The organism is Flavobacterium sp. ASW18X, from assembly GCF_005144745.1.
GTDB lineage: Bacteria > Bacteroidota > Bacteroidia > Flavobacteriales > Flavobacteriaceae > Croceivirga.
In genome coordinates this window covers 1-52755 of the sequence record NZ_SWKK01000021.1, presented here as the reverse complement: position 1 = coordinate 52755, position 52755 = coordinate 1, and the positions used below count along the sequence as shown (strand labels likewise).

Sequence of the window (52755 nt, the reverse complement as noted above, 5' to 3'; positions counted from 1 at the left end):
TTTTGAAGTGAATTTTCTTCGTGTCATATAAGTAAATTTAAGTTTCTTTTTAAGAACTTAACCTACTGTCCTGTTTTTGGGGGGATGCTCATTTTTTATAGTTATAGCTGAGTTCATCTTCTTATCAAAACTACTCTATTCAGCAATTGAAATGTAGGAGCAATATTTTTTATAACCACAACCTACCTTGACGTTATGTGACTGATACATAACTGTCTCTACAAATAGAATGATGACGTTATTTTAAAATTTAAATAAATGAGCTAAACGTAATACTAGTAAAACAACTATTTCAAGGGTTTATTTAAAAACAACTAACGCCTAGTACTATTAGTGTTGACTACATATTTTAAGAAAAAAAGCAACTCAGTAAACTATCTAAATATCGATTTTTTCTCCTAAGAATTTAGGTTTTACTTGGAAAAGTATGTCTAAGAACACTTTTGTTCTCGCAAAGTATTCTCGTAGTTGTGTTTTTAAACCGTTTCTGCCTTTTACGGTTTTGGCATTAAATCCTATAGCTTTAAGACCATGATTCTCGGCCAAATATATGGCTCGTTCGTTGTGGAATTCTTGGGAAATAATTGTGATACTGGTTTGGCCAAAAACTTCTTTTGCTCTAACTACAGAATCTAGGGTTCGGAAACCGGCATAGTCTAAAATAATTCGCTCTGCAGGGATGCCTTTTTTGACCAATTCTTTTTTAAATTCTGAAGGTTCATTGTAATACTGTGTACCATTATCTCCACTTACTAAAACATATTCAATTTTGTTTGCTTTAAAAAGGGCTACTGTAGCTCTAATTCTATATTCAAAATAAGGATTGATTCCGCCCTGTTTTAGCCATTTTGCCGTACCCAACAGTAGACCAACTTTATTGGTGGGCATATTTTTAGTAGCAGAATAGGTTTTATTCTTTGCATTAGTTTCTATAATACCGTTACAAGTCACCACACAAATAAGAGTTAGGGCAATTAGTGCACCCAAAATTTTTGTTATCCTCTTCATGGTGGTCATCTGACAAGTATTTTAAAAGTATTTGGTTTAAAGGTAGCGAAATTTATAAATCACCTACTTGTCAAATAATATCTGAGAATAAATGTTCTTTAAAAGGTTTAGTTAGATGGAGTTTATATTGTTTTTAATCAACTAACAATAAATTCTAATCAACTATGGACAATACCTTCCATCCATTTTCTGACTTGTAAGTCATAAGTCGTTGTACAGATTTTCCATGATCTGGATAGGTACAAACTTCTGTTATAATTATATGATTATCATCTATACGCTCTCTTTTAGGAAAGGCTCTTTGTACATGGTTAAACTTGGGCATTCCTTCTTTACGTAAAGCGGCAATATAAGATAGTTTTAAAGTCTCTGCAGTTTGTTTAATAATATCCTGTGTTTTTGGAATGTTCTCTAATTTATTTAACATTAAGGAAGCTTCTGCTTTAAAATCCTTGTAATCTAAAGCATTCTCCAAATTGTCTTGATTATAAGCTGCTTCCAAAGCAAGTATTGCACCTTCTGGTGTATCTCCGTTGGGCATAAAATGGTCCTCACCTTCATCTACAATTAAATGGCCTAGGCTTTTATCAAAATCTAATAGTTGATGAGATTCTAATGTATCCCGTATTGCACGGATGGTATAGCCACCAATTAAACGGCCTTGTTCTACAATCATCCAATCGGATATTAATTCACGGTCTATTCCTATTTTTTGATCGTATTTTATATTGGTAACATCTATAGGTTCATTACCAACTATACCAAACAAATTTCCCTCTTGGTCAAAACTAGGCTCTATTAGCCAAATATGTTCTGTGTTGTTGCCATCCTCAATCTTTACTTTTATAGAGAAATAATGTTGGTTCGGTTTAGGGTTCTCTAATGAAGCTTCAAAATAGTGTAGGGTTAAACGGGCCTTTTCAATAGCCCAGTTCATAAGGTCATTTTCTTTTGAAAAATCCACTACATCTGGTTGATTTTTTCTTTTTCTAACCGAAGATTTGTTGGTTCTTTTTCTAAAAAGTTTTGTTAGTAAATTCATTTGTGGTTGGCTAAAATTGGTCAAATAAAAGCTGTAATATGCTAACTTACAGCTTTTTTTGATACCTATCGGTGTAGAATGAGAAGACTAACAATAAATTAAACTACATTACTTTGCTCGCTAAATAGCGTTGTACAGCATATACATCAATACTTTTATTAAATTTTTTGCTAACAGACGGAATATCTTCACTAGAAATCCAAATTTTAAGCTCAGCATCTAGGTCAAAGGTGCCAGCAGTTTCTAAAGAAAATCTAGATATGTTTTTATAAGGCATGGATTTGCATTCTGTTTTACTTCCTGTTAGGCCCTGTACATCTATTAGAATTAGTCTTTTGTTGGTAAACATAAAAGTGTCTCTCATTAGCTTAAAACCTAATTCTATTACTTCATTATCTACCAATAGTTTACTGTATTTTTCAGTAAGTTTTTCAGAAGATACTTCACTTGCGTTTCCCAAAATTTTGTTTATTAAGCCCATACTTGTTTAACTTTACAGTGTTTTGTTTAAGATATAATTGTTTTGCTATATTGGTGCCCGTTAGAACAATAATGTTACAGCTGATGCAGTAATTTTATCATTTTAAAAGGCTTTTTTAAGCTTTATTTATAATAAACACGGCAATACAAACTTAAATTTAGCCGTTGGTAACACATCTAATTTATAGCTATGCTAAGTCCCGGTTTTACAAAGCGTTTATCGCTACTAAACCGTTATTATAAAATAACTCGTTTTTATTCTTTTTTAAAGGCAACAGCGATTAAAGGGGGTACAGTAATTGCCTTTTTTGTTGCGCTGATTATTGGTTTAGAGTATTACGTATTAGATTTTAATACTATTCTTAATAAGGTGGTAGAAACCTATCCTCCCTTGTTAGTTTTTGGTCTGTTTTTAGCATCAGAAACGATTATGGGCTTATTACCTCCAGAGATTTTTATAGCATGGGCAGCTAAGGTAACCACTCCGTGGTTGTACTTGTTTTATTTGGCCAGCTTATCCTATCTGGGAGGCATAATAGCTTATGGTATTGGCAATAAATTGTCAAAAATATCCTTGGTTAAGAATTATTTAGAATTAAAAGTTGCTACCCACATTAGTAATTTAAATAAATGGGGAGGGCTTTTTGTTTTTCTTGGAGCAGTGTCTCCAGTTCCCCATTCATTAGTAAGTTTAGCTTCTGGACTAATTAGTTATAACTTTAAGAATTACCTGTTATGGGCTTTATTTAGATATGTACGATTCTTGGTATATGGCTTTTTAATTTTTAAGGCGATAAGTTAGCACTACTATAATCTATTCAAACAGTAAAAATCCTAGAACAATCTAGGATTTTTACATTTTCCTTAGTTTACATTAATTGGGATGGATGCCTTTAAGCCATTAGAAGTTGTTGCTTCTATTGTAAAATCACCTTTGGTTTCGGTGCTTTGAACCAATAACAGGCATCTACCTAAATTAGTAGTTACTGAATTAGATTGGTAGGGCTGTGTGCTCGTTGCACTTCCGTTATCTACGCCCAGTAATTTTAATTCTTCTGGTAGTGTAAAAGTTATAACCCCATCCGTATGCCGAATTGGATTGTTATTGCCATCTACTAATTGTGCTACGATATGCGCCACATCATACCCATCTGCTACTAATGTTTGGGTATCTATACTCAAATCTATGGCTTCCATTTTGCCTACGGTATGTAGCGTTTGCTCTGTAAGTTTGCGACCTTCTTGGGAATAGCCAATTGCTTTTAGCGTTCCTGCACTAAAAGGAACTTCCCACTTAAAAATCCGGTCTTCAAAGTCCGATAATTGCTTTTTGCCTAAGGATGTATCGTTTAAAAACAATTCAATCTTTTGGCAATTGCTGTATAATTCTACTATGGTGGTGGTATTTACAGGGTAGTTCCAGTGCGTGTTAACATCATGCCATTGCCAAAGTGCTTTTTGCCATTGACCAGGTTTTTTCTCTACAATACTACCATCAGGGTTTACTTTATATTGAGATTTTTCAGAGGTTTGAGTCCCAATGAAAATATGGGGTTTCTCATTCCATAAGGTCTTCATCATGTGATAAGACGGCTTTTTAAACCCAGCAACATCTAACATGCCACTTTGCGTTGCTTTTTGAGGCCACTTTTTATTCGATTCACCCATATAATCAATACCCGTCCATAGAAAAGTGCCAGATATAAAAGACCTTTCTTGTATGGCTTTCCACTCGTGCCATTGTACTAGATTTTCTGTGCCCATAATAGGTATATCAGGATAGTTAGTGTGGCCATAATCATACAATACCCGTCTATAGCTGTATCCAATTACATCTAGTGCATCTGCATACCCAGTTAAATGGCTTGCAGAAGGTAAAATACAATTAGCAGTTACGTAACGGGTGGTGTCCATTTCCTTTGTCCATCTAGATAGTTTGGCGGCGGTCTCTGCTAAAACATATTTTCCCTTTTCACTTTCATCATATCGTTCTTTAATTTCACTAGGATGTATGGGCGGTTCTGACCAAAAATAATTACCAGACCAATCCATATTAAAAAAGCCAGTTGCATGCGCGTATCTTGGGTAGGTCCACTCTATTTCATTACCTATGCTCCATTGTATTATAGATGGGTGATTGCGGTCTCTTAACATGGTTGTTTTTAGGTCTATTTCTGCCCAATCTTGAAAATGTTCTGTATAACCTCTAGTGATATAATCTTCACTACGCTCATGCATATTTAAGCGCTTATCTTTGGGATTATCCCACTCGTCAAAGAATTCATTTTGTATTAAGAAACCCATTTCATCACATAAATCTAAAAACTCTTCAGAAGGTGGATTATGTGCTGCTCTAATCGCATTAGTTCCGGCGTCTTTTAGATGCTGTAAACGCCTTCTCCATACTGCCTTAGGAACCGCAGCGCCTACTAAACCACCATCATGATGCAAGCAAACGCCTTTTATTTTGTGGTTTTTTCCATTTAAAAAGAAACCATGGTCAACATCAAACTTTATAGTGCGCACACCAAAAGGAGTTTTATCTTCATCTACAAGCTGTTCTTCTTTTACAATTTGTGTTATGGCGGTATAACGATAAGGATTATCAATATCCCACAAATGTGGTGAAGTTATGCTGTTTTTTAGGGTGATGCTTTTCTCGGTTAACCCCTCTAAACTTTCCTTCTGTCTAGTACTAGTAACGATATCGCCGTTTTCATCTAAAACTGTAAAAATAACATCAAATTGCTGCGCATCTTTAAAATCATTTTTTAGGGTAATTTGGTTTTGTATCAATGCGTTATCTTCCGTAATTTTTGGTGTGGTTATGAACGTACCCCAGATAGGAATATGAAGCTTGTTTTTAGTGATTAGTTTTACGTTTCTATAGATTCCAGAACCTGTGTACCATCTACTATCGGCGTAACGGGAGTGGTCCACTTTTACCTTTACGGTGTTAGCACCATTTTTTAAGTGGTCTGTAATATTATAAAAGAAAGGAGAATATCCATAAGGATGCTTGCCTAAAGACATTTCATTTAACCATACTTCGCTATTATTGTAAACTCCATCAAAAAGTATATAGGTATTCGTTTCTGGATTAGTTTTGCGGTCAAAAGATTTTTTATACCAACCAATACCACCTAATAAATAACCTGTAGCGCCTTCTCCTTGAATACTATCAAACGGAAATTCCACGCTCCAATCATGTGGTAAATTCAAAGAACGCCAATCTTGATTGGTGAAAAAAGTAGGGGTGATGGTATCATTCTCTTGCAATTTAAACTCCCAAGATTTATTAAAATCGATACTGCCAAAATCTTTAAAAGTGTCTTCCGAGGAGGTTTTGCAACCAATTTGCACTAATGCTAGGAGCATCAGCGCTATAAACGTTTTAGTCATGTTTTTATTCTTGGTTTAGTTTGTGGTACTACCAACCGGTGGTAGTTTGCTAAATTGATGTGGTTGTCTAAAAAAACAAAAACAAGGTACTAGACAAAACCTATACATGTGTAGTATAAAATCATTTATAATAGGGATTTGGACAAAAGCAATCCAAAAGCCATACTATATTAATGGACTTATACTATATAACATGATGATTAACCGTTAAAAACTTAAAAAAACAAAAGCTAGCAATACGTTTGTATACTATAATAGGCTAGTGGTGAGTAAAATATGCTAAGCAAAATGAAATTAAGGTTTTATGGTAAAGGATGAAGTAAGCCCTACACTAAAATTTCTTGGTAATTTATGTACACCAAAAATGGCCCTAGAATGCATCCCTTTTTCGCCTAAAACTTTGATAAAAGTGTCCGAAGCACCATTGACAACTAAGGGAGAATCGTCCCAAGAGTCATTAGATTGAAAGTAAGCATCAATATGGTTAAGCCCAACCACATTATCAAAACCAATTTTTTCACCCATCTGCGCTAAAACATTTAGCGCACATAATTCCATGGCTTTATAACCTTCTTCAGTAGAAATTTCTTTTCCTAATCTACCTTGAAATTTAAAGTTATTATTCCATATGGGGAATTGTATGGCAACATAAGCTATTGTTCCTCTAACATTTACAGAGGTATAACTACCACCAGGTGTAGAGGCATTGGGTAATTGGTACCCTAGTTCTTTTAGTTTTTCTAAAATAGTCATTTATAAGGTGGTTTTTAGAATGCGAATGCCAAGCTTTTAGTTTTCAAGAAGTAAAACTACTTCTATTTGGTAATTAAAAAGCCTGATTCTATTTAAAGTTGTAGAACTTTTATGTGATTTAAGATTGACAACTTTTATAACTCCAGATAAAGATAGAAAAGGTAAAATGTGAATCTACTTAACTAAAATTTTTATGTGCTTAGGGATTAGAATGGGTAAGGATGTCCTCAATAATCATTTTAGCATGTATACGACTGTTCTCTATAAACCATTTGTGCGTTTCCATACCACCACAAATTACCCCAGCCAAGTATAGTCCTTTTACATTAGTTTCCATAGTGTCTGGATTGTACTGTGGCAATCGTTTTTCATCATCAGAAAGTTGAACTCCAAGTTGGGTTAAAAATGCAAAATTGGGTTTGTAACCCGTTAACGCTAAAACAAAATCATTTTCTAAGGCGAGTTCACCTTCTGGTGTGTTGATAGTCAACTCTCGTTCTTTAATTTCTTTTACTTCTGCATTAAAATGAGCGTTAATACTACCTTCTTTAATACGATTAATGATATCTGGTCTTACCCAGTATTTTACGCGTTGACCAACTTCTGGTCCACGAATTATTAACGTGACTTCAGCGCCTTTTCTATAGCATTCTAAAGCGGCATCTATAGCAGAATTACTGGCCCCTATTACTGCTAATTTTTGACTTGCATAAAAGTGGGGGTCATTATAATAATGGCTTACCTTGGGTAAATCTTCTCCAGGAACGTTGATAGTATTGGGTAAATCATAAAACCCAGTAGCTACAATAAGATTATCGGTAGTGTAAGAGGTTTTACTAGAGGTAACTTTAAAACCTTTCTTTTCTTGAGTAACACTTTCTACTTTTTCAAAAAGATGAATGTTGAGGTTATTGCTAGTTACAATTCTACGGTAATACTCCAGCGCCTCATCGCGTTTGGGTTTAGCTTCCTTACTTATAAAAGGAATACCATCTATCTCTAGTTTTTCTGAAGAAGAGAAAAACTGCATATTCACCGGATAATTAAACAAGGAATTAACAATGGGGCCTTTTTCTAAGATAACATAAGATAGCCCTTTTTTTTGCGCTTCTAATCCGCATGCAATACCAATAGGGCCACCACCAATTACAACAACATCAAAATTTTGCATTATGCTATTCTGGTTTTTAAATCCTTTATTGTTTCTGTTGGATTGTTGCTACCAAAAACAAAGCTGCCAGCAACCAATACATCTGCTCCAGCATCTACCAAAGCTTTTGCATTAGTCGCATTAACCCCACCATCAATTTCAATAAGACAACTACTTTTTTTATCGTTAATCAATGCTTTAAGTGCCATTACTTTAGCATAGGTGTTTTCTATAAAAGATTGTCCTCCAAATCCTGGGTTAACGCTCATTACACAAACTAAATCTATATCCTGTATTACATCTTTTAGTAACTCTACAGAAGTATGTGGGTTTAAGGCAACACCAGCATTCATCCCAGCGGCCTTTATAGCTTGTAAGGTTCTATGCAAATGAATGCAAGCCTCATAATGTACGGTGAGTGTTGCTGCGCCTAAATCTGCAAATGTTTGTATGTAACGGTCTGGGTCAACAATCATCAAATGTACATCTAACGGTTTTTTAGTGTGTTTACCCATAGCTTTTAATACAGGCATTCCAAAAGAGATGTTAGGTACAAAAACACCATCCATAATATCTATGTGAAACCAATCGGCTTCACTATCGTTTATAAGTTCTATGTCTCTTTGTAGGTTAGCAAAGTCTGCTGCTAAAACGGATGGTGCAATTAATTTTGAGCTCATTTTGTTATTTAGATTATAACTGTAAAAATACGCAAAGGATCAAGTTTAGCATTAGCGCAAATGCTTTTAATATGGATGGGTGTACGCTTTTGTGTAAGATTATTTTTCTTTACATTAAAGATTAATTTACAATTTAGTAACTTTGAAGTCTTAAAATTCACACTACATGTCAAAGAAGTCGAAATTAAAAAAGCAATTTAAAGTTGCTAAGAAAGAAGTTTCTAAGAAGGAAAATGGTTTAGCAAAAGCACTAAAAAACCTTAAGAAGCTTAAAAAGAAAAAAGCAAAAAAGAAAGCTGTAAAACAAGCAATACAAGAAGCAAAAGTAAGAAAGTTAGCTTTTAAAAAAGCTTCTAAGAAAGCTGTAAGTGCCAAGAAAGCACTTAAGAAAGTAGCTTAATCTTAGCCAAACTAAGTTGTAAAAGGAGCATTATGTGCTCCTTTTTTTATGGGGTTAAATCTATTAATGGTGCAGTTGGAGTTTTTAAATGTTCTTTTAAGTCTTTGGTTAGAATTTTAATATTACGCCATTTAATTTGTTTGTTTTCTTGGCTTTCATTGCCAATACTATGTACTTGTAGCCCAATAAAACCTTCTGCTGTTGCGTTGTCTTTTAGGTTAGCGGTATTAATACCATTAACCCAAATGCTTAAGTGGTTGCCGTTGGCTTGTACACGGTAGTTATTCCATTGGTTATTTTTAAAAGCTTTTCTACCCACAGGATTGTTCTCTAAATTGTAAAGCCATCCTCTTAACCCCTCTTCAAATATGCCACCACTCCATGCCCTTTCGCTTGGGTCAATTTCGCTTTGATAACCATGTACTTTGCCATTTTGCACAGCAACAAAACTATTACTTCTAAATTGTACACCAGAATTTACAGTAGGATCAACCCAAACTTCAAATTCCAGAATAAAATCTGCATACATTTTATCAGTGCATAAAAACGTATTTGGTGTACCTAATTTAGTTGTGCCTGTTACTACACCATTTTCTAAGGTATAGGTGGCAGTACCGTTTTTAATAGTCCACCCTTTAAAAGACTCACCTTGCAATAAGGGTTGCCAGTTAGGTTTTTGTTGTGCAAATAAAGTAGTGGTCAAAAGTAGTAGTAGTAGCTTAATTAGTTTTAAAGGTTTCATGCAATTCTATTTCTGTAAATGTTTGGTCTAAAGCCCTATTTAAGTTTCTTAATTTAGAGATGGTTTTTAAGTCTACATCTTGGTTTGGTGTATTGGTAAATGCGTTTCTCATGTAATTGCCAATATCTCTAATATTCTCGTGGGTTATTTCGGTACTACCACCTATTCCTGGCATACTAATACCATAATCATACGTTTTTCCATTTACGATCACTGGGCCATTTAATCCATACAACATCACTGCTAAAAATGTTTCCTTGGGTCCCGTGATATATTCAGATTGTAAAAGTGGAGGGGCTAAATTTTCTATTCCATTACCATCAGGGCCATGACATGTAGCGCAATGCCTGTTAAATAATATTCTGCCCCGTGTTAAATGGTCTTTATTTTCTGTAAAAGTTGCTGGGTCTTTAAGTATTATTTGTTTTAAGGAATCTAACGTATACTGCGTATTTGGTAACACAGATGCGTATTCTGGTTGTAAGAATATTGCTTCTTTATTAAAACTATGAGCAATTAGGGGTTCTGTAAACCAAGAGGCATCTTGATATTTTTTAATGAGCGATAGCCAACGAGAATCTATGTGGTCCTCTGTATGTATTGCTAAATAATAGCCCAAGTAATAATCAACCATAGCGTCATCCACGGATGCCAAATTTTGGAATTGATTATCGGTTAAAGAAATTTTATTTTCTACTGCAAGTTTTAGGGCGACAGCTGCTAATTTTGGAAATTTTTGAATATTAGGATTGTCCAAAAGTTCAGTAGTGAAGGCATCTAACCCATCCAAAGTATAAAAAGTGTGTATAAGTTGTTTGTAATTGTTACTGATTGATGCAGTTTTTCTTAAAAGTTGAATGGTGTTTTCTTTTCCTTTTGTAACAAGATGTTGTTGTGCTCTTTTGCGTATCCAGATATTTTTAGATGCTAAAGAATCCATTAATCGTTCATCCGTCCAATTAGAAATATTCAATTTTTTAGCGGTTTTAATTGTTTGCCCAGGCGAAGAATTCTACCCATACCAACAATGGAATCTAAGCCTTTGTCTAAATACTGTTGTCTAAGATAGCCTGTCAAATAGGTTTTATGCTGTATAATGCCTCTGTGCATATCTACAACATAAAGCGATCCATCTGGACCATTAAAATTATTTACGGGTCTAAAGCCTTCATCATTACTTATTAGGAACTCTTTGTTTGTATATGCTTGTTCTCCCTGCCAACGCAAAGCATCATTCCTAAGAATATTTCGTTTTACTAAATTGGCTTCTGGCCCGCTAACAAAAGCGTCGCCTTGAAATACTTCTGGTAGGTTAGAACCTTCAAAATACAATGGACCGCATGCGCTAGTAAAGTATTTTATTTTTTGTTCTTCATCTAACATATTAGGCAAGTACCTCCTGTTTATAGATGTGGCTTGCAAGGGATATAACTTTTGATTGGGAACAATAGCCTTACCTATGGCTTGTCTATTTTTAAATTTTGGATTGGCATTAAGCATATTGGGCAAAACCCAATCTCCCCGTAGCTGATTCGAATTATCGTTGTAGAGTAAGCGGCCCATGTCGTCATGCGTAATTCCCCATTGTCCTCTAAAACTAGTAGATTCTATCTGCCACTCACCATTTTTTAAGCGGTAACGTTTACTAGATTTAGCATTGTATATCCAATTGTCTAGATTGTATAGCAACCCATTAGGTTGGTGTTCTACATTACCACCTACAGCATATGCAGAATCTACTACTGTAGTTTTGCCAGGCGTATTATCGGGAGTGATTTCTGTAAAATATAAATAGGGTGGTTCTGCGTATAAAAGTCCGTCATAAACATTGCTTATTGCTCTTGCTAATTTTAGACTATCCAAAAAGACTTTGCTGTGATCCATGAACCCATCTTAGTCCTTATCTTCTAAAATGATAATTCGGCCAATCGGTTCTTCTTCATTTATGCCTTCTACGGTACGCATGTATCCAGTAAGCTCTAAAGCCCCACAATTGGCCTTGGTCATCAAAACTTATAGTAACAGGAGCTTCTAATAATGGTTCTGCTAAATGGTAGTTAGAAAAGTCTACTAGCGTTTCTTTGTATTCTTTTTTACAAGAATAGTAGAGTAGCACTAGGATTAGTGCATAATACAGTCTGGTCATGATGTGGTCTGTTCAGTTTTTAGGTTTTGTGAACCCTTTGCTAAAGTTTGCTAAGAATTAAGAATAATTCAATAATATTCTTAATTCTTTGAGATTTACAAACAAAAAACTCCGGTAATCAGCCGGAGTTTATTCATCAATCAAAAAACGAACAGTCATGATAAACTGTTGTAGCCATCTAAATTACGATTTTAAACAATAAAAAGCAATATGCTTACACATAAACCGTAATTACGTTGGGGATTTAGCCCAAATATGTTTTTAATATTTTACTTCTAGAAGTATGCTTTAATCTTCGTATTGCTTTTTCCTTAATTTGTCTAACACGTTCGCGTGTTAAATCAAAGGTTTCTCCTATCTCTTCAAGCGTCATACTATGCTGGCCAGCTAACCCAAAATACAAACGGATTACGTCTGCTTCTCTAGGAGTTAATGTTTCTAAAGCGCGCTCTATCTCTGTTCTAAGAGACTCATGTAATAAATCCTTATCTGGATTAGGGGATTCCCCACTTTTTAAGACATCGTATAAATTAGAATCCTCTCCATCGATAAGTGGAGCGTCCATAGAAACGTGTCTTCCAGAGTTTTTAAGGGATTGTTTTACATCTTCTACAGTCATATCTAATTCTTTTGCAATTTCTTCTGCAGAAGGTACACGTTCGTGAGCCTGCTCCAAGAAAGCAAAAGTTTTATTGATTTTATTGATGCTACCAATCTTATTTAATGGTAAACGTACAATACGAGACTGCTCTGCTAAAGCTTGTAAAATGGATTGGCGAATCCACCACACCGCATAAGAAATAAATTTGAATCCACGAGTTTCATCAAAACGTTGAGCAGCTTTAATAAGCCCTAAATTACCTTCATTAATTAAATCTGGTAATGTTAAACCTTGATTTTGGTATTGTTTAGCTACAGATACAACGAACCTTAGGTTGGCTTTGGTCAATTTCTCAAGTGCTACTTGGTCACCAGCTTTAATGCGCTGTGCCAATTCTACCTCTTCATCAGCAGTAATTAAATCTACTTTTCCTATCTCTTGTAAATACTTGTCTAAAGACGCGGTCTCCCTATTGGTAACCTGTTTTGTAATCTTTAACTGTCTCATCTAAAATTATCCCTTTCAATTTAAGTTTATGGGGCCTACCCATTTACTTATACGTAAAAAGATGAAAAAAGTTACATTTTGGTAAAATTAATTTGGAAAAAAAGTTGTAAATAAAAGCCCCGACTTATGGTCGGGGCTTGATTCTGTAAGGGTCGAAAACGTTTTAGTCTCTTCTTGGTTTTCTATCCCTATTATCTCTATTATTATTTCTGCGGTCACCGCCTTTATCATTTCTTGGCGGTCTTTCTTTATATCCTTCAGGTTTTGGTAAAAGGGCTTTTCTAGACACTTTTTCCTTCCTAGTTCTTGGATCTACACCAAAATATTTGACATCAATAACATCTCCCATGTTAATTACATCAGTAACGTTATCAGTGCGTTCCCATGCTAATTCAGAAACATGTAACAAGACTTCGTTTCCTGGTGCATCTGTATATTCTACAACGGCACCAAAGTCTAGCATCTTAATTACTTTAACTTCATAAACACTACCAACTTCTGGCTTAAACATTACCGCATCAATTTTAGCAATAACAGCATCAATACCAGCTTGGTCTGTACCTAAGATTTCTACAATACCTTCTTCTGTAACTGGATCTTCATTAATTACAATAGTAGTATTGGTTTCTTTTTGTAATTCTTGGATAACTTTACCACCAGAACCAATAACAGCACCAATGTATGCTCCAGGAATAATTTTGGTAACAATTTTTGGAGCGTAAGATTTAACTTCTGTATTTGGAGTAGCAATGGTATCAGTTAGCTTGCTTAAAATATGCATTCTACCATCTTTGGCTTGCATTAACGCTTTTACCAAGATTTCATAAGATAATCCTTTTACCTTAATATCCATTTGGCAAGCCGTAATACCATCTTCTGTACCCGTTACTTTAAAGTCCATGTCTCCTAAGTGGTCTTCATCTCCTAAAATATCAGAAAGTACTGCAAATTTGCCATTTTCAGTATTGGTAATTAGTCCCATAGCAATACCGGAAACAGGCTTTTTAAGTTGTACACCAGCATCCATTAACGCCATAGTACCCGCACAAACGGTTGCCATAGATGAAGAACCGTTAGATTCTAAGATTTCTGATACTACACGTACTGTGTATGGGCAATCTGCAGGAATCATTTTCTTAAGAGCACGTTGTGCTAAGTTACCATGACCAACCTCTCTTCTAGATGTACCGCGTATAGGTCTTGCCTCCCCAGTAGAGAACGGAGGAAAGTTGTAGTGTAAATAGAACGTTTCTTCACCTTCAAAAGAAGGCATGTCTATTTGGTTTGCTTCTCTAGACGTACCCAAAGTAACCGTTGCAAGAGCTTGAGTTTCACCTCTTGTAAATACAGAAGAACCATGAACAGAAGGTAGATAATCAACCTCACACCAGATAGGTCTTATCTCGTCAGTTTTTCTACCATCTAAACGTAGGCCCTCTTCCAAGGTTAGATTACGTACAGCTTCTTTTTCTGCTTTGTGGTAGTATTTAGATACTAGGCCACCATAGGTTTCTAGCTCTTCTTCTGAAAAAGATGCTTTTATTTCTTCTTTAATTTCAGAGAAAGCTTTACCTCTTTCTTTTTTAGAAGAACCTTGTTTAGCTACGGCATAAACTTTATCATAAGCCATGTCGTATATTTTTTGTGCTAATTCTTCGTCAGCTGCTTCTGGCTCATATTCACGAGTCTCTTTTTTACCAAAAGCTTCAGCTAATCTGCGTTGTGCTTCGCACTGTACTTTAATAGCTTCATGCGCAAATTTGATGGCTTCTACCATTTCTTCTTCAGAAATTTCATCCATCTCACCTTCTACCATCATCACAGAATCTTCAGAGGCGCCTATTACCATGTCAATATCAGACTCTGCCAATTGCGCAAGGGTAGGATTGATGATAAAATTACCGTCAATGCGGCCTACGCGTACTTCAGAAATAGCACATTCAAAAGGAATGTCACTTAATTGTAATGCTGCAGATGCTGCTAAACCAGCCATTGCGTCTGGCATAACTTCTGGGTCATGAGACATTAACTGAATCATAACTTGGGTTTCCGCGTGATAATCTTTTGGAAATAACGGACGCAAAACACGGTCTACCAAGCGCATAGTTAAAACTTCACCATCACTTGGTCTTGCTTCTCTTTTAAAGAATCCGCCTGGATAACGCCCAGCAGCGGCAAATTTTTCTCTGTAGTCTACAGTTAAAGGCAAAAAGTCTACATCTGCCTGGTCATAGTTAGATACTACAGTACACAATAGCATACATTTACCAGATTGTACTACAACAGAACCATGGGCCTGCTTAGCCAATTTACCGGTTTCAATAGAGATTTCTCTACCGTCTCCAAGGTCTATGACCTCTTTAAATGTTTTTGGAATCATAAATAAATTACGTGTAACCCTAATAATATAAGAGGGTTTGTTACTAATTGGTCTACCGTCTTCCGGACGGTCGGGTTGTGTTGTTGTGTGTAAGTGACCAATGAAAAACTGTGTGCAGCTTTTTGTGTTTGTCTATAAAAGACGATGTAAAAATAAGGGGAAGCAATGCTTCCCCCCAAAAAAAAATTATTTTCTAATACCTAATTCCTTAATTAAGGTACGGTACTTAGTAATATCTTTTTTCTTTAAGTAATCTAAAAGACTACGTCTTTTACCTACTAGTTTAACCAAAGAACGCTCAGTATTGAAGTCCTTGTGGTTTCTTTTTAAGTGTTCAGTAAGGTGATTGATTCTGTAAGTGAACAATGCAATTTGTCCTTCTGTAGAACCGGTGTTCCCTTCTGAACCCCCGTGTTTCTTGAAAATTTCGGCTTTAGCCTCTTTGCTTAAATACATGCCAATATTTGTTTAAATGATTTTTATGTACCTGACTGTCTTTCAATCAGGCTGCAAAGATACTTCTTTTTTTAATTCTAAGAATTTTAAACATTAATTAAACCTTTTAATAATCCTAAGGTCTAAATAGCAAACGTTAATAAACTCTTAATTATGAAAAAGACGAAACGAGTAATAAAGCGAAAGATGTGGGCCATAGCTCTTGGGGTACTAATCACTAGCTGTTCCAATGATAGCGATGCAACAGAAGAAGCATCTAGTAGTGATTTAATCAGTGTTGCAGAATTGAACTATAGTGATGAATCTGAGCAAATTTCTGAAGAGCTTTCCGAAATGGCAGAGGAGATATATAGTATAGAAGAGCTGCAGCAAAATGCCAAAGGAGACTATAACTCCGATTATTTGCCAGATTGCCTAGTGGTTTCTAAGGTGTTAGAGGGGGATATGATTACTAAAACCTTGGACTTTGGAGATGGGTGTGAATTGCGCAATGGAAATACTGTGAGTGGTAAAGTAGTGTTGCGTTATCAAAAAGATATGGTGGCTAACCAAAAAACTATAACATTGTCTTTAGAGGATTATACCTTTAATGCGGTGGTAATTACCGGGGGAGCCACTATTGTTAGAACTCGAAGTAATGCAAATGGAAATCCACAAAGTGTAGTTAACTCGGCCTATGAGGGAACATGGCCTGGAGGTTTGACCTCTAGCTTTGAAGGAAATAGAACTCGTGAATGGGTAGAAGGTTATGGTTCTGGTACTTGGCAAGATAATGTCTTTTTAGTTACAGGTAGTACTATTTACACGAATAGATTAGGTGTTATTTGGACTAAGGAAGTGGTTACAGCCTTACGTAGAGAAATGGCATGCCGTTTTATTGTGAGTGGTGTTTTAGCTATATATCGAAATGATGCAACTGCTACCTTGGACTTTGGAGGAGGTGAATGTGATAATAAAGGTGAACTGACTTGGCCTAATGGTGAAGTGACCGAAGTGAATTTGAGAAGATTTAGATAAGATAGGGTAAAAGAAGAGCCTGTTAATGAACAGGCTCTTCTTCTAATTTTCTTAAAGGTTGATTCGTAATTAAATCAATATACAAATTAACTTTTTTCTTTAAATCTCTTCTGTGTACTATAAAGTCTAAGAAACCATGCTCTTTTACAAATTCAGCGGTTTGGAAACCTTCTGGTAATTCCTTACCGGTTGTGTCTTTTACAATACGCGGACCTGCAAAGCCAATCAGCGCACCAGGTTCAGAGATGTTAATATCTCCTAGCATAGCGTAAGAAGCTGTGGTACCACCTGTAGTTGGGTCTGTGCACAAAGATATGTAAGGAATACCCGCATCTGCTAACTGAGCAAGTTTTGCAGATGTTTTGGCCATTTGCATTAAGGAATGCGCAGCTTCCATCATACGAGCCCCTCCAGATTTACTTATCATTAAAAATGGAAGTTTCTTTTTTCTGGCATAATCTATGGCGCGTGCAATTTTTTCTCCCACTACAGCACCCATGGACCCGCCAATAAAGCTAAAATCCATGCAAGCTACTACCAAATCGTTACCCATAGATTTACCTACTGCGGTACGTACAGCATCATTTAAACCAGTCTTTTCTTTGGCTACTTTAAGTCTGTCTGTGTATTTTTTGGTATCCTCAAACTTTAGAGGGTCCTTGGCAGTTAATTTTTCATCCAGTTCTTTAAACTTGTTGTCATCAAAAAGGATTTCAAAATATTCTTTGCTGCCAATTCTTACGTGATAATCATCTTCTGGACTCACGTAAAAATTCTTTGCCAATTCTTCAGATTCAACAATCTTACCAGTTGGAGATTTATACCAGAGACCTTTTGGAGTATCTTTTTTCTCCTCCGTTTTTGTCTGTATTCCCTTTTCTTTTCTCTTGAACCAAGCTGTCATATTCCGGGGGAATTAATTAAAAATTATAGTGTATTAACGTTATTTAAATCTTCAAACGCTTTTTTAAGGCGGTCCGCAAACGCTTTTTCACCTTCTCTTAACCAAACTCGTGGGTCATAGAATTTTTTATTAGGAACATCGTCCCCTTCTGGATTCCCTATTTGTGCTTGTAAATAATCTTTTTTACCCTGCACATAATCACGAACGCCACTTAAAAATGCATACTGTAAATCAGTATCAATATTCATTTTGATAACACCGTAACCAATAGCTTCTCTAATTTCTTCTACTGTAGAACCAGACCCACCGTGAAATACAAAATCAATACTATTCTCTTCTACACCATATTTTTCTGATACGTGTTTTTGAGAGTTTAATAAGATTTTTGGTGTCAACTTAACGTTACCGGGCTTATATACGCCGTGCACATTTCCAAAAGCTGCAGCAATAGTGAATTTAGGACTTATCTTAGAAAGCTCTTCATAAGCATAAGCTACTTCTTCTGGTTGCGTGTATAACTTAGAGCTGTCAACATCTGTATTGTCTACACCATCTTCTTCACCACCAGTAACTCCCAATTCAATCTCTAAAGTCATGCCCATTTTAGCCATGCGCTCTAGGTACTGCTTACAAATTTCTATGTTTTCTTCTATTGGCTCCTCAGACAGGTCAATCATATGAGAGCTGAACAAAGGTTTTCCGGTAGCTTTAAAATGCTCTTCAGAAGCATCTAAAAGACCATCTATCCAAGGTAATAGTTTTTTTGCACAGTGGTCTGTGTGTAGTATAACCGTTGCACCATAAGCTTCTGCCATTTGGTGTACATGCTTAGCACCGGCAACAGCACCTAAGATAGCTGCTTTTTGGTTTTCATTAGAAAGACCTTTACCTGCATTAAATTGTGCGCCGCCATTAGAAAATTGGATAATTACTGGGGCATTTAATTCTGCCGCAGTTTCCATAACGCCGTTCATGGTGTTAGAACCTATAACGTTTACTGCTGGTAAGGCAAAACCTTTTTCTTTTGCGTAGTTAAAAATCTCTTGTACTTGATCGCCAGTTGCAACTCCGGGTTTAATGTTATGTGCCATTTTTTGTTGGTTTCTTTTTATCAAGTGGTAAAAGTAATAAATTATTTAGGCTTAGAAAGGATAATTGATACCGATGTTCCAAACCGCTTCTCCTAGGTTAAAATCTGTAAACCAGCGGTCCCCTATTTCTAAAGCGGGGTTGTATGTTTTTAAGCCTAAATCTAATCTGATTACAAAATAAGACAGGTCATATCGCAGGCCAAAACCACTACCAATAGCTAAATCTCTCAAAGATTTTATTCCAGTAAATTGAGCATTTGGGTCCTCTACATTGTCAAATACATTCCAAATGTTCCCAATATCTGTGAACAGAGCACCATTGATGTCGCCAAAAATAGGAAAACGGTATTCTGCGTTTAAGGCAATTTTAAAATTAGCTTCGTTAAAATCGTTTACTTGATCCGTGCGTCCAGGTCCTAAAGAGTAGACACGCCAAGCTCTATTATCATTTGAGCCTCCTCCAAAATAACTACGCACAAATGGTATATTGTCTGCATTACCGTAAGGTACGGCTAAACCAACAAAACTTCGCATTGCAATTATATTTTTTGGAGCCAGTTCCCAGTGTTTTATAAAATCTAATTCTCCTTTTAGGTATTGAGAATAAGGTACGCCAAATACTAAACCTTCGCCACTTTCACTCTGTTCAAAAGGAATAATATTTTCAGTTAGAGAAAGTAGATTGCCAGCACTTTCTACCTTTGCTCTAAATTGATAAAATTCATTATCTGTTAAATCTGCACGGTTGTTTTGCGTATAGGTGTAAGCTGTAGTAAATATTAGGTTGTTGCTAGTGAGTCTATTTTTTCTTTCTTCTATACTGCGCACGGTTTGTAAGTCCTCTGTACTTATAGTAAATCCTGGACTCGTAACTATATCTATAAAGCCATCTGTGCCTTGCGGAATGCTTAATTGCAAATTGTCTGCTGCATTATCATTTTCTCTAAACAACTGTGCTAATTCTGGATATTCTTCTGCATCTTGATATTGGTCCGCAACGGCGTCCAGATTATCATAGGTAGTATTGTACACATTAAAAAAATCATTGATATCTGTATTGTCTACAAACTCTATATTGAGTAACTCTAGATTATGTTTTTTTAAAGTGGTTGGGGACCAAGAGTATTCCAGAACTGAGTTTAAAGATTGGCGATCTAAACCTATGTTATTTTGAAAGTTAGTACCGATAGATAAGCGCGTTTGGGGTAGCATGTAATACGGTATCCACTTTTCCGTGTTAAATGGTAACCAAATTCTTGGGAAAGTAAGGTTAATATCTCCTCCTAATTCAGAACTAATACTCTCATTGGCTATTTCACTATCTAAAAATCCTATGGCACCACGACCAGAAACACTTAAGGTTTCTGCGCCACCAAATACATTGCGAGTAATGACTGAGCCTCCAAAACCTATACCTAATTGCTGAATGTTAGAACGCGTAAGTTCAAAAGAAGCATCTAAAGAATATTTAGGCCTAGCGGCAAGGTAAACATCTGCTACTAACAAGCCTTCTTGACTACCTTGGTTAAGGTCTATATTTGGATATTTAAAAGTATTGAGGTTAGTTACCTGTCTATTGGTGCGGATATAATCTAAATCTCTGTATACACTATCTTTCTCAAAAAAAATAGCGTTTGTTAAGGCTTCTGGGCTGTATCTAAGTTTGTCTTTAAAGTAAATAGTGTAATTCTCGTGTTGTATAGTATCCATCTCTGCAATGTTGCTATCAAAACGGTAATCTGCGTAAATGTTTATTTTTTCAAAACGATTTACACGATAGGGAATTGCTGTGGTGCTATCATTGGCAGATCTAGGATTCTCAACATTTAAAACAATGTCCATATTTTGGTCATCGTTAGCTTGTACAGTGTCTCTAACAATATCAAAATTTATGGAGCTTTCTTGAAAGTTATATACGCCAGAATTTCTGTATAGTGTAGTTAAACGTTCTCTTTCGCTATTAAAATTATCCAAATCAAATTGCTGCCCTTCTTTAACAGCAGCGCTTTCCAAATGTTTTAGGTATATGGAATCTAACTCTTTTGCAGCTATGGTATGGGTAAGGCTATCTACAAAATAAGGTTTGTTACGGGTTACATTGTAGGTAATCATTGCCCTCTTTTTACGTTTGGCAGGGGTAATCGTATAGTTTGCTTCACTATTAAAATAGCCTTTGCTGGTATAGTAGCCTTCTAGGCGCTCTACAGATTTATTAGTTTTAGCGGTATCAATTATGACGGGTGGTTCTCCGGCATTCTTAAGAAATTCATTAAACCCTTTTACCACAAAAGATTCTCCTAGGCGCTCCACTTGTTTTGCAGATAATATTTTGGTAAGCCGTTCACGGCGTTTAGGTTTTTTATCTAACCATGCTTGATAAGTAGAATCCGTATTTTCTTTGGCTAAATTATAAAGGTTTAACCTTAGGTTGTAACCCAAGATGTTAGTGTTTGGTTTTTGTGATATTAAATTTTGAATGATAGCTCTCTTTTCTGGCAGGCTATCTATTAAAATTTCATTTTCTGTAAGTAGATATTGGTCGTCACCAACCTTCTTTACCGTATTACAGGATGCAAGGATCATTACTACCAATAATAAAACTATTTTTGCCTTGTTGTTTCTGTACACGGACATCTCAGTTAAAGTATCCAAAATTACGTGATTTACCATGGTTAGCAAAAAGTGGTTAAAAGTTGTTAAGCGTTTACATCAAAAAAAATACCGAAATGAAGAATCTTTGTTTTTTGTTGAAGGTATAAAGACGGTAAAAGAATTGTTGGCAACCCAATTGCCGCTAGAGAAGCTTTTGGTGACGCAAGAACATAGAGATGCTTTTAACACCTATGAATTTGATATCATTTCTAAGGAAGATTTAGCAAAAATAAGTGCATTGCGCACACCACCGGGCGTCTTAGCGGTATTTCGGATGCCTTTTAAAACTGAGGTAGAAGAGAAGGGGTGGATAGTTGCTTTAGACGATGTGCGTGACCCTGGAAACTTGGGTACCATTATAAGACTTTGTGATTGGTTTGGAGTAACACAGTTGGTATGCTCGCAGGCTACGGTAGATTGTTATAATCCCAAGGTGTTGCAGGCAACAATGGGCTCCATTGCTCGGATAGCTATAACGTATTTAGATTTGCCTAATTTTTTGTCTCAAACCAAAGCCACGGTTTATGGCGCTTTTATGGAAGGGGATGTGGTCTATCAAAAAGAATTGCCTGCTAGTGGAGTCCTTGTGATGGGTAATGAAGCTAACGGTGTTTCTGAATCGGTAGCAAAACATATTTCTCAAAAAATTAGCATTCCACAGTTTGGAAAAGCCACGGCAGAAAGCCTAAATGTAGCAACTGCTACAGCTATCCTTTTAAATGAAATTAGGCGAGGGTAACGGCTTGGTTATTCAAACGTGAAATTGATGAAAATACCACGAGTTTTGATAGATTCAATATTACCTGTCCAAGGACTATTAGGGTCATCATCCGGAACTAGTTCATCTGTAAGTGCAAAAACACCTCGGATTGAAGGGGTAAATTTGAAAAACTGGGTGTAAAAATCGATTCCGAAACCAAGTTCGTAACCATACACGTTTTTCTTCATTCTAAATTCACCTGCACGGTTGTCATCTAAGCTATCTTCTTTGGCGCCTAGATTAATTGCAGCATAACCACCTGCTACCAAAAATGGTTTAATGTTGTTGTATCTTTTTGTGGATAATTTTACCAATAGCGGAAATCTAATATACGTAGAGCGTACTTCTCTAATAGCATCTTGCTGGGTAGTAAAACCAGGAAAGCCCAAATCTCGTTGTGCATATAGCAAGCCAGGTTCAAAACGTAAATCTACAAACTCATTTACTCGCATTTCACCTATAAGTCCAACGTTAAAACCTATTAATTTGTTCACCAACACATCTTGCCCAATATCATTTTTGTATTCAAACTTAAAATCATATTGATTAAAGCCTAGATAGTATCCATAATTTAAAAAGGATTTATCCTCACTCTGCAAGTTTAAGATAGGGTCTTTTGCAAATAGCTGCGCTTGTCCGTGCAGGCTGCATAGAGCAAGGCTTATAAAAAACAATAGCTTTTTCATCTAGTTATTTTGAGGCTACGTATATAGTTGCCACCCCTAATGTTTGGGGTTTGTTCTCTACACCTATAAACCCAATTTTTCTTAAAATATTGTTGAACGCTTCTCCAAAAGGAAATGCGGCTGCAGATTCTGATAGGTAGGAATACGCAACACGGTCCTTAGAAAACAGTTTGCCAATAGTAGGCAAAAAATATTTAGTATAAACTTTGTAACCCTGTTTAAAAGGAAATTTAGTAGGGACAGAGGTTTCTAATACCACAAAACTACCGCCTGGTTTAAGCACACGCAAAATTTCTTTCAATCCTTTTTCTAAATTTTCAAAATTACGAACGCCAAAAGCGACTGTTATTGCGTCAAAAGAATCATCTTTAAAGGGTAATGCTTCGCTATCACCCAACACCATCTCTATGGTATTATCTAGGTTTTTCTGTTTTATTTTTTGTTTTCCAACAGATAACATACCTGGAGAAATATCTAAACCAATAACCTTGGTTGCTCCTGTCTTAGTTAAGTTTATGGCTAGATCTCCCGTACCAGTAGCGATGTCTAAAACAGTATTAGGTTGTTTTTGAGCTACAATAGCCACCACTTTTTTTCGCCATTTAACATCTATACCAAGAGAAATTACACGGTTTAATCCGTCGTAATTATCAGAAATGGTATCAAACATCTGGGTTACTTGGGCTTTTTTTCCCAGTTCACTATCCTTATATGGATTCACATTTTGCGCCATCCTACAATTTTAGGCGCAAAGATACAATAACGAGTTAGAGGTTAGAGTTAAGTATTTAGCAAAATAATTACGTACTTTTGCTGCCGATATTTAATTAAACCCTTGGGATAAAATGGTTTGTAACCAACCCAAAACATTCTTTCCAAGAAAACGTGATACATTTAATTGTTTGATAGGTAATGAAAATAATCATTGCAGGTGCAGGTGAGGTAGGTTTTCATTTGGCAAAGTTATTGTCTTATGAATCTCAAGAAATCACATTAATAGATTCTGATAAAGAAAGTTTAAGTTATGCGGATACCCACTTAGATATTCGTGTAGTCAGGGGAGATGCTACTTCTGTGGAAGTATTGCAAGATGCTAATGTAGAGGCATCTGACCTTGTAATTGGGGTAACCTCTTCTGAGACTACCAACATTACACTATGTATGTTGGCTAAGCAATTAGGAAGTAAAAAAACTATTGCGCGTATCTCCAATACGGAGTTTATTTACAATAAAGATTTATTAAGGTTTGAAGAGTTAGGGATAGATGAATTGATTTCTCCAGAACAGTTGGCGGCTTCAGAAATTCAGTTACTACTCAATAAATCTGCTTTTAGCGATACATACGAGTTTGAAAAGGGTCTGCTAACTATGGTGGGCGTATTTTTGCCAAAATCAGCACCCTTTGTGGGTAAATCTGTTAAAGAAGCAGCTCGGGTTTTTCCAGAATTACACTTTATGCCCATTGCATTGCAGCGCATGGGAACGCAGTACACTCTAATACCACGTGGTGATACGGTGTTTAAGGAAGGCGACCAAGTATATTTTGTTACGTGCCAGAATGGAGTAGAAGAACTCTTAAAGCTGACAGGCATGCAAAAGCGAGAAATAAAAAACGTTATGATTCTTGGTGGTAGTAAAGTTGGATTTAAAACGGCGAGAGACCTGTGTACCAAGAAATTTAATGTAAAGCTGTTTGAGAAAAACAAAGAAAAGGCTATGGATTTGGCAGAGGTTTTGCCTAATGCTTTAGTTATTAATGGCGATGGCAGAAACGTAGAACTGTTAGAGGAAGAGAGTTTAGAATCTATGGATGCTTTTGTGTCTGTAACTGGGAACTCGGAGACTAATATAATGTCTTGTTTGGTAGCAAAATCCAAGGGAATTAAAAAGACAATTGCCTTGGTGGAAAACATGGATTACTTTCAGTTATCTCAATCTATCGGTATAGATACGTTAATCAATAAAAAGCTATTAGCTGCCAACAATATTTTCCGATATATTCGCCGGGGAGAGGTGCTGGCGCTTACACGTTTAAATAATTTAAACGCAGAGTTATTAGAATTTGAAGTAAAACCAACATCGTCCGTAAATGGAGAAGTAATAAAAGAATTGAATTTTCCTAGAGAGGCTATTATTGGTGGCGTTATAAGAAACGGAGAAGGAATTATTGCTTTGGGTGATTTTAAAATTACTACAGGAGATAAGGTGGTAGTGTGTGCATTGCCAAAGGCTATTGCTAAAATTGAAAAGCTCTTTTTATAATGCAGCTTAATTTTAGAATTATACTACATATCATGGGGCTGTTACTACTTTGTAACGGTTCTTTTATGATGTTGGCCGGTATTGTAAGTGCTGTTTATAAAGATGGAGCTACCATAGAACTGCTTTCTGCTGCTATTGTTACCATGTTGGTGGGTATCATGGCTATGTTTTATACGCGTGGTCACCGTAAAGAGGTAAAGAAAAAAGAAGGATATATTATTGTAACTTTTGGTTGGTTGGTCATGTCTATATCTGGGATGTTACCTTATGTATTCTCAGGGGCAATACCTTCTTTAGTAGATGCGTTTTTTGAAACCATCTCTGGATACACCACAACAGGCTCCTCCATTCTAAATGATATCGAGATTTTACCAGAAGGTATTCTATTTTGGCGGAGTTTAACCCACTGGATAGGGGGTATGGGTATTATTGTTTTAGCTATTGCGATTTTACCTTTATTAGGGATTGGTGGTATGCAGTTATTTACAGCAGAAGCTCCTGGACCTGGGGGAGACAAACTGCACCCAAGAATTACAGACACCGCTAAAAGGCTTTGGTTAATTTATGTAGGGTATACAATTTTAGAAACCCTCTTGCTCTGGATTGCAGGGATGACTTTTTTTGATGCCATAAATCATGCTTTAGCTACCTTGTCCACGGGTGGCTTCTCAACAAAAAATGCAAGTGTTGCTTTTTATAATGATAGTCCTATAATACAGTACATCCTTATCTTATTTATGTTCTTAGCGGGTACCAATTTTGTGATGAGCTATTTTGCGTTTACAGGTAAGGTGCAGCGTATTTTAAAAGACGAAGAATTTAAAGTGTATACCATTTTCACGGTATGTTTTACATTAATTTCTGGATTTATTGTTTGGTTGCAGGCCAACGTTCCTGTCTCTGATTATCATCCACAAGTATGGGGAGAGGCAGAAAGTGCTTTTAGACATTCTTTATTTCAGGTAGTTGCTATTATTACAACTACAGGCTTTGTTACCGCAGATTTTACCAATTGGACACCGTTTTTAACCGTTTTCTTTTTTGGGTTGATGTTTTTAGGTGGCTGTGCAGGTTCTACTTCTGGAGGAATTAAAGTGATGCGTCACCTATTAATCATCAAAAATGGCTTGTTAGAATTTAAACGAACCTTACATACAAATGCCATAATTCCGGTTAGATTCAACAATAAATCTGTGAATGAGCATATTGTGTACAACATTATAGGTTTTTTTGTGCTATATATGTTGCTATTTATAATTGGTGCTTTGGTGTTGAGTTATCTAGGATTAGATTTTGAATCTGCCATTGGTGGTTCTGCATCTTCTTTGGGTAACGTTGGTCCAGCACTGGGCGATTTAAACCCAGTGGTGAACTTTAGTACGTTACCAGCATTAGGAAAACTATGGTGTTGTTTTCTAATGCTGTTAGGAAGGTTAGAGTTGTTTACCGTCCTTATTTTGTTTGTACCTTACTTCTGGAAAAAAGTTTAAAGTACTGCTTTTATTCTGTTGATTGCTTCTTTTATTTCTTCTTCGCTAGCTGCGTAAGAAATTCGGATTCCGTTAGGGTTCCCAAAGGCATCACCGGTAACCGTAGCTACATTGGCATGCTCTAATAAGTACATGGCAAAATCAGATGCGTTATTAATAGTTGTGCCGTTTAACTCCTTTCCAAAGTAAGAAGAGATGTTTGGAAAAACATAAAATGCTCCATCTGGCTCGTTGCATTCAAAACCTGGAATGGCGTTAAGTAAATCTAAGATTAGCTTTCTTCTATTTTTAAACTCATCTACCATATAGTTGATGCGTTCTGGGCTTTCTACTAAAGCTGTGATAACTGCACGTTGAGCTATGCAATTAGCGCCACTTGTTACCTGTCCTTGTAATTTATTACAAGCTCTAGCTATATATGTTGGAGCGCCAATATATCCAATTCTCCAACCTGTCATTGCAAAGGCTTTTGCTACCCCATTAACGGTTACGGTACGGTCATACATATCCTCAAACGCAGCCATAGAAGCGTGTGCAGTAACACCGTAATTAATGTGCTCATAAATTTCATCACTAACTACAATAATCTGAGGATGTTTTTTTAGCACATCTGCCAACGCACGTAACTCCGCTTTACTGTAAATAGATCCACTAGGATTACATGGAGAACTATACCACATCATTTTAGTTCTAGGAGTGATAGCCGCCTCTAGTTGCTCCGGAGTCATTTTAAAATTATTCTCTATGCTCGTTGGTACTTCTACTGGAACGCCATCCGCTAATTTTACAATATCACTATAACTAACCCAGTAAGGACATGGTAAAATTACCTCGTCACCTTTATTAATAACTGCTTGTGCTACATTGTATAAAGCTTGTTTGGCTCCTGTAGAAACTACAACCTGACTTTTATCGTAAGTAAGGCCATTGTCTCTTTTAAACTTGGTGATAATAGCCTCTTTAAGCTCAACATATCCGTCTACTGGTGTATAAGAATTGTAATCTTGGTCTATAGCCCGCTTAGCAGCTTCTTTAATATAGTCTGGAGTATTAAAATCTGGTTCTCCCAAACTTAGACCTATAACATCTTTGCCTGCAGCGCGCAATTCTCTGGCTTTTGCCGCCATTTCTAAAGTTGCAGATGGTACTAAACTGTTAATTCTGTCAGATAGTTGATTGCTCATGAAAATTTACGTTTACTAGTATTGTAATGTAGGCTCCTTGCCTAATTCCTTTAAATGTTTAAAGTGCGAAATTATAGCTTTTCTTGTGGTTTGATATTCATTATAGGGTAAATTGAATTCCGCTGCTGTCTGTTTCACAATTTTGGCAATATTTGTGTAATGAATATGGCTAATGTGTGGAAAAATATGATGCTCTACTTGGTGATTTAACCCTCCTGTAAACCAATTTATAATTCTGTTTTTTGTGCCAAAATTAACCGTAGTGAATAATTGGTGAATAGCCCAAGTGTTTTTCATGCTTCCAGTTTCATCTGGTAGTGGTGTCTCTGCGCTTTCTATAATGTGGGCTAGCTGAAATACGACACTTAAAATTAGACCTGCTGTATAGTGCATGATAAAGAATCCTATAAATACATGCCACCAAGGAATATCAAAAAATAAAAGTGGAACTAAAATCCAGATAACAAAGTACAATGCTTTGGTTATGGCCAAGGTGCTCCAGTTCATCACCGGGTTTGGTAATTTTCCGTAAGACAATTTGCGCTTTGTATATCGATACATTTGCTTAAAATCTGTGGTAATTGCCCAGTTAAAGGTGAGTAATCCATACAAGAATATAGAATACCAATGTTGAAACTTATGGTGTTTTTTCCATTCTGCATGTTTAGAAAAACGCAAAATTCTACCCGCTTCCATATCCTCATCATGCTCATGTATATTGGTATAGGTGTGGTGTAATACATTATGTTGCACCTGCCAATTGTAAACATTGCCCGCCAATAAATACATGCTGCTGCCCATAATCTTATTAACCCATTTTTTTTGGCTATAAGACCCGTGATTAGCATCGTGCATTACGTTCATGCCTACACCTGCCATACCAACACCCATAAGTATGGTCAATAAAAATTGAGCCCAAGTGGGGAGGTCTAGAGAAAGCATTAAAAAATATGGGGTTAAGAAAATGCCGAACATCACAAAGGTCTTTACTTGTAATTGCCAGTTTCCTGTTTTCTTTAGTTTGTGTTCTTTAAAATATTGATTTACTCGTTTATTTAATGTTCTGAAAAAGTTTGTGGAATCTTTTCTTGAGAACCGAATTGTCTCTTGCTGCATGGTAATCACTAAAATATATTATCTAAACAAAGGTAAGCAAATCAATTTCTTGTAAGATTGTATTTTAGGTCAGATTAACGCTTTATAAAGTAGTACTTTTGCAGAAAGTGTTAAAAATAATATGCAAGTAGATATCATTTTTAAATATTTTCCCAGCCTCACAGAAGCGCAACAGTCCCAGTTTGCTGCTTTAGAAGAACTGTATAAAGATTGGAACCAAAAAATAAATGTGGTTTCTAGAAAAGATATAGACGAGTTGTATTTAAGGCATGTTTTGCATAGTCTTGGTATTGCCAAAGTGCATCAATTTATGCCTGGTGCTGAGGTCTTAGATGTTGGTACTGGAGGGGGATTTCCTGGTGTGCCTTTAGCCATTTTGTTTCCTGAGGTACAATTCACGTTAGTAGATGCTATCGGTAAGAAAATAAAAGTGGTACAAGAGGTGATAGATGGGTTGAAGTTAAAGAACATTACGGCTCACCATACTCGAGTAGAGGATTTGCCAAGACAATTCGATTTTATCGTCAGTCGTGCAGTTGCAGCTATGCCTACTTTTGTGCATTGGACTAAAGGGAAAATAAAAAAAGATTCTGTACACGAGAGAAGAAATGGTATCTTATATCTTAAAGGAGGTGATTTGACTGAAGAGTTGCAAGATTATAAAACGGTGCAGTTGTTTGATTTGGTAGACTTTTTTGAAGAGCCTTTTTTTGAAACTAAAAAAGTGGTGTATTTACCACAGAAGTATAAATAAAAAAATCCCCTTCTCTTCTTGAAGGGGATTTTAGTTTTATTTTACTGTAAACTCCAAGGTGGCGTAACACCATTACTGCGTGCATAAGCAATAAGCTGTCCTTTGTGTTCTCCTGCATGTTCTAAAATGACCAAAAGACCTGCAAGTCTATTGAACTTGGCAAACCCAAAGTCCACTTCTTCCGCTAAAGTTTGGGTAGGTTCTTTAGAGATTACATCTGCTATAAAATCGTTAGATGCTTTTAAAGCTGCTAATACGTTTTCCTTGCCGGTAATTTTTTGTTCCATAGTCATAAAATCTATATTTTCTGGAGCTGGGTGTCCTAATTTAGAAGCTAGAAAATAGTTAGCAACAGCTATGTGTAATATAGATTCTCTCACAGAGCGAACCCCTTCCGATGGTCGCCAATCGTATTGTTTTTCATCAAAAGCATTGGCAAGTTGTGTTACTTGTTCTTGAACCCGGAGCACCATACCTTTAATGGTTTCTTGACTAAGATTGTTTTGATTTTTGATGAGCGTTGGCTGATTGCTAACGTCTTGCGGTGTTTGTGCTATACCTACGTATACAGTAAGGCATAGGGCTAGTAGTACTAATTTTTTCATTGTAGTGAGACTTAAATTAACTGACATTCAGTCAATAAAGGTAGTTAATTTAAGTCCACACTAGGTTAACCGTTTTTTACTAGACTTAATGAAACGTACAATAGTTGTAAAAAGAACGGTATTTCTTAGCATAGTTTTGGCCAAAAGACCAAGCGTCTGCAAAGAAAATTCTGATTTTAGCCTTATATCGCATTAATTCATTCCTCATACTATCAGATTTAGCTTACAAATATCTTAAAATTTACATTATAAATACAAATAATTAACGTTAAATTTACATTGATATTGTGCACGTAAAAAAAAAGCCCGACCAAAAGGAAGGGCTTTTCAAAAATATTTTAGCTAGCTGTTAGCCTAAAAATGGATATCTGTAATCTACAGGGGTTACAAAGGTTTCTTTAATTAATCTAGGAGATACCCAACGTAATAAGTTTTGAGCGGATCCGGCCTTATCGTTGGTTCCAGATGCTCTAGCGCCTCCAAAAGGTTGTTGGCCAACTACTGCTCCAGTGGGTTTATCATTAATATAAAAGTTACCTGCGCTGTTCTGTAATGCTTTTGTGGCTTGGTCTATAGCGTATCTGTCCGTAGATAATACCGCACCGGTTAAAGCGTATTCAGAGGTTGTGTCTACTAATTTTAGTGTTTCTTCCCAATTGTTGTCTTCATAAGCATAAATAGTAACGACAGGACCAAATAGTTCGGTTTCCATAGTTTCATACTTAGGATTAGTGGTTAGGATTACCGTAGGTTCAATAAAATATCCTACAGATTTATCATAATTACCACCTACTACAATTTCTGCCTCATTACTTTCTTTGGCTCTGTCAATGTAAGATGCCAACTTATCAAAAGAACCTTCATGGATTACTGCAGTGATAAAGTTGCTCATGTCTTCTGGGCTGCCAGGTTTGTTAAAGCTGTCCACATCGGTTTTAACCATTGCTAAAATCTCTTCAGCTTTAGATTTAGGTAAATAAACTCTAGATGCTGCACTACATTTTTGTCCTTGAAACTCAAAAGCACCTCTGGTGATTGCAGTAGCTACTTGTTTGCTGTTGGCAGAAGGATGTGCTAAAATAAAATCTTTGCCTCCGGTTTCTCCTACAATTCTTGGATAAGTTCTGTACTTGTCAATGTTGTTACCAATTTGTTTCCATAAGGCACGGAAAACGTGGGTAGAGCCGGTAAAATGTAAACCAGAAAAATCAGGACTGTTAAGTGCAACATCAGAAACCATAACAGGGTCTCCCATTACCATATTTATAACACCATTAGGCAAACCAGCTTCCTTGAATATATCCATTATAATTTTAGCAGAATATACTTGGCTGTCACTAGGTTTCCAGAGTACTACATTGCCCATTAATGCAGCACTTGCAGGTAGGTTACCTGCAATTGCAGTAAAGTTAAAGGGGGTAATGGCATAAATAAATCCTTCTAGGGGTCTGTATTCTACACGGTTCCATATACCTTCTGCAGATTCTGGTTGCTCTTGGTAAATTTGGCTCATAAATTCCACGTTAAATCGTAAAAAGTCAATAAGCTCACAGGCAGCATCAATTTCTGCTTGGTGTATAGTTTTGGACTGTGCAATCATGGTAGCTGCATTGATTTTTGCACGGTAAGGGCCTGCAATTAAATCTGCGGCTTTTAAGAATACAGCGGCACGTTGTTCCCAGGTTAAATTGGCCCAGTTTTCTCTTGCTGCTAATCCATTAGCAACGGCTTTTTCTACATCTGCTTTTGTGGCTTTATGAAAAGAACCCACAACGTGTTTGTGATCGTGAGGGGGAGTCATCTTTTGGGTGTCTCCAGTTTTAATTTCCTCATCACCTATATATAAAGGTACTTCTACTTGACTATTGTAAAAGGCTTTGTACTGTTCTAAAACGGCTTCGCGTTCTGGACTGCCGGGAGCATAGCTCTTTACCGGTTCGTTAATTGCAGTAGGAACTTGAAAAAATCCTTTGCCCATAGTTGTTGTAATTTATATTTATAATGACAACAAAGGTAACAAAAGGGTTATGGTTTGTGAAATTAATGGGTGGTTAGTTTATGGCGAAAGGTGCTGAGAATTTAAAGGTAGGTACCTCTGCTTCAAAACCTTCTCCTGAACGTAAATCTACCATATCGTAATAGCCTTTCATAGCGCCAATAGGTGAGGCTAAAAGGCATCCTGAGCTGTAGGTATAAGACTTGCCAGGTTGTATTACAGGTTTTTTGCCAATCACGCCCTGTCCGTCCACAAGTTCAATGTCTTTTAAAGCATCTAGAATTTCCCAATGGCGGTCTGTAAGTTGTACTGCTGAGTTGGTTTGGTTTTCTATAGTTATGGTGTAGCCAAAAGCGTAGTGCATCTTATAGTTCTTAAAAAAAGTACCCTCAAAAGAAGTTTGAACTGAAATTTTGATGCCGTTGGTGACTTGTGTGATCATAACCTAATAAGTAAATATGCTCCCTGTAAACAGTATTACCACTACAAAGATGGCTAAAAATAAGAATACTGAGTTGAGAAACAGATATTTTATAATTGTTTTAAGAACGCCTTGGCTGTAAAAATTACGCATGGCTTGGAACAGGTAAATGGTAAAAAGTGAAACGAAAATCACAACACTAGATGTTCCAAAAATACGGTCTATTATCCAGCTAAGGATGAGCAAGATAAACATTAAAGATTGGTTGTGAAAACTAAAGATTAAATGATCGGTATAGGTATAGTTTTTTCGGACGTAAGCTAATTTGATAAATAGTGTAAACAGCGGTAAGAAGAAAAAGATAACAAAAGGCAACTTAGATATGGTGTCTTTTAGCCAATAACCAGGCATAGTTAAGGCTTTTAAAAGGCTACGTGCGGCATTAAAGGAAAGTTTAGTAGAGAAACTAGGTTGCATTTGGTACTTATTCAAGGCGCTTTGGTAACTGGTAATGGAGTCTTGTTTTAACATGGTGATAAAAAACTCCATTTTCTCAGAAACACCAGTATTTGGGTCGGTTTCTAGGTTTTTAGCATATGCTTTAGGATTTGCAATCATCAAGGAGTCAGAGATGCGTTCTTTTTCTAAAGAATTTTGTAGAAAAAATCCTAATGAATCTAAATCTGACAAACGGGCTTGGGCTGCTTCATTATGTTGGGTAATGGAGTCTACCTGCGCCAATTCTAAACTGTCTAATGCTTTTGTTTTTACGCTATCTAACCATGCGGTGGTATGGTTTGGGTTAAAATTCCAGCCTTGGTTTAAATTAATTTTGTCGTCTAAATGCATCTCATTTAATTCCTCAAAATTATTTCCAAAAGTGGCTAGTAAAAAATAGATAAAAGCTAGACTAAGTAAAAATCTAAAAGGGTTGGTGTAAGAAATGCGCTTTCCGTAAATATAATCTCTAGTGATGCTTCCTGGTTTTAAAAGCATCGTGTATAAAGTGCGTAGTAATTTGGAGTCGTAATTGATAACGCTAGAAAAAAACTCATGTACAAAATCTAATAAGGTGAGCTTTTTGGTGCTATTGGCTTGTGCGCAATTAGGGCAGTATTTATCACTTAAATCTAGCGGATGTCCGCAGTTTAAGCAATTTACGCCTCTATATCTTAAATCGTACCTCCCTTTTTGTAGTAAAGAATCCCCTTTTTCCATGGTGTTATGGTTGGTGGGAGTAAATATACTTAATTGCTGATAGTTGCACTGCTTGTTGACCCAATGCCTATCAGGCTGTCATACATATCACCAAAATTTCTATAGTATACCAGTACCAGGTAATTATTTTCTGTGAAATGAAAGTCTCCACTGATTAAATTCGGAGCCAAAGAACCGTCTTGTTTTTCTACAACATATTTGTAGTTATAAAACCCTTGTTTCATAGGGTATGCTAACTCAAAATAACCGGTTTCTTCATTGTAGGTCATTTTATTTTCATCGCTTGTGGCATAATTATTAAATCTGCCGTTTACATAAACGTTGTTTAAGCCAATTTCTGCAGAGTATGGTAATTTAAAATGTACTATGGTATATTCTGCTTCTCTGTCCACATCATCACCTTGTAAAGTACGCACTACAAAGTCACCGTTAATATCTGGGAAATAGGTGTATTTCTCGTCTTTACGGATGTTATTTGCAAATAAATAATGATGATATAATTCTTTGTATTCAATTTTAGCAATCGCAAAAGTTGGTGAGCGTAAATCTTTGGTGTCAAAATTTAAGTATTCATTACCCCCAAAAAAAGAACCCTCTTTATCGTACTTATAAATTAACTCATTACCTAGTGTAAACTGCGGTTTTAAGTTGTTTATGCTATTGGACCAGTTGTAATTTTGAAGAATACTTGTTTTTATTTCTTGCTTAGGATTAACAACAGAAAAGCCTGCGGTATTAATACTGAATTGCACCACTTGTTTCTCGTTAAGAAAGTTAAAATCTCTAGAGCGTTTAACTGTTGCGCCAACAGTAACTCTATTTTCGTAAATAAGAAATCTTCTGCTAAACTGCAGTTCTCCGCTACTGTTGTATATCTCTAAAATGTAATTACCACTTACTTTAAAAGATACATCACTATTTGGTAAGGTAAGTCTGTAATTGGAGTAGGGTTGTAGGGTGGTGTAGCTATTTTCATAGTCGATAATTCTTTGGTTGTCTGCGCCATCTAAATACTGAGACTTTAGCAGCTGAGAAGGCGACCAATCAAAATCACAATGCACTATTTTATAATAGTAGTCTTGTTCATTGGCATAGAGGTCATCAAAAGTAAGTGTAAAGGATTCTCCCAGAGTAATTATTGGGAATTGGTCTTCTGTAGGACCTTTAAAAATGATAGTCTTAATATTTTCTGGAGGATTGACTTCAAACTGAATTTGAGCCGTACTTTTAAAAATTATCAAAAAAACCAATAAATGTTTGATCAATCTGCGCATAAATAGCCTAAATATTAGGTAAAGGTAAACAAAAAGTATGCCCAACCATATCCGTTCGATGTAATGCTAAATTTCTAGTCATTTATTTCGATAATTGTTGTTTTTAGTAGTATTTTTGTGACCGATTTTTAAAGGTCTCAAAACATATGTCCAAAGACATCCGAATCAAGAAAGGGTTGAATATCAACCTGGTCGGGGCAGCGGAACAAACTACTTCAAAAGCCGTTTCTAGCAACGTGTATGCCCTGAACCTAGATGATTTTCATGGGATAGTTCCCAAAATGTTAATCAAAGAAGGTGCCGAGATAAAAGCCGGTGAACCCATCTTTTACAACAAGAATAGAGAAGATATGCTTTTTGTGTCTCCTGTAAGCGGGGAACTGGCAGAGATTGTCAGAGGTGCAAGAAGGCGTATTCTTACCTTAAAGATTTTAGCAGACAAAGAGCAAAGTTATCATGAAGGGAAAGCCCTTGATGTGGCTGCTGCTGATGCTAAAACTATAAGGGAGTTGTTGTTGGGAGCTGGTTTATGGCCATTTATTAAACAGCGTCCTTATGATATCATTGCTGATCCAAATAAAACACCAAAAGCAATATTTGTTTCTGGTGCCACTACAGCGCCATTAGCTGCAGAGGTGGATTATGTGTTAAAAGATAAAGAGAAAGAACTGCAAGCGGCTATTAGTGCTTTGGGTAAACTAACCCCAGGTAAATTTCATGTTTCTGTAGCAAACGCCTCTTCCTCTCCTTTTAAAGGGCTTACGGGGGTTACTTTGCACAGCGTGTCTGGACCTCACCCTGCAGGATTATTGGGTACACAGATTAACAAAATAGATCCAATTAATAAAGGAGAAACGGTTTGGACCGTAAGTCCGCAAGATTTGGTTATAATAGGGGAGTATTTGCTGACAGGTAAATATAACGCTGAGCGTACAATTGCATTGGCAGGGTCTTCAGTAAAGAATCCAAAATATTACACTACAAAAATAGGTGCAGAAATATCTACGTTTTTGTACGCTAGTGGCGTAAACGAAGATAAGTTTAGATTAATCAATGGTGATGTGCTTACAGGTAAGCAAGTTGCGCCAGACGGGTATTTAGGTTTTTATAATAATACGGTTACGGCTATTCCAGAAGGCGACGATTATGAGTTGTTTGGGTGGAATAAGCCAGTTTTTAATAAAATTTCATCTACCAGAGCTTTAACATTCTCGTGGCTAAATCCAAAAAAGAAGTACGATTTGGATACCAATACTAATGGTGAGCATAGGGCATTTGTTGTTACTGGTAAGTATGAAGAGGTGTTTCCATTAGATATTTATCCATTACAATTGCTAAAAGCGTGTATGGTAAAGGATTTGGATGAAATGGAACAATTAGGTTTGTATGAAGTGGCTCCAGAAGATTTTGCTTTAACAGAGTTTATCTGTATCTCTAAGCAGCCACACCAACAGATTATTCGTGAAGGACTCGATTTATTACATCAAGAAATTGGATAGGCTATGGGTTTAAAAGAAAAGATGCATGAGTTAAAACTGAAGTATCAGGGCAAAAAAATGGCACCTGCCTTTAATGCTTTTCATACTTTTTTGTTTTCTCCAAACGAAACAACACACTCTGGTGGGCACATTAGAGCGGTAGACGATTTAAAAAGAACGATGAATACCGTTATCATGGCATTAGTACCATGCTTAATATTCGGTATATTCAATGCGGGGTATCAACATTATTCTGCTATTAATGGTTTTCCTGCGGAGTTTTCCTTGTTTGAACACTTTATCAATTGGGATAATTTTATACTAGGAGTAACTACCATTTTGCCATTGGTAATTGTTTCTTACGGAGTGGGCCTTATTGTGGAATTTATTTTTGCTGTAATAAAAGGTCATGAAGTAGAAGAAGGGTATTTGGTTACGGGAATGCTTGTGCCATTAATTGTACCTGTAGATACGCCACTTTGGATGCTAGCAGTTGCTGTAGTTTTTGGTGTGGTGATTGGTAAGGAAGTATTTGGTGGTACAGGAATGAATATCCTTAACCCAGCATTGACAATTAGAGCCTTTTTATTCTTTGCTTACCCAACTTGGATGAGTGGAGATAAGGTATGGGTGCATGGTGCTGTAGAGCGCTCAGAAGCAATTACGGCAGGTGCTAACCTAGATGCTATTTCTGGAGAAACAGTGCTAGGATATTTAGCGCAAGGCAATACAGAAAATATGTATGCTAAGTATGATTTAAGTGATATGTTCTTTGGTTTTATCCCTGGTTCTGTTGGGGAGACATCCACTTTTCTAATTCTTTTAGGAGGCTTATTCTTAATCTTTACCAAAATTGCAAGTTGGAGAATTATGCTAAGTGCTGTTATTGGTTCCTTAGTGATGGGACTAATTTTTAACGGTGTTGTAGATTTTGGTTGGATTCCAGAATACAGTAAGTTTTATGGTTTAATGAGTTTTGATTTCTGGCAACATCTTATTGTTGGTGGTTTAGCTTTTGGTATTGTATACATGGCTACAGACCCGGTAACAGGTTCTCAAACTAATAAAGGAAAATGGATTTATGGTTTCTTAATCGGCTTTATATCTGTAATGATTAGAGTATTTAATCCAGGGTATCCAGAAGGGGTGTTCTTAGCCATTTTACTGATGAATGTCTTTGCGCCTACCATTGACCACTATGTGATACAAGGTAATGTGAAGAAAAGATTAAAGCGAACTAAAAATGCGACTATTCTGCCAAACGTAGATGCAGATGCCGCTCAAGAATTAAAAGCTGAAACCGTTTAATTATGGCCAACAAGACAGATAAAAATTCGTACACCGTAATTTTTGCCGTTATAATGGTAATTGCGGTAGGTTCTATCTTAGCTTTAATGGCAACAGGTTTAAGAACCCGCATAGATGAAAATCAACGTTTTGAAAAGCAGCAGAACATTCTGTACGCTATGGGCGTAAATGAGAATGAAGGGGATGGCGATGTTGCTTTTATACCAACAGATAAGGTAGAAGAAACTTTTTCTAAATTCATTAAAAAGCAAATTATTCTTGAGGGCGATAAGCAATCAGAAGATGATGAAGCTTATTTAATTGAAATGAAGAAAGAGCTTGAAGTTATTAAAAAAGGCGGTAACGGTAAATTACCCTTGTTTATAGGAGAAAAAGATGGTAAGGAGTTTTATATTCTTCCTATGTATGGAAAAGGACTTTGGGATGCCATTTGGGGTTATATTTCTTTAGACAAGAATTTAGTAGTTCAAGGTGTATACTTTGACCATAAAGGGGAAACTCCTGGTTTAGGTGCTAACATTAAACTTCGTTTTTTTATGGATGACTTTAAAGGAGAGTCTATAGAAGATGGTGTAAGGTTAGCAGGTATAGAGGTTGCTAAAGGTAACAACGACCCTTTAAACAATGACAAAGAAGATAATCAAGTAGACGCTTTAGCAGGTGCAACAATTACAGGTAATGGGGTTTCTGCAATGATTAAAGAGAGTCTTAATCTTTACAAACCGTATTTAAAATCTTTAAAACAATAGTATGGGACTACTTTCTAAAAAGGATGCTAGCCTAATTACAGATCCATTAGCAGATAATAATCCAATCACCATTCAGGTATTAGGTATCTGTTCTGCTTTGGCAATTACAGCAGAATTAAAAGCTTCTGTAGTAATGGCAATATCAGTAATGTTTGTATTAGGCGTAGGTAACGTAGTTATCTCTTTAATGCGTAACGTAATTCCTTCTAAAATCAGGATTATCGTTCAATTGATTGTGGTGGCCACTTTGGTAATTATTGTAGACCAAGTTTTAAAGGCTTTTGCATATGAATTAAGTAAAACCCTATCAGTTTTCGTAGGATTAATTATTACCAACTGTATCATCATGGGGCGTTTTGAGGCTTTTGCTTTAGGTAATGGTCCATGGAGGTCTTTCTTAGATGGTATTGGTAACTCCTTAGGTTACGGTGTTATCTTAATAATTGTTGGTTTTTTTAGAGAGTTGCTTGGCGCAGGTACTTTATTTGGTTATCCTGTTTTAGGAGACCCGATAGAAAAAACTGGTTTGTATTCTATAGGATATGAGAACAATGGTTTCATGATTATTCCACCAGCTGCATTAATTGTTGTGGGTATTATTATTTGGGTTCAACGTTCTAGAAATAGAGCATTAATAGAAGAAGCATAAAACGTAGGCCATGTTAGAACATTTAGAATTATTTTTTAAGTCCATCTTTATAGATAATATGGTATTTGCTGTATTCTTAGGGATGTGTTCCTACTTAGCAGTATCTAAGAAAGTAAGTACAGCTGTAGGTTTAGGAGCTGCTGTAATCTTTGTATTAGGTGTTACTGTTCCATTAAACTGGTTGTTGGATCAATATTTATTAAGAGATGGTGCATTAGCTTGGTTAGGTCCAGAATATGCAGACTATAACTTAGGTTTTTTATCTTTTATCTTATTTATTGCAACTATTGCTACCATGGTACAATTGGTAGAGATTGTAGTAGAGAAATTTTCACCATCATTATATAACTCTTTAGGTATCTTTTTACCACTTATTGCGGTAAACTGTGCTATCCTTGGGGGTTCTTTATTTATGCAAACCAGAGATATACCTAATTTAGGTTTGGCACTTAATTATGGTATCAGTTCTGGAATAGGTTGGTTCTTAGCTATTTTGGCTATAGCAGCCATCCGTGAGAAAATTAGATACTCTAATGTGCCAGCTCCGTTAAGAGGTTTAGGTATTACTTTTATTATTACGGGTTTAATGGGTATCGGTTTCCAAAGTTTTGGTGGAATGTTAACGGGTGACAACGAGCCGCCAGAAGAAACTGCTCCTACAACTGCAGAAGTAGAGAAAAAGGACGAAAAAGAAATTAAAAAAGAAATGGAAGATGAAAAAGCCATTTCTTATAACGAGGTAAACAAGTAAACATGATATTAGCAACAACCGGAGGTACTGTAATCATTACCGTGATCGCATTTTTGGTGTTGACCCTTTTATTGGTTGCACTATTGTTGTTCACTAAAGAAAAATTATCTCCTTCTGGTCCTGTGACCATTAAAATAAATGGAGAAAAAGAGGTAGAGGTAGAATCTGGAGGTTCTTTACTTTCTACTTTAGGTAATCAAAAAATCTTTTTACCATCTGCATGTGGTGGTGGTGGTACTTGTATTCAATGTGAGTGTCACGTATTATCTGGTGGTGGAGAAGCTCTGCCAACAGAAACACCACACTTTTCTAAAAAAGAATTGAATCACGGAGCACGTTTAGCTTGCCAAGTTAAGGTTAAGCAAGACATGGAAATCACTATTCCAGAAGAAGTTTTTGGTATTAAAAAGTGGGATGCAAAAGTGGTTCGTAACTACAATGTTGCATCATTTATTAAGGAGTTTGTAGTAGAAATTCCTGAGGAAATGAATTACAAGGCTGGTGGTTATATCCAAATAGAAATTCCAAAATGCGAGGTGAAATATGCTGATATTGACATAACAGCACACCCAGAAGAGCATGAAACTCCGGACAAATTCCAAGCAGAATGGGATAAGTTTAACCTTTGGCCTTTGGTAATGAAAAACCCAGAGACAGTAGAAAGAGCATACTCCATGGCTTCTTACCCAGCAGAGGGTAGAGAAATTATGCTTAATGTGCGTATTGCTACACCACCATGGGATAGAGCTAAAAACGGATGGATGGATGTAAACCCAGGAGTGGCATCATCTTATATTTTTAACTTAAAGAAAGGAGATCCTGTAACTATTTCTGGACCGTTTGGTGAATTCTTTATCAATGAGTCAGATGCAGAGATGCTTTACGTTGGTGGTGGTGCAGGTATGGCGCCAATGCGTTCGCATTTATATCACCTATTCAAAACCTTAAAAACCAACAGAAAGGTTACGTATTGGTACGGTGGTAGGTCTAAAAGGGAGTTATTTTATCTTGAGCATTTTAGAGCTTTGGAAAAGGAGTTCCCGAACTTTAAGTTCTACTTAGCCCTTTCAGAACCTTTAGAGGAAGATAACTGGAAGGTAAAGAAGGATATAAACGATGAGGAAGGTGACGGTTTCGTTGGGTTTATTCATAATTGTGTTATTGAAAACTATTTGAATCACCACGAAGCTCCAGAAGATATAGAATTGTATTTCTGTGGACCGCCATTAATGAACAAAGCGGTACAAAAAATGGGTGAGGATTTTGGTATCCCAGATGAGAATATTCGTTTTGATGACTTTGGTGGATAAATCAACCCATCAAAAAACCTCTGTAGTTTCAATAAGAGGATTAGGATATATTTTAAAACCGATGCTCTGGCATCGGTTTTTTATTTTAAAAGAAAATGAGTAGACCATTAACAGAACAAGAATTGCACAACTTAGCCATGAATTTGGTAGGTGAAGAGCTAAAGTTGGATGGATATGAGTTTATGGGGGTCAATAGTAAACTCAAAAAAAATCCACAATTTGTATGTTTAAAGGATAAAATTTTGCACTTTATCATTGTGCGGCATGTGGCTTATCCTGAAGACCCTAGAACTTTTGATGAGGCGTTAGTGAAGAAAGTTAAGGAACATGCAGATAAGTTTGAAGCTAAAACTTATTATGCTGGGGTTGGCCTTTCAAATGCTAAGGACAGGAATGCTCCTGTATTGCTAAATCAGGAATATATAGTAGATTACCAAGGTTTAATTCCCTTTTAAAATGAGAGGTTCGTATAGTTGTTTTTTAGTATATCTAATTGTATTTATTGGTTGTTCACCAAAAGAAAGATGGGTAAAGAATCAGAATGTTGGAGAGGCGTTTGGCACCACTTATTCTATCATTTATTTGGCTCATGAAGAGTTGAATTACCAAAAGGAAATAGACTCTGTTATTAAGGCTGTAAATAAATCTATGTCTACGTACATGCCAGATTCAGATATTTCTAGAATTAATTCTGGTGATACAACAATACAAGTAGACCACATGTTTAAGGATGTGTTTGCCCTCAGTAAAGAAATACATGCAAAGTCTAAGGGCAATTTTGATCCTACTGTAGGGGTTTTGGCAAACGCTTGGGGTTTTGGTCCGGGAAGAAAATTAACAATGGATCAGGGAAAAGTAGATAGTTTGTTGCAGTTTGTGGGTTTTAGTAAAGTACGTTTAAATGCAAATAGCACGGTAACCAAAGAGAAAGAGGGTATTGCGTTTGATTTTAATTCCATTGCTAAGGGGTACAGCATAGACAGATTAGCAGCAATGTTAGCAGAGAAAGGTATTCAGAATTATTTGGTAGAAGTAGGTGGAGAAGTAGTAGGTAAGGGGAGTAACAGACTAATGATAAGAGATTGGGGAGTTGCTATTGATGATCCACAGGTAGAAGATGGTAGAAGAACAAAAAAAGCTATTCATTTAGTCAATAGAGCTATGGCCTCTTCTGGAAATTATAGGAAGTTTTGGGTGGACGAAGCAACAGGGAAAAAATATGTTCACACCATTAATCCATTGACAGGTTATCCCAAAAACGGAAATATTTTGGCAGCTACGGTACTGGCAGATAATTGTGCTAAAGCAGATGCTTACGCCACCACTTTTATGGCTATGGATTTAGAGGATTCTAAGAAGCTTATTGCTCAAGAAAATCTAGATGCTTACATCATTTATTTAGATGATGCAGGGAATACGCTAGAGTTTATGACAGATGGTTTTAAGGAAGTAGTTATTCAAAATTAGGTTTGCGAACAAAAGGAATCAATTCTCCCTTCGCTAAGCGAAATTGGTCTACTATTTCTGACGATAAATCGGCAGTGTAGTCTATGGCTTCAACCTTAAATCCATGCGAGCGTAATTGGTCAAAATAATCTAAACCATAAATTCGTACATGGTCATACTGCCCAAAAATACGGGCACGTTCTTTTTTGTCAGTGATTGTATCATCGGTAAAGGTTTTCGCTCTATTGGTATCTTGTGGAATTTGAAATATACCCCATCCGCCAGGTTTCATCACTCTAAATAATTCGCTCATAGCTTTATGGTCATCAGGGATGTGCTCTAAAACATGATTGCAAAGAATAACGTCAAACTCATTATCCTTAAAAGGTAAATTGCAGATATCGGCTTTTACATCCGCCAAAGGCGATAATAAATCCGTGGTAGTGTAATCCAGATTTTTTTGCTTTTTAAACCGATGATAAAACGCTTGTTCCGGAGCAAAGTGGAGTACTTTTAACGATGCCTTAAAAAAGTTGGTGCGTTCTTTTAAGAATAACCATAAAAGCCTGTGGCGTTCTAATGAAAGGGTAGAAGGGGATAAAACATTTTCTCTTGGAGCTTCATACCCATAGGGTAAGAATTTTCTAAACTTTTTTCCGTCAATGGGGTCGGTGTATCTGTTACCACGCAGGCCAAGTGCTATGATTGGCCTAACCCAGTAGCTTAATTTTATGAGCCAAGGTCTAGGAATAAGGTTTAGAAAATACTTAAAAAGTTTAGACACCTACAACGTCAATTTTTTAGCACGAAACTCATCTTCCTCGTCAGACGTAATACCAAGTGCTTCGTAGATGTACTGAAATGTGGATAGTAGTTCTGGTTTACCATTTACAATAGCCACATCATGCTCAAAATGTGCACTCGGTTGCCCATCAGCTGTCAAAATAGTCCAACCATCTCTAAGTTGTTTAATACGCTTTGTGCCCATATTAATCATAGGCTCTATAGCGACGACCATACCATCTACAAACTTTTTACCTCTACCTCTTTTGCCGTAGTTTGGCATTTGTGGGTCCTCGTGCAATTCTTTTCCCAAACCGTGGCCAACAAGTTCCCGAACTACACCGTAGCCATGACTTTCACAATATTTTTGAATAGCGAAGCCAACATCACCAACACGGTTGCCAGACTTAAATTCGCGAATACCAACGTATAAGGATTCCTTGGTTACTTTTAGCAATTTCTTAGTTTCTGGAGCTACCTCTCCCACTTCAAAGGTATAGGCATGGTCACCGTAATATCCATTTTTGATAGCACCACAATCAACTGAGATTACATCACCATCTTTTAGTTCCTCATTATTTGGAATCCCATGAACAACTTGCGCGTTAGGGCTCCAATTAAGCGTGTTGGGAAAATCATACATTCCTAAAAACCCTGGAATAGCACCATTATCACGAATAAATTCTTCCGCCATTTTATCTAACTTAAGCGGATTTGCCCCTGGCTTAATCTCAGCGGCTAACATTCCTAAGGTTTTAGATACCATAAGCGCACTTTCGCGCATTAACTCAATTTCTTCTGCCGTCTTGATTTTAATCATGGCGCAAAGATAAGATGATTAATAGATTTAAAGAACTACCTTATTAATTATAGTCGCTTTAAGCCCTTTAGGGCATTAGGTTGGGTAACTTCCATCACACTTATGGCATAACCACCACCAGCGGCACAAGGAATATTTATTTTAGAGGAGGAGTTTACCCTATATTTTTCAATCTTGTATGCCTTTGGGTTCTTTTTATAATGAGCATCATTATCATCACGATAGACTGTGGCTATGTAATCCTTCCCCTTGTCTAAAAAGTTGAATTTAATACTAGAAATACGTGGTATTTCATCATTAGTTCTACCTATAAACCAATTGTTGCTCCCTTTTTCTTTTCTGGCGTAGGTTACAAAATCACCTGGCTCTGCCTCTAATACCAAAGACTGATCCCAATCTAACGCTACATCTTTTATAAATTGAAAAGCATCTAAATGTTTTTCATAGGTCTCTGGTAAATCTGCAGCCATTTGCAATGGGCTATACATGGTTACATACAATGCTAATTGCCTAGCTATGGTGGTGTTTACCCAAGAATTGTTGTTGGGATTGTACTGGCTTACATCTGGCTCAAATATTCCGGGTGTATAATCCATGGGCCCGCCAATAAGGCGCGTAAACGGTAGTATGGTGGTATGGTCTGGATTGTTGCCGCCAAAAGATTCGTACTCCGTGCCACGAGCAGATTCATTACCAATTAGATTAGGATATGTTCTACTAAGTCCGGTAGGTCTCACTGCTTCATGTGCATTAACCATTATACCATAGGTAGCAGCTTTTTTAACCGCATACAGGTAATGGTTAATCATCCATTGTCCATAATGATGTTCTCCTCTTGGTAAAATATCCCCAACATAACCACTTTTTACCGCATTGTAATTATTGTCTACCATAAATTGATAGGCCTTGTCCATGTGTCTTTCGTAGTTGCGTACAGAGCCAGAAGTTTCGTGATGCATCATCAATTTCACACCCTTTTCTTTTGCGTATGTTTTTAAGCCTTCCACATCAAAATCGGGGTAGGGGGTAAGGAAATCAAAAACATAATCTTTAGATTTTCCAAACCAATCTTCCCAACCTTCATTCCAACCCTCTATCAAAACTTGTCCAAATCCATGTTTGGCAGCAAAATCTATGTATTTTTTTACATTTTTGGTGTTCGCAGCGTGTTTTCCATTAGGCTTTAGTTTGCTATAATCTGTGACACCTAATTGAACACTTGGTATATCTGTATAGGCCCAAGAACTTTTACCTGTTATCATTTCCCACCAAACTCCAATATATTTTACAGGTTTTATCCAAGAGGTGTCTTCAATAGCAGTAGGTTCATTAAGATTAAGAGTGATGTTAGATAGTAAAATATCCCCTGCGTTTTTGCTTGCGATTACCGTACGCCATGGTGTTGTTCTAGGAGCTTGCATATGGCCTTTATCGCCTCTTGCATCTGGTGTTAAGTGCGATTTAAAAATCAGATTTTTGCTATCCAATTCCAAATGCATACAGGCATAATCTACCAAAGCAGCTTCGTGCACGTTAATGTATACTCCATCATCACTTTTTAACATCAATGCGGTTTGTACTGCAGCTTTACCTATTGGAGTTTGTGAAGCGTTTGGTGTTACAGCTTGTTGCATTAAACCTTCAATTTCTGATAATTTAGAGGTGGTATAATCATATTCTTGAGTATCATAATCACCTGCAATCCAAAATGCCTTATGGTCACCTGCCATAGCAAATTGGGTAGCCTCCTCTTTAATTACAAAATAAGTGAGTTTGTCTTGTTCTGGAAACTCGTATCTAAAACCAAGACCGTCGTTAAACAGCCTAAACCGAATATTAAGTAAGCGTTGGGTCTTGTCTTGTTTAAGTTGTACCAGTAATTCATTATAATGATTACGAATAGTTTTGTTTTCTCCCCAAACTGGATTCCAGCTAGCATCAAAAGAAGAAGTTTTAGTGTCAACAATGCTAAAACCCGTTAATAAAGGTTCAGTGTCTTTCAACTCAAAACCAAGCGTACTCGGTTTTATTATGGTTGTGCCGTTTAAGCTTAATTCATAGGTGGGTGTGCCATCTGCCAAACTAAACTGTAAATTAAATGCTCCATTAGGAGCATTTAGTTCTTGGGCAATACCCAAAGCAGGTAATGCCCATAAAAGGTAAACAAGAATTTTTTTCATAAAATTATATCAAGGACTTCTGAGTCATACTTGCAGGTTGCGCTACGCCAATAATGTCTAAAATGGTAGGGGCAATATCGCCTAAAACCCCATCTTTAATTGCTTTACGTTCACCATCTACCAAAATTAAAGGCACAGGATTGGTGGTGTGAGCTGTATTTGGGCTACCGTCTGGATTAATCATGGTGTCACAATTACCGTGATCTGCAATGACCAAGGTAGTGTAGCCGTTTGCTAAACCGGCGGTGATTACATCTTTTGCGCATTCATCCACAACTTCACACGCCTTTATAGCAGCTTCCATAACGCCAGTATGCCCAACCATGTCTGGATTCGCAAAATTTAAACATACAAAATCGGTTTCCCCTTTTTGTAGCTCAGGAATAATAGCATCACGTATATCATAAGCGCTCATTTCTGGTTGTAAATCGTAGGTCGCTACTTTTGGGGAAGGACACAGAATACGTTGTTCACCATTAAATGGTTCTTCCCGGCCACCATTAAAAAAGAAGGTAACGTGTGGGTATTTTTCTGTCTCAGCAATACGGATTTGTTTTTTTCCTGCGTTGGCAAGAACCTCTCCTAAGGTTTCTGGAATGTTGTCCTTGTCATAAACTACCTTAACTCCTTTAAAAGATTCATCATAATTAGTTAAAGTAACGTAATACAGGTCTAACATTTTCATGTCTTGCTCTGGAAAATCTTGCTGATTCAGAGCCATGGTTAATTCTCTACCACGGTCGGTTCTAAAATTAAAAAAGATGATTACATCTCCTTCTTTTACAGTTCCTCCGGCATTTAAAACAATTGGCTCAATAAATTCATCTGTTTTGCCTGCTTCGTAACTAGCTTCCAATGCCGTAGTTACATTATCGTAAGAAGTGCCAATTCCTTTTGCGATAACGTCGTAAGCTTTTTTTACGCGCTCCCAACGCTTGTCACGATCCATGGCAAAATAACGACCTATAACGGTAGCTATTGTAGCTTTTTTATCACTAATAAATTGTTCTAAATCCTGTAAAAAACCTAAACCACTCTTGGGGTCTACATCTCTACCATCTGTAAAAGCATGTACAAAAGATTGCGGAACGCCAGCGTTATCGGCTGCAGATATTAAAGCCTTTAAATGGTCTATGTGGCTATGTACGCCGCCATTGCTTACAAGGCCCAGAAAATGTACATTTTTGTTGTTTTCTTTGGCGTAAGTAAAAGCTTCTTTAAGAGCAACTTCGTCCTTTAAAGTATTTTCTGCAACCGCCTTATTTATTTTAGCTAAATCTTGATATACAATTCTACCTGCTCCTAAATTCATATGGCCTACTTCACTATTACCCATTTGGCCTTCTGGTAAACCCACATGCATACCATCGGTAAGTAAATTGGCATTGGCATAGGTGTTGTAAAGACTGTCAATAAAAGGAGTATTTGCTTGTTCTATGGCAGAAACTTTAGGGTCTGGAGATTTTCCCCAGCCATCCAAAATCATCAAGATTGCTTTTTTGTTCATGTCTGTTTTAATTGAGCCTCAAAAATAAAGCCTTCTTGGGACAACCCCTAGTTATTTTATGGTTTTCCGTAATGCTATTTTAACAATAATTACAGGCGAAAATTGCGATGCTGTTAAAGTTTAGTTATATAACTGTTAATATGGTAACGTTTAAGGGATTATATAGTCTCTTTGATATATCAATTACATTCATTAATCAATAAATCAAAACATCATGAAAAAACGAATTTTAACTTTGGGAGTGGCAATGGCTTTTATGGCTGTTGTAAGTAATGTGGAAGCTAGAACTACTGATTCTGCTCCCATAATGAAATGGAATACATTAACAAATGTAAATGTAAGTTCTTTTTGTAAAGCAATTATTAAAGGCGATAAAGAAATGGTGCTGAAAATGATTGAAATGGGAGAAGATGTGAACCAGAAGTCCTTAGGCAAAACTCCGGCTCATTACGCTGCACGTTACAACAGGCCAGAAATAATGAAAGTATTAATTAAAAATGGTGCCAACCTTAATAAGCGTTGCGACCAAGGTTTTACCGTGAAAAAATATGCAGAACTGGCAGACGCTTCTGCTGTATTAGAAGTATTAGAGAAAAAAGGCTAATAGGAGTTTCAAAAACTATAAAACCCGATGCATTGCATCGGGTTTTTTGTTTCCTTAAGTGTTCTCGTAAAAGGAAATAGTGTTAAAATTGAAATCCAGTAATCGCTCTATACACAAATGCATACATCGCCATAAATATCATTACGGCGCTAAAAACCGAATATGCCTTTAAAAGCACCACTAAAAATTCTGGCTTTACGTTCTCAAATGCGCCAAAATATGCGTTCTTAAAATTCAATAGTGTCCCCATGTTGTAGTTTTTTAATGTTAAGCTACAAGGGGTTAAGTTATTTTATGTCTCGATTTGGTCACATAAAGGTACGCAAATTCGATGGAATATTGTAAATGATCGTTAAAAGGCGACATTTACTCGATTTCAGCTATACTAAATCTTCGAAACCAACGTTGATGACTATTTTTTTAAGCTCCTTGATATTTTTCAATAGCTTCTTTAATCCTTTCAATTCTGTTTTCTGGGTCTGGGTGGGTACTCTGGAATTCGGGCACTCTGTTAGGTCCTGCAGCAGATTTTAAAATTTTCATCACTTCTATCATCTCATAAGGGTCGTAACCAGATTGTATCATCATTAACACTCCTAGCTCATCGCTTTCTAACTCGTCCCCACGACCATTTTTTAATAAGGTATTTTGGCCAATGGCACCTATAATGCTTCCTGCATCTGCTCCTACAGAAGCTCCCATTGACACCTGTTGCCAATATTGACTGTCTGCAATACGTTCCGCAGAATGTCTACCAATAACGTGGCCAATTTCATGGCCTAATACGCCAGCAAGTTGTGCCTCATTCAATTGAGAAAATAAGGCATAAGTTATAAAGCATTGTCCACCAGGTAATGCAAATGCATTTATGGTACGGTCATCAGCTAATAGATGAAAATCATATTGGTACGGGGTTTCTCTGGCAACACTGTTCTGTACCAGTTTTTTTCCAACGGCATCTACCAAGGCTTGCATTCTTTGGTCTGGATACAGGCCGCCATGTTGCTGCGCCATTTCCGGAGCACTTTGCAATCCAATGGCTATTTCTTCTTGTGGCTCCATGGTAATATGCTGTTCCCTACCCGTATATGGATTGGTTTCTGTATTACTACACTTGTTAAAATAGGCAAAGGCTACAATAGCTAAGCCAATTAAAATCCGAATTTTCCAACTTCCTCTACTTCTCATAATGGTTGTGTTATAGTAGGCGGAAAGTTACAAAAAAGAAGCTATAATAATTCTGGGTTAATGTCTAGAATGTTGTTATGGATGTAATCTAATAAAAAGGCTCTGGTATAATGTTGAGCTCCTAAGATATCTGCTTCCGACAAGGTTTTTAAGATATTAAGCTTGCGATATTGTTTTAGCATCGGCTTAGCTGTAGGAGCATAACTATAATGCCAAGGCTCATATTTAAAACCTTTTCTAAAATAGCTGTCTGTGTATACCAAATAAAAGCCATAGTCATTAGCACATTTGTCTAACCATTGTTTTAAACCTTCAAAGGGACCACCTTCTTCAAATTTACTGGGTACTAGAACGTCTCCACTCACTTTTGCATTAGCATCTATGATATCTATATCTGTACCCCAATGATGTCTGCTAGTGCCAGGTATAGTAGAGTATTCTATAATTTTAGCCATGGCGTCTAGGGGTTCCATGTTATCTTGGTCTGTGTACTTTACATATTTCCGTTCCCAAATCGCTTTTTGTCTTGCATAGCTACGATAGCTAGAAACCATCTTAATGTTGAAACCTTCTGCTTCCGCCCCTTTTTGCATAGCTACAAAAGCGTCATGGGCTTCTTTTCTTAGATTGATGCCCTTACCAAACAATTCTAAATCTGCTTTGCCCATTAATTCCTCTGTAGAATAAAGAGGTCCTTGTTTGTAAGGGAAATGCGGTACTGTGAGTAGGGCAGTAGCTGCTAAACTAGATTTTTGAATAAAGGCGCGTCTTTGCATGAATTTGTAAACGTTGCGTTGCTATAGCTAACGCAATGGATGGATTATATATTTTAGCTGATATCTTATTTTATTGATTTTCTAGTGGTGATAAGTAAAAAAATCCTTGATATTTTTCACCATTGCTTTGGTCTGTGACTACATAATAATAGATGCCAGATGCTAATCCTTTACCTCTAGCTATTGCACCTTTTACATTGGCTACACCATAAAATTCTGCCGAATAATTGTTTAATGTATACACTAAAATACCGTACCTATTGTAAACCTCTAAAATGTTTTCGGGTATGTTTTCTATTTCCTCAAAAGTAAGATAGTCGTTAATGCCGTCTCCATTAGGAGAAATAAATTGCGAATTAGGAGTTAGCGTGTTTTTTGATGTGGGTGCAATTGCTAAGGTAACTGCAGCGTAGTCTGGGGCGTTAAAAATATAGGATTTTAGGCTACCCTTTGTGGAGTTGCCTTGGTGTTCTAGCCCTCCTAGATGATGCCATTCTTGTTCCGTTTTGTGCCAGCCTACTACTACAATGTCATTGGTGTTGTCTAAAATATAGTTCGGAGTAGTCACAGCATCCCAAAACAGTTGCACTTGTACCGCACCCATAGCATTATGTAATTCCCAGTATTCTGTGTTATCAACTTGGTTAATAGTAATTTCTTTAGAAACACTGTTGTAATTATCTGTGTTTGGCCAATTTTCATTTTTGTAGAAATATTTGCATTGTAGCGTAAATCCAGATTCGCTAAAAGATACTTGTATAGGGCGATAAAACTCTGTTGTACCTAAAGGCATTTCTAAATTTGAAATGTTAAGACCTCCGGTGTAGGTGATGGATTTACTTTTGGCAGATGCACCTGTATGAAAAGCATCATTTTTAAACCAAAGCAAAGGACTCTCTAAAGTTCCATCACTATCTACATTGCCATCTACAAAATTCAAATTGTTTTCAATATGCATCGCGTTGGCTAAAAATAAACCACGGCTATTCATCAACTCTACATCAAAAACATGTAATGGTAAGGAACCTGATATTTCCTGCGCCTTTGAACCATAAAAACCTACTAAACCTTGATTTTTAGAGTCGCTATGATTTTCCATATGATGAAACACGCCTAGAGTACCGGTTTCAAAAACCTTTAGACCTCCATCATTTCTGAGCGTTTCTTGGGCATGTAAAAAAGAGCACCCCAAAATTATGATGATAAGTTGCTTCATTTTACAATTTGTTGATTAATTGCCATTTGGTTCCATCGCTCTGTATCCAAATGACACCCTGATAGGGGATTAACGTTACACTTACTCCTAGCAAATCCTCATATGTAGATATACTTGCGGTTAAAGCAATGGTGTTTTTAATTACATACATTCTCCCAGTACAAGTAGATGCGTCTGGTAGGGTAACATTATGCGCACCTCCTAAAATGATAGTATGGTGTGTCTCATCTAAAGTGATGTTGCCTGTGGTTACTGTAATAGCTGTGGCCATAGAGCCACTTACTTCTAATGTACTATGTGTATTGGGGCCTGAGTAACCAGTATTGTCTGTTGTTGATTTACCTACCGCCAAGCGATTTTGAACTATTATTTGTGTGTTCCCAGTACTGTATTCGTCTGCGCGCAAAGCTTCATATCCGCCTGTTATTATTGCTAATTCATCTGCTGCTGGGCGATAAATACCCGTATCGGCATTGGTGTCATTTGCAAAATTGAATGAAGGATGAGCTGCTGTCATCTGTTAGGTTTATTCCTTCTGAACGAATTTCACCTGCAATATCTAATTTGTTCCTTGGAGGATTTGCAGCATTACCAATACCCACATTACCAGTTCCTGTGAAAGCAATATCGCTACCGTTCAAATCTAAGGTTCTAACGATTCCGTTAGGTAGTGTTAAATTAGAATTTGAAATGTTAGATACAGCTGCATTGTCTAACGTAAACACGGTACCTACAAGATTAAGACCAGCACCCGCCGTGTATGTTGTATCGTCATCACCATCAGCTAAGCCCGTTGGTACGCCGGTTAAATCA

53 protein-coding genes are annotated in these 52755 nt (G+C 36.6%); 16 read left to right on the top strand and 37 right to left on the bottom strand.

Features of this window, described 5'->3' with window-relative positions; translation table 11 throughout:
* Positions 1 to 378: 378 nt before the first annotated feature.
* The 3 genes from FBT53_RS13805 to FBT53_RS13795 all read right to left on the bottom strand — a co-directional run bounded on the left by FBT53_RS13805 (position 379) and on the right by FBT53_RS13795 (position 2531).
* On the bottom strand, positions 379 to 1008 hold the full coding sequence (locus FBT53_RS13805) for a vancomycin high temperature exclusion protein (protein ID WP_370324110.1): 630 nt from the start codon (positions 1006 to 1008) through the stop codon (positions 379 to 381).
* A 154-nt stretch (positions 1009 to 1162) separates the two neighbouring features.
* Positions 1163 to 2050, bottom strand: a complete 888-nt coding sequence (locus FBT53_RS13800) for a YegJ family protein (RefSeq protein ID WP_136951777.1) — start codon at positions 2048 to 2050, stop codon at positions 1163 to 1165.
* 103 nt (positions 2051 to 2153) lie between these two features.
* Positions 2154 to 2531 (bottom strand): PH domain-containing protein, encoded by a 378-nt coding sequence (locus FBT53_RS13795; RefSeq protein WP_136951776.1) that lies wholly within the window; start codon positions 2529 to 2531, stop codon positions 2154 to 2156.
* 189 nt (positions 2532 to 2720) lie between these two features.
* Here FBT53_RS13795 and FBT53_RS13790 point away from each other — a divergent pair, with 189 nt between their 5' ends.
* Positions 2721 to 3332: a YqaA family protein gene (locus tag FBT53_RS13790; RefSeq protein ID WP_136951775.1), complete on the top strand. Its 612-nt coding sequence runs from the start codon at positions 2721 to 2723 to the stop codon at positions 3330 to 3332.
* Between the two features lie 62 nt (positions 3333 to 3394).
* Here FBT53_RS13790 and FBT53_RS13785 read toward each other — a convergent pair whose 3' ends face one another.
* The 4 genes from FBT53_RS13785 to rpe form a co-directional block, all read right to left on the bottom strand.
* On the bottom strand, positions 3395 to 5932 hold the full coding sequence (locus tag FBT53_RS13785; RefSeq protein ID WP_136951774.1) for a sugar-binding domain-containing protein: 2538 nt from the start codon (positions 5930 to 5932) through the stop codon (positions 3395 to 3397).
* A gap of 294 nt (positions 5933 to 6226) precedes the next feature.
* Entirely contained in the window at positions 6227 to 6685 is a 459-nt protein-coding gene (locus tag FBT53_RS13780) for a RidA family protein (RefSeq protein WP_136951773.1), read from the bottom strand.
* Positions 6686 to 6884: 199 nt separating this feature from the next.
* Complete coding sequence (locus tag FBT53_RS13775; RefSeq protein WP_136951772.1) at positions 6885 to 7856, bottom strand: YpdA family putative bacillithiol disulfide reductase; 972 nt, start codon at positions 7854 to 7856, stop codon at positions 6885 to 6887.
* On the bottom strand, positions 7856 to 8515 hold the full coding sequence (rpe, locus tag FBT53_RS13770; protein WP_136951771.1) for a ribulose-phosphate 3-epimerase: 660 nt from the start codon (positions 8513 to 8515) through the stop codon (positions 7856 to 7858). The genes FBT53_RS13775 and rpe overlap by 1 nt, the downstream gene beginning before the upstream one ends.
* Positions 8516 to 8681: 166 nt before the next feature.
* Between rpe and FBT53_RS13765 the strand changes: the two genes are divergently transcribed.
* Complete coding sequence (locus FBT53_RS13765) at positions 8682 to 8915, top strand: hypothetical protein (RefSeq protein WP_136951770.1); 234 nt, start codon at positions 8682 to 8684, stop codon at positions 8913 to 8915.
* A gap of 46 nt (positions 8916 to 8961) precedes the next feature.
* Here FBT53_RS13765 and FBT53_RS13760 read toward each other — a convergent pair whose 3' ends face one another.
* The 7 genes from FBT53_RS13760 to rpsO form a co-directional block, all read right to left on the bottom strand.
* Complete coding sequence (locus FBT53_RS13760; protein WP_136951769.1) at positions 8962 to 9657, bottom strand: DUF1080 domain-containing protein; 696 nt, start codon at positions 9655 to 9657, stop codon at positions 8962 to 8964.
* Entirely contained in the window at positions 9635 to 10630 is a 996-nt protein-coding gene (locus tag FBT53_RS13755) for a cytochrome c (protein ID WP_136951768.1), read from the bottom strand. Before FBT53_RS13755 ends, FBT53_RS13760 begins: the two co-directional genes overlap by 23 nt.
* Positions 10627 to 11541 carry a hypothetical protein gene (locus FBT53_RS13750; protein WP_136951767.1) on the bottom strand — a complete coding sequence of 305 codons (915 nt, stop codon included), beginning with the start codon at positions 11539 to 11541 and terminating at the stop codon, positions 10627 to 10629. Before FBT53_RS13750 ends, FBT53_RS13755 begins: the two co-directional genes overlap by 4 nt.
* 55 nt (positions 11542 to 11596) lie before the next feature.
* Positions 11597 to 11803 (bottom strand): hypothetical protein, encoded by a 207-nt coding sequence (locus FBT53_RS13745; RefSeq protein WP_136951766.1) that lies wholly within the window; start codon positions 11801 to 11803, stop codon positions 11597 to 11599.
* A gap of 244 nt (positions 11804 to 12047) precedes the next feature.
* Entirely contained in the window at positions 12048 to 12911 is an 864-nt protein-coding gene (locus FBT53_RS13740; RefSeq protein ID WP_136951765.1) for an RNA polymerase sigma factor RpoD/SigA, read from the bottom strand.
* Positions 12912 to 13074: 163 nt separating this feature from the next.
* Positions 13075 to 15291 (bottom strand): polyribonucleotide nucleotidyltransferase, encoded by a 2217-nt coding sequence (locus FBT53_RS13735; RefSeq protein ID WP_136951764.1) that lies wholly within the window; start codon positions 15289 to 15291, stop codon positions 13075 to 13077.
* 186 nt (positions 15292 to 15477) lie between these two features.
* Entirely contained in the window at positions 15478 to 15747 is a 270-nt protein-coding gene (gene rpsO / locus FBT53_RS13730) for a 30S ribosomal protein S15 (protein ID WP_136951763.1), read from the bottom strand.
* Positions 15748 to 15900: 153 nt separating this feature from the next.
* Between rpsO and FBT53_RS13725 the strand changes: the two genes are divergently transcribed.
* Positions 15901 to 16764 carry a hypothetical protein gene (locus FBT53_RS13725; protein WP_136951762.1) on the top strand — a complete coding sequence of 288 codons (864 nt, stop codon included), beginning with the start codon at positions 15901 to 15903 and terminating at the stop codon, positions 16762 to 16764.
* 22 nt (positions 16765 to 16786) lie between these two features.
* Here FBT53_RS13725 and accD read toward each other — a convergent pair whose 3' ends face one another.
* The 3 genes from accD to FBT53_RS13710 are packed head-to-tail and all read right to left on the bottom strand — an operon-like array spanning position 16787 to position 21411.
* The gene (gene accD / locus FBT53_RS13720) at positions 16787 to 17668 is read right to left on the bottom strand and encodes an acetyl-CoA carboxylase, carboxyltransferase subunit beta (protein WP_136951761.1); all 882 of its coding nucleotides are present in this window, start codon (positions 17666 to 17668) and stop codon (positions 16787 to 16789) included.
* 23 nt (positions 17669 to 17691) lie between these two features.
* Positions 17692 to 18759 (bottom strand): class II fructose-bisphosphate aldolase, encoded by a 1068-nt coding sequence (gene fbaA, locus FBT53_RS13715; protein WP_136951760.1) that lies wholly within the window; start codon positions 18757 to 18759, stop codon positions 17692 to 17694.
* A 51-nt stretch (positions 18760 to 18810) separates the two neighbouring features.
* Positions 18811 to 21411: a BamA/TamA family outer membrane protein gene (locus FBT53_RS13710; RefSeq protein ID WP_370324102.1), complete on the bottom strand. Its 2601-nt coding sequence runs from the start codon at positions 21409 to 21411 to the stop codon at positions 18811 to 18813.
* A gap of 16 nt (positions 21412 to 21427) precedes the next feature.
* Between FBT53_RS13710 and FBT53_RS13705 the strand changes: the two genes are divergently transcribed.
* Positions 21428 to 22150, top strand: coding sequence for an RNA methyltransferase (locus FBT53_RS13705; protein ID WP_136951759.1), 723 nt, complete (start codon positions 21428 to 21430; stop codon positions 22148 to 22150).
* Between the two features lie 8 nt (positions 22151 to 22158).
* Here the strand turns inward: FBT53_RS13705 and FBT53_RS13700 are convergent, their stop codons facing one another.
* Together FBT53_RS13700 and ubiE are read right to left on the bottom strand one after the other, a co-directional pair.
* Positions 22159 to 22857, bottom strand: coding sequence for a porin family protein (locus FBT53_RS13700; RefSeq protein ID WP_136951758.1), 699 nt, complete (start codon positions 22855 to 22857; stop codon positions 22159 to 22161).
* A 4-nt stretch (positions 22858 to 22861) separates the two neighbouring features.
* Complete coding sequence (ubiE, locus tag FBT53_RS13695) at positions 22862 to 23590, bottom strand: bifunctional demethylmenaquinone methyltransferase/2-methoxy-6-polyprenyl-1,4-benzoquinol methylase UbiE (RefSeq protein WP_136951757.1); 729 nt, start codon at positions 23588 to 23590, stop codon at positions 22862 to 22864.
* 179 nt (positions 23591 to 23769) lie between these two features.
* Between ubiE and trkA the strand changes: the two genes are divergently transcribed.
* On the top strand, positions 23770 to 25119 hold the full coding sequence (gene trkA / locus FBT53_RS13690; protein WP_136951756.1) for a Trk system potassium transporter TrkA: 1350 nt from the start codon (positions 23770 to 23772) through the stop codon (positions 25117 to 25119).
* Positions 25120 to 25151: 32 nt separating this feature from the next.
* The gene (locus FBT53_RS13685) at positions 25152 to 26609 is read left to right on the top strand and encodes a TrkH family potassium uptake protein (RefSeq protein WP_240729841.1); all 1458 of its coding nucleotides are present in this window, start codon (positions 25152 to 25154) and stop codon (positions 26607 to 26609) included.
* On the opposite strand, the gene FBT53_RS13680 is transcribed toward FBT53_RS13685, so the two are convergent.
* Both FBT53_RS13680 and FBT53_RS13675 read right to left on the bottom strand, forming a co-directional pair.
* On the bottom strand, positions 26606 to 27793 hold the full coding sequence (locus tag FBT53_RS13680) for a pyridoxal phosphate-dependent aminotransferase (RefSeq protein ID WP_136951754.1): 1188 nt from the start codon (positions 27791 to 27793) through the stop codon (positions 26606 to 26608). The two genes, FBT53_RS13685 and FBT53_RS13680, sit on opposite strands and share 4 nt — an antisense overlap.
* Positions 27794 to 27808: 15 nt before the next feature.
* The gene (locus FBT53_RS13675) at positions 27809 to 28909 is read right to left on the bottom strand and encodes an acyl-CoA desaturase (RefSeq protein ID WP_136951753.1); all 1101 of its coding nucleotides are present in this window, start codon (positions 28907 to 28909) and stop codon (positions 27809 to 27811) included.
* Between the two features lie 121 nt (positions 28910 to 29030).
* Here FBT53_RS13675 and rsmG point away from each other — a divergent pair, with 121 nt between their 5' ends.
* Positions 29031 to 29663, top strand: a complete 633-nt coding sequence (gene rsmG / locus FBT53_RS13670) for a 16S rRNA (guanine(527)-N(7))-methyltransferase RsmG (protein ID WP_136951752.1) — start codon at positions 29031 to 29033, stop codon at positions 29661 to 29663.
* Between the two features lie 41 nt (positions 29664 to 29704).
* Here rsmG and FBT53_RS13665 read toward each other — a convergent pair whose 3' ends face one another.
* The 6 genes from FBT53_RS13665 to FBT53_RS13645 all read right to left on the bottom strand — a co-directional run bounded on the left by FBT53_RS13665 (position 29705) and on the right by FBT53_RS13645 (position 35177).
* Complete coding sequence (locus FBT53_RS13665; RefSeq protein WP_136951751.1) at positions 29705 to 30268, bottom strand: DinB family protein; 564 nt, start codon at positions 30266 to 30268, stop codon at positions 29705 to 29707.
* 85 nt (positions 30269 to 30353) lie between these two features.
* Complete coding sequence (locus tag FBT53_RS16375; RefSeq protein ID WP_255578303.1) at positions 30354 to 30476, bottom strand: hypothetical protein; 123 nt, start codon at positions 30474 to 30476, stop codon at positions 30354 to 30356.
* A 141-nt stretch (positions 30477 to 30617) separates the two neighbouring features.
* Entirely contained in the window at positions 30618 to 32246 is a 1629-nt protein-coding gene (pruA, locus tag FBT53_RS13660; RefSeq protein ID WP_136951750.1) for an L-glutamate gamma-semialdehyde dehydrogenase, read from the bottom strand.
* Between the two features lie 73 nt (positions 32247 to 32319).
* Positions 32320 to 32706: a Co2+/Mg2+ efflux protein ApaG gene (apaG, locus tag FBT53_RS13655; RefSeq protein ID WP_136951749.1), complete on the bottom strand. Its 387-nt coding sequence runs from the start codon at positions 32704 to 32706 to the stop codon at positions 32320 to 32322.
* 3 nt (positions 32707 to 32709) lie between these two features.
* On the bottom strand, positions 32710 to 33903 hold the full coding sequence (locus FBT53_RS13650; RefSeq protein WP_136951748.1) for a DUF3667 domain-containing protein: 1194 nt from the start codon (positions 33901 to 33903) through the stop codon (positions 32710 to 32712).
* Positions 33904 to 33932: 29 nt separating this feature from the next.
* Complete coding sequence (locus FBT53_RS13645; protein WP_136951747.1) at positions 33933 to 35177, bottom strand: type IX secretion system plug protein domain-containing protein; 1245 nt, start codon at positions 35175 to 35177, stop codon at positions 33933 to 33935.
* A gap of 146 nt (positions 35178 to 35323) precedes the next feature.
* On the opposite strand from FBT53_RS13645, the gene FBT53_RS13640 reads away from it, so the two are divergent.
* From FBT53_RS13640 to FBT53_RS13605, 8 genes are all read left to right on the top strand, one after another.
* Positions 35324 to 36676, top strand: coding sequence for a Na(+)-translocating NADH-quinone reductase subunit A (locus FBT53_RS13640; protein ID WP_136951746.1), 1353 nt, complete (start codon positions 35324 to 35326; stop codon positions 36674 to 36676).
* A gap of 3 nt (positions 36677 to 36679) precedes the next feature.
* Positions 36680 to 37963 carry an NADH:ubiquinone reductase (Na(+)-transporting) subunit B gene (locus FBT53_RS13635; protein ID WP_136951745.1) on the top strand — a complete coding sequence of 428 codons (1284 nt, stop codon included), beginning with the start codon at positions 36680 to 36682 and terminating at the stop codon, positions 37961 to 37963.
* Positions 37964 to 37965: 2 nt separating this feature from the next.
* Positions 37966 to 38712, top strand: coding sequence for a Na(+)-translocating NADH-quinone reductase subunit C (locus FBT53_RS13630; protein WP_136951744.1), 747 nt, complete (start codon positions 37966 to 37968; stop codon positions 38710 to 38712).
* Between the two features lies 1 nt (position 38713).
* A complete protein-coding gene (locus FBT53_RS13625) occupies positions 38714 to 39361 on the top strand; it encodes an NADH:ubiquinone reductase (Na(+)-transporting) subunit D (protein ID WP_136951743.1) in 648 nt (215 codons plus the stop codon).
* Positions 39362 to 39371: 10 nt separating this feature from the next.
* The gene (gene nqrE, locus FBT53_RS13620) at positions 39372 to 40112 is read left to right on the top strand and encodes an NADH:ubiquinone reductase (Na(+)-transporting) subunit E (protein WP_136951742.1); all 741 of its coding nucleotides are present in this window, start codon (positions 39372 to 39374) and stop codon (positions 40110 to 40112) included.
* Between the two features lie 2 nt (positions 40113 to 40114).
* A complete protein-coding gene (gene nqrF / locus FBT53_RS13615) occupies positions 40115 to 41422 on the top strand; it encodes an NADH:ubiquinone reductase (Na(+)-transporting) subunit F (protein ID WP_136951741.1) in 1308 nt (435 codons plus the stop codon).
* 95 nt (positions 41423 to 41517) lie between these two features.
* Complete coding sequence (locus tag FBT53_RS13610; protein WP_136951740.1) at positions 41518 to 41877, top strand: Na(+)-translocating NADH-quinone reductase subunit F; 360 nt, start codon at positions 41518 to 41520, stop codon at positions 41875 to 41877.
* Position 41878: 1 nt separating this feature from the next.
* Complete coding sequence (locus tag FBT53_RS13605) at positions 41879 to 42889, top strand: FAD:protein FMN transferase (protein ID WP_136951739.1); 1011 nt, start codon at positions 41879 to 41881, stop codon at positions 42887 to 42889.
* On the opposite strand, the gene FBT53_RS13600 is transcribed toward FBT53_RS13605, so the two are convergent.
* Genes FBT53_RS13600 through gpmI form a run of 4 tightly spaced genes read right to left on the bottom strand, consistent with a single transcriptional unit; the run spans position 42876 to position 48158 of the window.
* Positions 42876 to 43652 (bottom strand): class I SAM-dependent methyltransferase, encoded by a 777-nt coding sequence (locus tag FBT53_RS13600; RefSeq protein ID WP_136951738.1) that lies wholly within the window; start codon positions 43650 to 43652, stop codon positions 42876 to 42878. The genes FBT53_RS13605 and FBT53_RS13600 overlap by 14 nt on opposite strands.
* Positions 43653 to 44471 (bottom strand): type I methionyl aminopeptidase, encoded by an 819-nt coding sequence (gene map, locus FBT53_RS13595; protein WP_136951737.1) that lies wholly within the window; start codon positions 44469 to 44471, stop codon positions 43653 to 43655.
* Between the two features lie 47 nt (positions 44472 to 44518).
* On the bottom strand, positions 44519 to 46651 hold the full coding sequence (locus FBT53_RS13590) for a glycoside hydrolase family 97 protein (protein WP_136951736.1): 2133 nt from the start codon (positions 46649 to 46651) through the stop codon (positions 44519 to 44521).
* Positions 46652 to 46655: 4 nt separating this feature from the next.
* Positions 46656 to 48158: a 2,3-bisphosphoglycerate-independent phosphoglycerate mutase gene (gpmI, locus tag FBT53_RS13585; RefSeq protein WP_136951735.1), complete on the bottom strand. Its 1503-nt coding sequence runs from the start codon at positions 48156 to 48158 to the stop codon at positions 46656 to 46658.
* Between the two features lie 214 nt (positions 48159 to 48372).
* Between gpmI and FBT53_RS13580 the strand changes: the two genes are divergently transcribed.
* On the top strand, positions 48373 to 48762 hold the full coding sequence (locus FBT53_RS13580) for an ankyrin repeat domain-containing protein (RefSeq protein ID WP_240729840.1): 390 nt from the start codon (positions 48373 to 48375) through the stop codon (positions 48760 to 48762).
* An 82-nt stretch (positions 48763 to 48844) separates the two neighbouring features.
* Here FBT53_RS13580 and FBT53_RS16130 read toward each other — a convergent pair whose 3' ends face one another.
* The 6 genes from FBT53_RS16130 to FBT53_RS16125 all read right to left on the bottom strand — a co-directional run.
* The gene (locus FBT53_RS16130) at positions 48845 to 49012 is read right to left on the bottom strand and encodes a DUF6747 family protein (protein WP_167988201.1); all 168 of its coding nucleotides are present in this window, start codon (positions 49010 to 49012) and stop codon (positions 48845 to 48847) included.
* Between the two features lie 170 nt (positions 49013 to 49182).
* Positions 49183 to 49950, bottom strand: coding sequence for a M48 family metalloprotease (locus tag FBT53_RS13575; protein WP_136951734.1), 768 nt, complete (start codon positions 49948 to 49950; stop codon positions 49183 to 49185).
* Between the two features lie 41 nt (positions 49951 to 49991).
* Entirely contained in the window at positions 49992 to 50726 is a 735-nt protein-coding gene (locus FBT53_RS13570) for a M15 family metallopeptidase (RefSeq protein WP_136951733.1), read from the bottom strand.
* A 70-nt stretch (positions 50727 to 50796) separates the two neighbouring features.
* Entirely contained in the window at positions 50797 to 51942 is a 1146-nt protein-coding gene (locus FBT53_RS13565) for a gliding motility-associated C-terminal domain-containing protein (RefSeq protein ID WP_136951732.1), read from the bottom strand.
* A 1-nt stretch (position 51943) separates the two neighbouring features.
* On the bottom strand, positions 51944 to 52459 hold the full coding sequence (locus tag FBT53_RS13560) for a hypothetical protein (RefSeq protein WP_136951731.1): 516 nt from the start codon (positions 52457 to 52459) through the stop codon (positions 51944 to 51946).
* The coding region (locus FBT53_RS16125; protein WP_169630370.1) for a hypothetical protein at positions 52422 to 52755 on the bottom strand (334 nt) is incomplete at its 5' end. The genes FBT53_RS13560 and FBT53_RS16125, both read right to left, overlap by 38 nt.

Excerpts from the sequence above, each read along its gene's own strand:
- FBT53_RS13805 (WP_370324110.1), bottom strand. The coding sequence starts at position 1,008 with ATGAAGAGGATAACAAAAATTTTGGGTGCACTAATTGCCCTAACTCTT.
- FBT53_RS13800 (WP_136951777.1), bottom strand. The coding sequence starts at position 2,050 with ATGAATTTACTAACAAAACTTTTTAGAAAAAGAACCAACAAATCTTCG.
- FBT53_RS13795 (WP_136951776.1), bottom strand. The coding sequence starts at position 2,531 with ATGGGCTTAATAAACAAAATTTTGGGAAACGCAAGTGAAGTATCTTCT.
- FBT53_RS13790 (WP_136951775.1), top strand. The coding sequence starts at position 2,721 with ATGCTAAGTCCCGGTTTTACAAAGCGTTTATCGCTACTAAACCGTTAT.
- FBT53_RS13785 (WP_136951774.1), bottom strand. The coding sequence starts at position 5,932 with ATGACTAAAACGTTTATAGCGCTGATGCTCCTAGCATTAGTGCAAATT.
- FBT53_RS13780 (WP_136951773.1), bottom strand. The coding sequence starts at position 6,685 with ATGACTATTTTAGAAAAACTAAAAGAACTAGGGTACCAATTACCCAAT.
- FBT53_RS13775 (WP_136951772.1), bottom strand. The coding sequence starts at position 7,856 with ATGCAAAATTTTGATGTTGTTGTAATTGGTGGTGGCCCTATTGGTATT.
- rpe (WP_136951771.1), bottom strand. The coding sequence starts at position 8,515 with ATGAGCTCAAAATTAATTGCACCATCCGTTTTAGCAGCAGACTTTGCT.
- FBT53_RS13765 (WP_136951770.1), top strand. The coding sequence starts at position 8,682 with ATGTCAAAGAAGTCGAAATTAAAAAAGCAATTTAAAGTTGCTAAGAAA.
- FBT53_RS13760 (WP_136951769.1), bottom strand. The coding sequence starts at position 9,657 with ATGAAACCTTTAAAACTAATTAAGCTACTACTACTACTTTTGACCACT.
- FBT53_RS13750 (WP_136951767.1), bottom strand. The coding sequence starts at position 11,541 with ATGGATCACAGCAAAGTCTTTTTGGATAGTCTAAAATTAGCAAGAGCA.
- FBT53_RS13745 (WP_136951766.1), bottom strand. The coding sequence starts at position 11,803 with ATGACCAGACTGTATTATGCACTAATCCTAGTGCTACTCTACTATTCT.
- FBT53_RS13740 (WP_136951765.1), bottom strand. The coding sequence starts at position 12,911 with ATGAGACAGTTAAAGATTACAAAACAGGTTACCAATAGGGAGACCGCG.
- FBT53_RS13735 (WP_136951764.1), bottom strand. The coding sequence starts at position 15,291 with ATGATTCCAAAAACATTTAAAGAGGTCATAGACCTTGGAGACGGTAGA.
- rpsO (WP_136951763.1), bottom strand. The coding sequence starts at position 15,747 with ATGTATTTAAGCAAAGAGGCTAAAGCCGAAATTTTCAAGAAACACGGG.
- FBT53_RS13725 (WP_136951762.1), top strand. The coding sequence starts at position 15,901 with ATGAAAAAGACGAAACGAGTAATAAAGCGAAAGATGTGGGCCATAGCT.
- accD (WP_136951761.1), bottom strand. The coding sequence starts at position 17,668 with ATGACAGCTTGGTTCAAGAGAAAAGAAAAGGGAATACAGACAAAAACG.
- fbaA (WP_136951760.1), bottom strand. The coding sequence starts at position 18,759 with ATGGCACATAACATTAAACCCGGAGTTGCAACTGGCGATCAAGTACAA.
- FBT53_RS13705 (WP_136951759.1), top strand. The coding sequence starts at position 21,428 with ATGGTTAGCAAAAAGTGGTTAAAAGTTGTTAAGCGTTTACATCAAAAA.
- FBT53_RS13700 (WP_136951758.1), bottom strand. The coding sequence starts at position 22,857 with ATGAAAAAGCTATTGTTTTTTATAAGCCTTGCTCTATGCAGCCTGCAC.
- ubiE (WP_136951757.1), bottom strand. The coding sequence starts at position 23,590 with ATGGCGCAAAATGTGAATCCATATAAGGATAGTGAACTGGGAAAAAAA.
- trkA (WP_136951756.1), top strand. The coding sequence starts at position 23,770 with ATGAAAATAATCATTGCAGGTGCAGGTGAGGTAGGTTTTCATTTGGCA.
- FBT53_RS13685 (WP_240729841.1), top strand. The coding sequence starts at position 25,152 with ATGGGGCTGTTACTACTTTGTAACGGTTCTTTTATGATGTTGGCCGGT.
- FBT53_RS13680 (WP_136951754.1), bottom strand. The coding sequence starts at position 27,793 with ATGAGCAATCAACTATCTGACAGAATTAACAGTTTAGTACCATCTGCA.
- FBT53_RS13675 (WP_136951753.1), bottom strand. The coding sequence starts at position 28,909 with ATGCAGCAAGAGACAATTCGGTTCTCAAGAAAAGATTCCACAAACTTT.
- rsmG (WP_136951752.1), top strand. The coding sequence starts at position 29,031 with ATGCAAGTAGATATCATTTTTAAATATTTTCCCAGCCTCACAGAAGCG.
- FBT53_RS13665 (WP_136951751.1), bottom strand. The coding sequence starts at position 30,268 with ATGAAAAAATTAGTACTACTAGCCCTATGCCTTACTGTATACGTAGGT.
- FBT53_RS16375 (WP_255578303.1), bottom strand. The coding sequence starts at position 30,476 with ATGAGGAATGAATTAATGCGATATAAGGCTAAAATCAGAATTTTCTTT.
- pruA (WP_136951750.1), bottom strand. The coding sequence starts at position 32,246 with ATGGGCAAAGGATTTTTTCAAGTTCCTACTGCAATTAACGAACCGGTA.
- apaG (WP_136951749.1), bottom strand. The coding sequence starts at position 32,706 with ATGATCACACAAGTCACCAACGGCATCAAAATTTCAGTTCAAACTTCT.
- FBT53_RS13650 (WP_136951748.1), bottom strand. The coding sequence starts at position 33,903 with ATGGAAAAAGGGGATTCTTTACTACAAAAAGGGAGGTACGATTTAAGA.
- FBT53_RS13645 (WP_136951747.1), bottom strand. The coding sequence starts at position 35,177 with ATGCGCAGATTGATCAAACATTTATTGGTTTTTTTGATAATTTTTAAA.
- FBT53_RS13640 (WP_136951746.1), top strand. The coding sequence starts at position 35,324 with ATGTCCAAAGACATCCGAATCAAGAAAGGGTTGAATATCAACCTGGTC.
- FBT53_RS13635 (WP_136951745.1), top strand. The coding sequence starts at position 36,680 with ATGGGTTTAAAAGAAAAGATGCATGAGTTAAAACTGAAGTATCAGGGC.
- FBT53_RS13630 (WP_136951744.1), top strand. The coding sequence starts at position 37,966 with ATGGCCAACAAGACAGATAAAAATTCGTACACCGTAATTTTTGCCGTT.
- FBT53_RS13625 (WP_136951743.1), top strand. The coding sequence starts at position 38,714 with ATGGGACTACTTTCTAAAAAGGATGCTAGCCTAATTACAGATCCATTA.
- nqrE (WP_136951742.1), top strand. The coding sequence starts at position 39,372 with ATGTTAGAACATTTAGAATTATTTTTTAAGTCCATCTTTATAGATAAT.
- nqrF (WP_136951741.1), top strand. The coding sequence starts at position 40,115 with ATGATATTAGCAACAACCGGAGGTACTGTAATCATTACCGTGATCGCA.
- FBT53_RS13610 (WP_136951740.1), top strand. The coding sequence starts at position 41,518 with ATGAGTAGACCATTAACAGAACAAGAATTGCACAACTTAGCCATGAAT.
- FBT53_RS13605 (WP_136951739.1), top strand. The coding sequence starts at position 41,879 with ATGAGAGGTTCGTATAGTTGTTTTTTAGTATATCTAATTGTATTTATT.
- map (WP_136951737.1), bottom strand. The coding sequence starts at position 44,471 with ATGATTAAAATCAAGACGGCAGAAGAAATTGAGTTAATGCGCGAAAGT.
- FBT53_RS13590 (WP_136951736.1), bottom strand. The coding sequence starts at position 46,651 with ATGAAAAAAATTCTTGTTTACCTTTTATGGGCATTACCTGCTTTGGGT.
- gpmI (WP_136951735.1), bottom strand. The coding sequence starts at position 48,158 with ATGAACAAAAAAGCAATCTTGATGATTTTGGATGGCTGGGGAAAATCT.
- FBT53_RS13580 (WP_240729840.1), top strand. The coding sequence starts at position 48,373 with ATGAAAAAACGAATTTTAACTTTGGGAGTGGCAATGGCTTTTATGGCT.
- FBT53_RS16130 (WP_167988201.1), bottom strand. The coding sequence starts at position 49,012 with ATGGGGACACTATTGAATTTTAAGAACGCATATTTTGGCGCATTTGAG.
- FBT53_RS13575 (WP_136951734.1), bottom strand. The coding sequence starts at position 49,950 with ATGAGAAGTAGAGGAAGTTGGAAAATTCGGATTTTAATTGGCTTAGCT.
- FBT53_RS13570 (WP_136951733.1), bottom strand. The coding sequence starts at position 50,726 with ATGCAAAGACGCGCCTTTATTCAAAAATCTAGTTTAGCAGCTACTGCC.
- FBT53_RS13565 (WP_136951732.1), bottom strand. The coding sequence starts at position 51,942 with ATGAAGCAACTTATCATCATAATTTTGGGGTGCTCTTTTTTACATGCC.
- FBT53_RS13560 (WP_136951731.1), bottom strand. The coding sequence starts at position 52,459 with ATGACAGCAGCTCATCCTTCATTCAATTTTGCAAATGACACCAATGCC.